We start from the raw sequence: 57,671 nt of genomic DNA on the forward strand, positions 1-57,671 counted from the left end.
AACTTGCATTATACTTCTCGACCTGCCAAAAATATGATATACTAGAACATACGTTTCTGTAAAGTTGTATCACACCTGCTTTACGCCGTACATACTCCCTGCGTTTACCCTCTTCTTAGGTGGTTTAAACATGACGATTCTTCAGTGGCTTGCCGGATCTACCGGACAAATTTTTGCATCTGCTTGTGTAATGACCATACTCGTTCTCATGCTCTTTATGGCCATCAAGCTATATAAGAGTTACAGACGCAATCGCACCTATTTCATTCTGATTATCGTTCTTCCGATTGTCATCTTGCAGAACGGCGTACTCATCGGATTGTCGTTTCCCGGTCAATCGATATCGCCTTACTTGGAACTGACGCAAACCGTTGTCAGCCTGCTCTCATTTATTATTATAAACTTTGTTTTCATGAAATTGTATACCGGACCCAGCACAAGATTAAAGGGAATGCCTTTCCTGCTCATGTTTATCGGTCTGATCCTTGTAGCAGGATATCAGATTTCGCTCGATCCTGCATCCATGAAGAGTTCCGTCGCTGCTTCTCAAACGCAGCTGCTGGCCATTAATTTCTACGGACTCATCTTGAATTTTATTATTTTGCTTAACTTACGGGGTATCGATCAACGCTTTAACTATTCAGCCAGCTTGATCGTTTACTTCATCTATCAGCTGTCCGATTTGGCGGACGGCTATGTATTTCACGGGAAAGTCCCGATGCTTGTCATTCTAAGCCACCTGCTCCCTGTCATCTATTATACGCTTCTTTTCCTGCTCTTGTTCGAGTGGGTGCTGGAGCGATTGTTAATGACCTTTCAATCTTCGATTACAGACGGCCTAACAAGCTTGTACAATCGGCGCCACTTCAATAAGAAAGCGGAACAGCTGCTTCGAGACACGAAACGGATTGCCATTATTTTCTGTGATATCGACAATTTTAAGAAGCTTAATGATACGCAAGGGCATCATAAAGCAGACGGCGTCCTTAAGCAGGTTGCCGATATATTGAAAGAAGAAACAGCCGGCATTGGAACAGCCGGCCGATACGGCGGAGAAGAACTGCTCGGTCTTGTCGCTGCGCCTAACGTGAAGCCGGAAGTTGTGGCAGAAGCCATACGCAGCCGAGTCGAGAAAGAGACGATGGTCACGATCAGCGTCGGCGTTAGTGCAAGCCGTGAAGGGGCATCTATTGCAGAGATCGTTAGTCAAGCTGACGAAGCGATGTATCAATCAAAGACATCCGGTAAGAACAAAGTGACACTTCATTCCTCGATGCGTCAGCGGACACGCAGTTCCGAAGAAACAGCCAAACGAAGCTCACAGGCTTAATAAGCTTCAAGTTTCGAACAATAAAAGACAGTTCACGCAGGTGGGATGCTCCCTACTTGCATGAACTGTCTTTTTTATAAGGATTTATATGGAATGGGATCTGTCGTTCCTGCTTCAGCAAATCCTTTCAAACGCAGTCGGCAGCTGTCGCATTCTCCACATGCCTCTGGTTCCCCGTTATAACAGGAGGTTGTCAGGTTATATGGGACTCCCATACGCATGCCCTCTGCTACGATGCCGGCTTTGGTTAAATGAATGAGCGGCGTCTCGATGGAGATCGGCTTGCCTTCTACCCCGACTTTAGTCGCAATGGCAATAACCTCTTCTACCTTCGCGATGAATTCCGGGCGGCAATCCGGATAGCCGCTGTAATCAAGCGCATTTACGCCGATGTAGATTGCTTCAGCTCCAACGCTCTCTGCAAACGATGTAGCAATCGACAAGAACAGCAGGTTGCGTCCCGGTACATACGTTACCGGAATCTCCCCCACTTCATCCGGAACCGGATCTGCACCCATCTTCGGAACGTCGATCGTATCATCCGTCAACGCGCTTCCGCCGAAATCACGCAAGAATCCAAGCTCGATGATTTTGAAACGATCGCTTACGCCATAAAACTCAGCAACCGCGCGTGCATTGTTCAGCTCCATAATATGACGCTGTCCGTAGTTAAACGTGATCGGGTATAGCTCATAACCCGCTTCTTTGGCATATCCCATGCAAGTCGTACTATCCAAACCGCCACTCAAAATAATAACCGCTTTCTTCATAACCCTTACACACCTCTCTTAGCCGGATCCCAAATAATCTTGTGCAGCTGTAAGTTCAGCTTCACTCCTGTTAGTCCGCTTGCAAGCATCTTCTCCACCAGCTTCGCCGGAGGCATGCTCTCCCACACGGGACTAAACAGCGATAGCGCAGCTGTCGGATAATCCTTCAGCGTTTGCACAGCAGCATCAAAGTCTCGGTCCGTTGCAATGACAAATTTCACTTCATCCTGCTCCCGCAGTAAGGCGAAGTTATCATGCAGCATCGCTGCATGCTCCCCTGAATCCGGAAGCTTATAATCCATGATGTATCTAGCCTTCGAAGAGTGGATATCGCGAAGGAACGGTGCAAGATCAATCGCTCCGTTGGTCTCCACATGCACATCTTTAATCCGCTCGATCTCACATAACGCCTGCAGCAGCGCTCCTGAACGGCTGCCGTACAGCAGCGGCTCTCCGCCTGTCATGCAAATATGCTCGGCTTTATATTGCTGTTCCACTTGGGACACAATATCTTCAATCGTCATTGTAAATTCTGCTTCTGCTGGTGGATAGCTGTACTTCGTATCGCACCAAACACAGCGCAAATTACAGCCAAACAGACGTACAAAAACGGTCGGAAACCCGGCACGTGTGCCTTCGCCTTCGACCGTTTCGAAAATTTCCACCATAGGAAGCCGAATGGAGCGCCTCTCAATCGGCGCTTTATCCTTATCCGGCATTCTCGTCCGCCTCCATCATATCGCGCGTTACAGCCGCATAGCTCGTCGGTGTTTCCCATAAGCGAATTTCTTCAATGCGGATATTCGGATAATGCCCTTCCTCAAGAAGCGCATCGTGGATTTGCTCATAAATCCAAACGACCATGTTCTCTGCCGTCGTATTCATCGGTGGCAGCACCTCGTTCAAATAACGATGATCAAGCTTGTCGATGACTCGCTCTTTGGCAATCCGTTTCATATCGGCAAAATCGATTGTCAGTCCACGCTGATCTGTTTTTCCGGACATAATCGTTTGAAGCTTATAAGTATGGCCGTGCAGACTTTTGCACTTGCCTTCATATAAATGCAAATGATGCGCACTATCAAAAGTAAATTCCTTGGAAACGATCACCCGTCGGTTATGATAGCGGAGCTGATGCTCCTGAATATCTTCGCCGAACTGCTCGATATGTTTCGGAATCTCGTAAGTCACGTTCCACACCTTCCCCTTTATGCAATTGCAATATGCAATTATAGCATAAGTTGCTGCTTGTATCTAGATAGGGATTTTTACCTACTGACTGGTAAGCTGCCCTTTCACTACAGTCACGGCCTGACCGGACATCAGTACGCGGTCATTCTCGAGTTCAATAAACAATTCTCCGCCTCTAGGAGAGGCCTGATAAGCCATGAAGGTAGTCTGACGCAAGCGTCGCTGCCAGTATGGCGCAAGCGCGCAATGGGCCGAACCGGTAACAGGGTCTTCATTGCATCCGGATGCCGGATAGAAGCAGCGTGACACGAAATCATAATCGCCGGGCTTTCCCGTTCCTTTGCTTGTCACGATAATCCCTCTTGCTTCTACCTTCGCCAGCATTGCGTAATCAGGCTTTAACGTCTGCACGGTCTGGACGCTGTCGACTTCAACTAAATAATCCATGCGGTTCATCCCGACATACCTTGGAATTAAACCAAGCCCTTGAATAAGTTCTTCCGGTGCTTTCATCGGTTGAGCGGGCTCTGAAGGCAGATTCAGCCTAATCCCATTCTCTGTCCGTTCTGCCGTGAGCAGGCCGCTGCGAGTATGGAAGGATGCTGTACGATCGAGTGCGAGATGCTGATTTTCCCATAAGAAATGAGCGCTGGCCATCGTTGCATGACCGCATAGATCCACTTCAACGGTCGGTGTAAACCAACGAAGATCGTAGCTTCCATCTTCTCTCCGCTGCAAGAATGCGGTCTCGGACAAATTCATTTCCGCTGCCACGTCTTGCATCCACTGCTCATCACGCACTTCATCAAGCAGGCATACGGCAGCCGGATTTCCACGGAATGGTACGGATGTAAATGCATCAATTATCGAAATCGGAATGGACATCGTAATCACCACCTCTTGACCAATCAATTTTCAGCAGCAGCGCGTTTGCGCCGATTCACGATGACAATTCCGGCGCTGACCAACGCCAAAGCTGCCAATACAGCAGCAGAGAGCGGCTCGCCTAGGAAAATCGCAGATTGCAGCACCCCGAATACCGGAATGAGGAACAGGTACATCGATACGCTGCCTACGCTGTTGTATTTCATGACATTATTCCAAAGCATGAACGCCAGTGCCGATACGAGTGCCAAGTGAAGAAGCATCAGCAGTGAGATGGCATCAAAATGAAACGGCGCCCAGCCTGACTTCCATGCGCCAATGATGCTAAGCACGATTCCGCCAACCAGCATTTGATAGCCGTTAATATACGGGATGCTGTACGAGGCTGCAGCGCGTTTGGATAGTAAGTTCGCAATCGCATTAAACAGTGTTGCTGCAATCAACAGCACCTCTCCTATCGAGAAATGCAGTCCACTGCTGCCGTCATGCTTGGATAAGCCAAGTACCAGCAGCCCCAAGAAGCCGACAAGAAGCCCAAGGCCCTTGGTTCCATTGATACGGTCATTCTTATACAAGAAATGTGCCAAGGCAATTTGGAAGAATGAGATCGTTCCGGCAATAACAGCACCTACAACGCCCGCACTCTTCGATAATCCCGCATAGAAGAAAATATATTGCAGAACCGTCTGGAACAAAGCAATGGACGCAACCATACCGGCGCTGCCCCGCTGATAACGAAGTTTTTCCTTCCGGATCAGCATATAAGCCAGAATAAGCAGACCCGCCAATGTAAAGCGATAGCCTGCGAATAATATTTGCTCCAGCGTATCATGGGATTCGATGCCAAGCCTTGCGTAACTCAGTTTAATAAACGGATAAGAGCTTCCCCAGAGCAAAGTTGCGCTGACGGAAGCTCCGATAATTCCTAACGGATGTGTGAAAAATTTGGCTGCTGTCATGATTATTTCTAGTTCTCCTTATTACGGTGCAGGCAGCCAGCTGAACGAAGCTTTATTGTTCTACAATGGGAATCAGCAGTTCAACCTGCTCCTCCTCCAAGTGCTCGTCAATATAAAAGATTTCAAGGGATACTGCATTTTCCCTCTTCAACAGCTTCTCCTCGTTCATCCAAGCCGATAGCTGCTCGTAGCCTTCACCGATGCGTTTATTTGTACATGCTGCCATGGCGTAGGTGCGCTGAGGAATTGTAAACTGCACCATGCCTTCCGGCACCTGTCTCAGATGGGGGACCTCAAAACATGCCCAATACGTCGCAAATACTTCGTTGCCGAAATAAGGACTGTAAAGCACGGTAGTCTTCACTTCGCCTTCAATTTCATGCTTTCTGGAGAGAAACTCGCTTTGCAGATGAATCGCTTCATCCGGAAACGATGAATATGGACCGCAATAGTTGATTCCAACCATGTTTAAGGCAGGCTTCGTAACTAAAGTGCAATTATGCATCGCGAATGACCTCCCACAAAGTGTAGTAACGCTTTTAGGTTGACCCGTAATCAGTTTACCATGTCCACGGGTTTGTTTGGTAACTATTTATTGCCTTTCTTACGGATATATGACAACAAAAAAGCAAACTTTCCTGAGCGGAATGGTTTGCTTTTTTTCTTTCACGATTAGTTCTGTTGGACGATATGGGTAAGCTCATGACTGAGAAGCTGCAGCCCGCTTGCCGTGCCTGGTTTATACTCGCCTTGACGGAAGAAGATATCGTTTCCGGTTGTAAAAGCTCTGGCACCGACCTTCTTCGCAAGATCATCCGCAGCATTGTCAGTGTGAATCGAAACCTTGCTGAAATCGGCGCCAAATGAATCCTCAAGCTGCTGGCGCAGACGATCCGGCAAAGGCTGTCCCTTGCCGCGAAGCTCGTTAATCGACTCCTCAACTCCCGGGCCGGCTTCTGCAGGAGCTCCCTCGGCGGCACGCTGGATAACCGAGAACGGATCACGCTTCAGCTGCAGCTCTTCCTCCTCGCCCTGCTCTTCCATTCGCTGGATCGCACCGGCGCTGTCCGCTTTCAGCTGCAGCTCTTCTTCCTCGCTCTCGCCCTGCTCTTCCATTCGCTGGATCGCACCGGCGCTGTCCGCTTTCAGCTGCAGCTCTTCTTCCTCGCTCTCGCCTTGCTCTTCCATTCGCTGGATCGCTCCGGCGCTGTCCGCTTTCAGCTGCAGCTCTTCTTCCTCGCTCTCGCTTTGCTCTTCCATTCGCTGGATCGCTCCGGCGCTGTCCGCTTTCAGCTGCAGCTCTTCTTCCTCGGTCTCGCCTTGCTCTTCCATTCGCTGCACAGCGGAATCGCTATCCTTTGAATTGGATTGCAGATCGCTAGCTACGCGAAACGCGACTTGATCCGCTTCCAGCTCGTACGCATCGGTAGGCTGATTGATCGTCATTTTGGCCATGATTGGCTTCCCGCTGCCAGCGGTCAGCTGCCTAGCCGCCGAGTTGCCGATCGAGCGCTGCAGCGTATGCATGTCTGCCGCCTGGAGCGGCGCTCCGCTGGCCAGTGCGCGCTGCACATGAGCAATCGAATTGGGTTTGGCACGTGGGGCCGAAGTTTGCTCGTACGTGCTTTTGTCCATTTTACGAATCGATTTGCCTGAACCGAAAGTTCTCACTGAAAGTTTTCCTCCCCGAATCCGCTAACAAGCCGCTTTTCTCTTAATATACCATAATTTATTAAAAGTTTCGTCAAGATTCACTAGTTTCTGCAACCATCAATACTTGTGCTTACTTGTGCCAATCTGCGATCAAAAACTACCTAATGTATTGTTTACACGCATACTAACCAAATTAATTAGTTTGACTTCTGAGAGTTCCATTTCTGAACACTCAGCCTCATTTCAGCGCGGTTTCGGCCGTGAGAGTTCGTTTTTCTAACTCTCACTTCCTCACGCGCAGTTGCGGTCCATATAAAACAAAAGCTGCCTCAAAAGTCACAATCAACTTTTGAGGCAGCTTATAAACGATTCGATTAACGACGGACAGAGCCGTGTGGATCGATAACAAACTTCTTGGAAGCGCCTTGATCGAATGCCGAGTAAGCATCCGGAGCTTGATCGAGCGAGATCAGCGTAGCGTTAACGGCTTTCGCAATTTGCGCTCTGCCGCTAAGAATCGCTGTCATCAGGTCGCGGTTATATTGCATAACCGGCGTTTGACCTGTAACGAATGTATGAGATTTCGCCCAGCCGAGGCCGAAACGGATTTTGAGTGTGCCGATCTTAGCATCCTCATCCACCGCACCCGGGTCACCTGTTACATACAAGCCTGGAATACCCAGTCTGCCGCCGGCACGCGTAACTTCCATGATGGAGTTCAGCACGGTTGCCGGTGCTTCACCGTGTGATTTACCATGACCGTGAGCTTCGAAGCCTACGCAGTCAACGGCGCAATCCACTTCCGGAGAGCCAAGGATTTGGTCGATTTGCTCAGCCAAATTCGCATGTTCACGCAAGTTAACCGTTTCACAGCCGAAGCTTCTAGCTTGTGCAAGACGTTCGCTGTTCAGATCGCCTACGATGACAACAGCTGCACCGAGCAATTGAGCGGAGTGAGCCGCTGCAAGACCGACAGGACCGGCACCTGCGATATAAACCGTTGAGCCTGGCTTCACGCCTGCGCTAACAGCACCGTGGTATCCAGTTGGGAAAATATCGGAGAGCATCGTCAAATCAAGAATTTTCTCCATCGCGCGCTCTTTATCCGGGAATTTCAACAATTGGAAGTCCGCGTAAGGCACCATTACGTATTCCGATTGACCGCCAACCCAGCCGCCCATATCGACATATCCATAAGCAGAGCCGGGACGATCCGGATTCACGTTCGAGCACACATTAGTGTTGCGTTCTTTACAGTTACGGCAGCGTCCACAAGCAATATTGAAAGGAACCGATACGAGGTCGCCCTTCTTGATAAACTCTACATCGCGGCCTACTTCAATGACTTCGCCCGTAATTTCATGACCAAGCACAAGACCGCTCGGGGCCGTTGTGCGACCACGCACCATGTGCTGATCGCTTCCGCATATGTTAGTAGTAATTACTTTAAGGATGACGCCGTGATCGCATTTTCTGCCGACATTAAGCGGATTAACACCCGGGCCGTCACGCAAAACCAGATCAGGATAAGAAATATCCCGTACTTCAACTTTACCGGATTCTACATACACTACTGCACGATTTCCTGCCATTCGTCAGCCTCTCCTCTTATACTGGAATAAATAATCAGAAAAATATCACCCTATCATTGTAATCGCTTCCAGGTTGAAAAGCTATGCTTATTCTCCTGTCTTTCACACTCTATGAATCAAAAAAAAGAAACTGCCAGCTTTCCGCAGTTTCTTCATCTCCTGTTATCAACCCGTTTGGGCTATCATCTTCTCTAGCATACGCACACGAGCGAGCGACGCTTTCAGCAAGCCCATCCCAATTTCCGGATGAAGCCGAATGAGCTTCGCCATTTCATCGCCAAGCAAAGTCAGAATGCGAACTTCCCCGGCGGAACGAGCCGTCGTCGTAGCGATCGTTGCATCGATGGCCGAAGTTTCTCCGAAAACATCCTTTGGACCAAGCTCCGCTATGATGCCGTTCTTGCTTCCTGCCGCAAGCAACTGAACCGAACCTTCCACGATTACACCCAGCTTGTTGTTGATCTCCCCGCTAGCTACCAGTCGAGTAGCACTAGAATGCTTTTCTTCCACGGCAATACCGGCAATATACCCGAGCTCTTCCAAGGAAAGATCGCTGAAGAACGAAACTTGCTTCAAAAATACCACTTTATCCAGCATCCCCATTAACGCCTGTTGTCCACTCAATGGTTCGTTCTCCTCTCGTTGCAGTGCATCGGAAGCGAGCAACTGCAGCCACATATCCTGCAGACCGGCTGCTGCGCGCAGCACTTGAACGGCTTGATCATTCGGCATGTCGGTATGCGGGGCGCTCCAACCTTCGAACAAGGAGAGCAGTGCGGCGGTCAACCGTTTGTCTGCCGTTCCTTCTGCCAACGCTTCAAGTCCGCTCTCTCTAATCTCCTCATCCTCATCCTCGATCGCCCTGCGAACGGCATTAACAACATCACCTTCTGCGGTTCGTTCCATGACGGTCCAGACCCCATCGAGCAGAAATTTCTTATGCTCGGTCAGTCGCATCCGCGCCAGCTCAGCTCTTGTGTTAAGCTCCATCTTGTATAGGGCTGCCTCTATATCGCGACTCTTCCACAGCTCATCTAACTTCAACAGAGCAGCAGCAAGCAGCACGGACTGGCATTCTACTTCGTCCAGCAGAGCGGCAAGCGCACGTACCGCAGCGCTCCATACCTTCGGCTGCGCTTGCTGCAAGACATCCTGCAACGGTAGGGCAGCACCGCTTCCCATTGTGATAAAAGCTTCTATTGTAACCTCATATAAAGCCGGCTCAGCCCACTCAAGCTGCTCGAGCAACCACGGGATGGCAGGGATATGCCGCAGCTTTCCCATGCATGCAATGGCTTCAGCACGAACAGCAGGATCGCTATGGCCAAGCAGTTGCTCAACATCCGGCAGAAAACTGTACATTTCCAGTTCAGCAATAACTCGGCAAATGTAGACAGTCTGTTCTCCGCCTTCTTTCAAGTACCGCTGAATAACCTCATAACAGGCTTCGAAGCTTTGCTCATTTTGCAAATAATAGAGCGCTTTGACCGCTTCGGCTACGACCTTAGGACTCGAATCCAGCAGTTTCAGTCTGACGAAATATACGGCTTGATGCCTCATATGATCGGCTCTGCCCAGCAAACGGACACCGGCTGCCCGTACCTCATAGTCGGGGTCTTCCAGGAATGAGGCTACCTTAACCAAAGCCTGGAGCTCTGCTCGTTCGAGGTTCATCGCCCTGAGCGAAGCGATTCGAATTCGGGCACTGCGATCATCGACAAGTGCCAGCAGCTTCGGAAGATAAGTATCGTCGCCTGTTCGGCCAATCATCCCAAGCGCAACCTCGCGGGCATAGTCATTGCTGTTCGCCAGCAGTTGTTCCAACATAAGAGGTAATTTATTCTCGCGCATGTACTCGTCGAAGGCCAGCGCAAGATCCTGCCTCGTATCCGACATCGTCTGTACGCTGCGAATCAATTCTCGAATATATAGGGATTTTCCAATGTAGGTCAGCAGCACGAGCAGCAAAGCTCCGCCTCCACCGATCCAAGCCAGCAGCCTTAGACTAAATCCAAGCTCCGCGTGCAGCGACTGCAGAAGCGCGCCGATCAGAATACCTAGGGATGCCGCGACACCTTGCGCTATATAACGGTACCCATCCCGCTGGAGCATCGGCAGCAGCTTGAAGAACAGCTGATTCGCAGGCTCCGCGAAATAATAGAGTAACAGATAGAGGAACATATACCCCACAGACAACGAGTAGAGAATGAACGATGTCCCGAACGTAGCGGCAGCCGCCACGAAACCACAAGTAAATATGATGGCAATCGCAGGCAGCATATTGCTTTGTCCGAGCCATGCCATTAAGCGATTCGAGACCAACTGGAGCAGCAAGGCAATCGTAAATAGCAGCGTTGTCACTAGTCCAAAGAAAGACGCAAACTCCGTTTCCGTCTTGTAGATGGTACGAGTGACATTCAGAAAGACATATTCCATTAAGAAATACAGGGCAGGCATCAGCGTCATAATGCCGATTGCTACTAGCAAATAAGGCGTTGTGAAGGAGCGTTTGAGATAGTCACCGGAAGACAGTCCACCTTCAGCAGTACCTGATGCGACACTGCGCTCCTGCTTCAATGTTAGCGGAACAAGATAATGCGCGATTGACTTCCAATAGTTCACACCGCCGGCAAGCAGGAATAGCGGCGCTAACATATAGACCGCATCTGCGCCAATCCATTTGCTCACAAGTTGTGCCAGCACCCCTGCGGCAATGCCGCCAAGTGCGGCAGATGAAACAAAGACAGGCATCAGCCTTTTAGCTTGCTGGGTCGGACACAGATCGACTGCCAGACTCCATAACAGAATCGTTTGCTGCCTTACAACGAAGCTCGAGCTAAGGAATAGAAACGGATAATAGGCACGTGGACTGATATCCAAGCTATTAAACAACAGCAATGCGGCAGCATTAACGCCTATAATGACACCCATTATGACAAAGAGCGTACGCATGAGCTGCGGTTTGGTGAGTCGGCTCGTCAGCCAAGACATAAACCAAGCCTCAAGCGGCATGATAATCGCTTCCGCTCCGTACACATATGGCAAATATTCACTGCCGAAGCGCTGATTGAACAAAGTCATATAACCGTTATAGTTGAGCAGCTCTGAAATCCCGCACAGAAAAAAAACAGGCGCCATCATGGCCAGCTTTCGCCGATCCTCGAATTTGACGCCGATCCATCTTAGTATCATTGCATTCATCGTTTTAGCACCATTTTGCTTCTGAATTTGTTTACTCTCATGATCCGATGATTTCCTCATATCGTAAGCTGCTCAGCTTCAAGCTATATATCAACCGATCTTCCCCTTCAAAATAATAATCGGGACAGCGGCCAGCAAGCAGAAACCCTTGACGCTCAAATAATCTGCGCACCGGTTTGTAGGCATCCGTATCACATGTATACGTCAATAGGTAACGAGCTGCCCGAGATCGCAGCACCTCGATCATGTCGGTCAACAACAGTGACGCGATGCCGTAATTGCGGTACTTCTTATGAACAACCAGATAATCCAAGTAGTAGCCGCCGGTTTGCTGTTCATTTTGTAAATATCCGATAACGCCGATGATTTCATTACGCTCATTTTGAACAAAACGGTATTCATAATCGGAGGTGAGCGCATTTAGCGGATTGGTAAGATAATGCTGGATTTCACCGGGCGTGTGGTTGACGTCGTCAAACGAGTCTTCCGACAGAAAGAACGAGCTGATCTGCCTTGCTTCTTCTTCGAGCTTAAGCGGACGCACTTGAAAGATCGTTTGTCGCATCATTCGTTAACCTCCCTTTGCCTTATGAAACGGCCAGCGTGCCGTTCCAATCGACAGCAGTGCCCCTTTGGAAATATTCATCGCATAGATAGAAGTACAGCTTTGCGGTTTTATCGAGACGGTTCCACTTGATCACTTCAACGAAAGTCTCCCTTGCATCAAAGAAACGGCCTTCCTGATAGAGCTGAATCCCCCGCTCGAACAGCTTCTTCGTCTTGTCCTTACCGGAGCGCAATGCCTCCGTGTCGCCTTCATAAACATCATAAAGTTCGATCGGTTCTTGATTTCCCTCGATATGTACGCGTCCAAGCCAGCGGAATTGGAACCGCTCCGGCGCTTCCATCGACTCCAAGGCAGACCGCGTCACGAGAATGGATACGCCCAGCGTCTCCGAAAGCTCCTCCAAACGCGAGGTCAACGTCACATCGTCTGAAATGACATTGCTCTCCATCTTCGTCTCTTCGCCGATGATACCGAGCATGAGCGGCCCTTTATGAATGGCAATGCCGATCTCCACCGGAATATAGTTCACTTTGGCTCTGTGACCGTTATAAACGAGCAATTCTTTACGAATGGCAATAGCCGCTTTAATCGCATCTTCTGTTCGACTTGGGAACAAGGTCATGAACCCTGCACCGAGGTAATTGCTGATTAGGCCGTTCTCCTTACGTACAAGAGGTCCGAATCGACTGAGGAACGAGTTCATGAAGTTGAAGTTTTCTTTAGGCGTCAACCCTTTCGACATTTCATAGAACTGCCTCAGCTTCGTTACCATAACAACCATGTTCTGTTGGACTTGATCACCGAGATGAACATCGAGGATGCCTCGTTTGCCCAAATACTTAAATACTTGCTGCGGCACAAAGCGGAACGATGCTTCGCTGAATGCTGTGATGTCGCTGATATATTGCCGAATATGGCGCACCATGAGATTAAATTGCTCTCCGAGGTCAGCCACCTCATCGCGTGAGCGAATATGTACTTCTGCGTCCCAGTTCCCATTCGTTATATCTGTAACGCTCTTGCGCAGCTTCCGCAAGGACGCTAACAGGAAATAGGAGGATAACATAAATACAAACAGGATGAGTACTGTAATAATCGTAATATTTTTGAAAATCGTTTGGTTAATCGTCGCATTCTCTGCTCGCAGAACGTTCAAATCGCGGCCTGTCTCGTAAATACCGACAATCTCGCCCTTTGAGTTGTAGACGGGAGCAATCGCATAAGTCCACTGGCCGTTCGCATCAACCCAGCTGCCGCTCATGACTTGTCCTTGCTCGACGACCGGAAGGTTGTCTTCCGATAACGGGAATGGCTTAAACATGTTCACGCCATCATCATCATCTGCAATGATATAGAGCTTGCCGTTCTCGTACTTGTATACCGTGCTGTATAACCCTCTGCGGTCTATGCTGTTATCGTGTTGGAATAACACGTTCATCCGCTCTTTAATCTCTTGATAGTCGGCATTCATGAAATCATTAGGTGACGTAAGTTTCTCTAGACGATCGCCATCAATAATATATTTGCCGCTCTGTGCCAGAACGGACAACTCCCGCTTCATCTCCTCTTCCATTTTGCCGGAGAAGCCGTCATAGATGGAATTGGAAAGCAGGACCATCGATATGGTTACGAGTGGCACGAAAGCTACCATTTGTTTAAGGAAGAACGAAATGCGGCGACGCATGAGATGAATGTAAACAAGCCGTGCAGCTGCTGCCAAGAGAAGTAAACCAGCGAGCGCAGCCCCCCAAACGAGCCATTGCTGCGTTCGTTCTTGACCACTGTATTGCAGCTGTGCAAAGGATGGCGTTACTGCCCCGTTGCTGCTTTGTTTCATTATTCGATCAGCCAGCAGCAGCTCCCCGCTCCCATCCGCATGCAGGGAATAATCCGCGATCTCCAGACTTTCTGCTTCCGGTGCAGCCGCGGCCAGAGCCGGTTCTTCTATCAGCAATGTGATCGGGTTCGTTGATTGAGGCGAGAGCTTTGTTAGTGCGTTAATGGATCGATCAATGAATAGGATATTTCCGTTGCTGTCCAGCTTCAAACGCTCCGGAAAGTTTTTGCGAGTATTCTCCATGCCGGCTACCGGGTAGAGTGACTTGCTTGTTCCATCCGCGGCGACTTGGTAAATCGCGCCACGCTTAGTAGTGAAGTAGATCGAACCTGGCTCCGTTCCATACACCTCGGAGAGGAATCGATTCGGCGGCAGCTTAAATGCGAAAGGCTGTGTCCACTTCCAGTTATCCAGTGAAAGCTGCTTCTGCTGAACTTCATTTGGCTTGCTTATGTAAAAGGTTAATAGATTATTATGAATTTGAAGCGATCTGAGCTGCCCGATTCGTTTGCTGGTCTGATCGCCTTTCCACATGAAGAGCTGTTTATCAAGCTTGCCCTCTGCGGTGTAGCGCACAATTTCTTCGGACTCTACATATAAGCCGTATTGATCCAGCACCGTATTAATTGTATAGATCCGGCCTTGATCGTCGACGGCAAGCTCGCTGAAATTACTCCGATTACTGCTCGTTTGTTTAATCCGGTACTTGAGCTTACCCTCACTGTCAATGGCTTGAATTTGCTGCTTCGCATCACTAATTACATAGACATCGCCACCCGTTCCCGCCGCTATAGCCGACAAATTCGAAAGTGCAGTCGCATCCTTCGTTGGATTCTGAGTGAGTTCGTTCCGATGCAGAAACAAGTATACAGATAACCCTACTAAACAACATAAAAGTATAGTCAGCCATAAACGGGGATAGCTGCTTTTGTTCGAGGATTTGATAGGCTTTGGCTGGTTCATCTGTAGGACGCTCCCTTTCAGAGAGAAAAATAGCGATTTATTACCATACTACTACAAAGTACTCCCAGAGACATCAAAAAACTGCATATTTTCGCCAAGAACCGACATCTCTTATTGAAGCTTGGAAATGCTTTATAGTACTATTAACTAGAGAGATTATAGTTCGGAAGACATGATTGAAAGTCTATCAGACAAAGGGGAACGTTTATGGGTCAGCTTGTTTGTCAAGGCGCGATGCTGCAGTGCTCATTTGGTGTAGCACCGAGTGCACTGAGCGTCTTGCCCGCGAATCGGGTCATGACCGCGATGCCGATTGCCAACATTATGGACAATAAGCCAATGGTCAATATTATGCCCTTCGGTATGTGCAGCTCGCTGGCGAATCCGCAGGTCGCGGCAGCTACTGCCGCGGCGCTCGGCGCATTGACGCCAATGCCCTGCATTCCGATCACGGCTGCGCCTTGGGCGCCCGGTTCACCTACTGTCTTGGTCGCTAACATGCCCGCATTAAACAATTCATCGAAATGCTTGTGCAACTGGGGCGGCATGATTCAAATTACAGTGCCGGGTCAATTCACGATACAGGTGCCCTGATGAAGATGCTGGAGCAATTCCTCAAACCGTTTATCAAACCGTTCAAGAAGCTCTTCATGATTCCCATGAAGTATGCGAAGCAGCTGCCTAAGTTTCTGCTCGTGTTCCTCGGCAAATGGGTCAAATCGATCCTCAATCCGGCAGAACAATCGGTCAAAAACTATATTCCGTTCGGCCGCTTCTTCATTGCTAAGAAACTTGTAGTCATCATTGTCCTTGTCGGACTGGTCATCTTCTATTTCGGCTTCATCAAGCCGCCTAAGATGCTGAACAAGCTGCTCGCACGCACGCCTAAAATCGAAGCGACAGCAGCAAGCTTGGCTTCCTTCACGGGTACAGCCAAGATCCTTGACGGCGGTTCCTTGCTCTATGAAGGCGGTATCGCTGCCGGTTTATATGAAGGCACTGGCAAACTGTACAGCCCAGAAGGGAAGCTTATCTATCAAGGCGACTTTGCCAAAGGACTTAAGAACGGTATGGGTGAACTGTTCGATCAAGACGGCAAGCTGCTCTACCGCGGAAATTTTGCGCTTGATCAATATGGCGGTCCCGGAACGTTGTTCTACAGCGATGGGAAAATAAATTATGAAGGCGACTTTGTCGGAGGTAAATTCGAAGGCAACGGCACGCTCTATAACGAGCTTGGCGGTATGCTGTATGCAGGCGGTTTTCTGCAAGGCGCATATGGAGGAGCAGGCAAATCGTACGATACACAAGGTGCTGTCGTCTATGATGGCAACTGGTCCAACAATGTGTACGAAGGCGCCGGGAAGCTGATGCGACCGGACCAAACGGTTCAGGTTGAAGGCGAATTCAAGAACGGAGCACTCTCCGGAGAAGGAACCGAATATTATCCAAACGGCGTCGTGAAATATAAAGGAGCGTTTCAGCTCGGGTTATACAACGGTCTAGGCTCATTGTTTACTGAGAAAGGAACGATCGCTTACACCGGCGGGTTCAGCAGCGGCGTTAAGCATGGTGACGGACAATCTTTCGACATTGCCACGGGAACCGTGCTTTATGCAGGCAAATACAAGAACGGTCGTTATGACGGTGTTGGCGCGCTCAATGATGCCGATGGCAATACGGTGTACAAAGGATTTTTCCAAAGCGGCAAAATCAACCTGGCTGGTTTCATCAGCCTTACGCGCAAGAAGCTGCAAGATGTGCTCGGCGAAGCTGACGTTCCCCCTGAAGTAGCAGCTAGTGAAGGCGCGGATGATGCTGCTGTGGATGTTGCGGAAGATCTTGCTGTAGACGAGGAACCCTCAGCAGTGGACGGTTCAGTTGAAGGCGAAGCAAGCGGAAGCACTGTCGGAACTGAAACAGATGCGGATGCTAATGACAACGCTAATGACAATACAGGAACGACTCCTGCAAGCGAAGATCAAGGCGCTGCCGGCACTGACGAACCGAAGGAAGAAGAAGCCGACAAGGCGACGGCAACCGATGGCGATAAACCAAAACCGGTAAAAACAGCATCGGCCGAGAAGTCGACAACAACGGTGGAAGCTGAGGCAGCAGCCGAATCTTCCCTAGTAGAGTCCCCATCTGCTGACACACCGACTACTCAGGATGAGCTTCCTGCCGGCGATACTGAAGCGACATTACCTGCGGGTCCTTCATTAATGACCTATGCCGCCTATCAACTATCGTTCATACTGGAGCCGGACGAAGCTAATCCTGAAGAGGCCTACGTAGCAGAGGTTAATCTGTGGAACAAGTTCATTATTGTGGAGCTATTAAAACAGGTCCAGGCGCTAAAAATTGACGGCATGAAAGAAACGATCGATGCCGACAAATCAATTGTGGTTTATCCGCTCGGCGACTTCAATCTCACCTTTACTTATTTTAAAACAGAGAAAGTACCGGTTAGACTAAGCGTGACGAAATCGATGCTTCAAACCGAATAACAAAGGCGGCGCAGTGGTTATCCACTGCGCCGCCTTTGTTGTACTTACCAATCTATCTATCAGTGGATGCAGCGGCTTCATTCATGCCCGATTGCAGAACCTTCGCAGCAGTAGTTGCTGCCGATTCAACCACTACAGCCGATTCCGTCCCTGGCAGCTTCTTGAATGCCCACCAGCGCAGCTTGATAGCCGAGGCTTCTGTCGCTTGTCCCAGCTTCATTCCGATACGGAACGTCCCTTTGCTCGGATAAACAACCGTGCCGAAAGTTACGTTAGGCAGCTGTGACTCGAATTCGCTTCCTTTGAACACGTCGGAAGATCCGTAGTACACTTGATCGCTCGCTTGCAGCAGATCGGAAGTAATATTAACATCCTTATCTTCGAGGCCGACCATTACATACAACTGGCCTTCGCCCAGCCCGCTCTCGATCTCGCCTGTTACATAATTTTTCTGTCCGCGAGAGAAGAAATAAAGGCCGCTCTTGGCATTGGGCTCCAGCTCCACCGTTACGGTACCGGTCGCCAACTCATCTTGCAAATGCTGCGGCTGCGGAACACCAAGCTTGAAGGAAAACTCGCTCCGCTCCGGATTGTAGTCCACATCAAGCCGCGGCTCTTGGCCGAACGGCACGGTGAAGGCTTCCGAAGAAGTAAAGAATTTGGACAGTTGATCCTTCGTTCCAAATGCGCCTACTCGCTGCAACAAGGACGGATTGTACACATATTCGCCGAAAGGCACGCGCTCAACGCCCTCGATCATATAGGTCGGTCCCATCTGAAGCAAACTAATCTTTGCCAGACAGATACTTTGTTCTGCAACACCATCAATGGCTTGATCCAGCGTCCGATCAAAATAATCACGCGTGATGCGTTCGACCGCCGGTTCGCTAATAATTTCGACTTCATGCGCTGGATTACTATCGATCGGAACACGCAGGTCGCCAATATTTAAGACGATGCTTTGGCTGTCGATACGAAGCGATGCTTTACGCCCATCTGCCCAATTTGCCGCTTTCACGGAATAGGTATAGGTATATTCGGTTTCCTGCCCGTCACCTGGCTCTGAGAACGAAACCACACCGTCTTCCAGCCCAACCGGTGTCAGGCCGTCCGCTTCCACTTGGAATTCCAGTGAAATACGAGGCGTTTGCAGCGTTTTCTCTACAACTAGCGTTACATCTACTACAGCTTCCTGCCCAGCATACTTCGGCATGCGCTGATAGATGCGGACTTGTCCATCCTGATAGATAGGTGCAATGACTTCAGATAGACGAACATGCTCAAAGGATGCCGGATCCGGCGCTTCCTCTTTGATAAATAAACGATAGCTCTCCAGAACGCGATTATATTCGCTGACATCCTCAGAACGGACCGCGGAATTGGCAATCGCATGTACCGGCTCTTTCCCTTTCTCATCATAGGCGGCGTAGAGGTACACGTTCTTCTTATACTCATTATTCGTGAAACCTTCGATCATCGACAGCTTCAGCGTTGTCGGAGACGGAATAACGATTTCGCGTCCGGCATAATCGATAGCCACGCCCATCTCAACCGTAATGGATTTGTCGTCCACCGCCACGACATGCATGCCGGACACGACCCCGCTTCCAACAAGAAGCCGATTCAGCAGCCGACGCTTGTCGCCGACATATTTTTGCTCGGATTCGAAATCCCGAACCGTCAGCAGCTTCCCATAAAAATAACGATTCCGTTCAAACGGGTAATATCTGCTTTTTTTCACTCAATCAGCTCCTAATTCATATAGTCGAGGATCAATCGTCTGTTCTATTCCATCTCTGAATCCAAGCCTAAGCGGGTATGCAGATCAAGCCTTCTGTCGCGGTCGACATCGACGATGATGGTATCGCTTGGCATCGAACGGTTCGGGTCGATTCGCAGCAGCGACGGCTCCGACAACAGTGTATTGACCTCCAGATAGGTATGCATATCGAGGTACATCCACGGTTGAAGCACAATCAGATGGGCATCCGTAAATGCCGGTTTATGCTCATTCAGCATCCGCTCCAGCATAAGTCTTTGCTTCTCTGTATTTGCCTGTTCCGTCGTGACGAGCACGGAGAAGCTGCAGGGATGCATGCCGTATAATAAATCGGTCAGCTCGCGGAGTTCCGCGGATTCCCGCATCATTTTATATTGAAAATATTCCACGATATACGGCTTGCTGCCCGTGTAAATCTCGACCATCTTCTCGATGCCTCGGCGGGTTCCTCTGTACCGATACAACTGCGGCGCTTCTCGGATGAAACGGCGGATTTGCTCATCGCTCCAATGCTCATCCACCTCAATGCCAAGCCAGCTGCCCAGCCATTTCAAATACGGTCCTTCCGTCAGCTCGCTGTCTAAGTGACGCGGAATATCCTGCACCTGCGTTTCGATACTATCAAACATCGTACCGAATAAGGCTAGGAATCGCTCTGTAAAACCGGTCGAATCCTCCTGATAAACGGCAGGCAGATGGCTCAGATAGGTACTGCGCGGGAACACAACTCGCAGCTTAGAGAGGCATGGTGTTTTGCGCTCGCTGCCGATCCATTCGATTTTGAGCCACATGTACCGGCCTTTGGCATCGAAGAACAGCGCATCTTTCGGATTGGTAACCGGTGCAGACCAGAACGACTCCAGCGTTCTCGATTTCTCCAGCATGTCACGATTGGGATCTCGAATGAAATCATCCATCGCCATAAATCTGCCGCCGATGATCATCTGCTTCTGATCGGAGCAGAAGTACGAGATACGCAGTTGCGTTTCATCCGGAATGTCCGCTTCCAGCACCATTTTATGCCAAACTGTTTCTGCTTCTGTGCTGTCTAATGCGGTTGTAAGGCAAATGCCTTCGAGCGCACCGGTTTCCATTCGCTCCATCGTTCTCGGCTGCAGTTCGAGCACCGTGACCGTGCCATCTTCGGCATTTAGAATATACATGCAGTCGCGCGCGTCGAACATCAGCTTGTCCGCTTTGCCTCTGGAGCCTGGCACCTTTGTGATGGATTCACCGGTTTCGCCGAGATTAAGCACGAATCGATCGTCTTCGCCTTCGTCGGCAATATGTCTGGAGTCTCCAATGTAAAGCTGATTCATCGAATCGACAGCGAGCCCTGCAAATTTCAAGGAAGGTAAAAACATCCGAGAGAGCATTTCTCCTTTGTAAGAGAAGCCGCGAAGCGTATGCGCCTCACTATCGAACACATATACACTTCGTTCTGTAGAAACGGCCACATAGAAGCGCTTATATAAGTAATGCAGCTTCACAGACGTTGGTAGAACCCATTTCTCCTCTGAAACGATACCTGCACATTGACCGTTCCGATCGAGCTTCACGATCCCAATGCCTGTTCCACCCGGAACGATGAGTTCCCCTTCCGGATTCCGTTCAACTGCGAGTGGCGTTACCACATAAAAGTGGTGATCATCAGAAACTGCTGCAATCGGAAATAGCTCGACCCCATTACACTCGCTTAAGCTCCAGTACGTCTGGGAGTTGCCAATGGCATAAGCCGAACATTGCTGCCTCTCCGGATCCGCTACAAGAAGCGTATCCCCGATTACCGCGAGCAGCGATCGGATGCCGAACAGTCCATGACCGCTTGGAAACAGCTTCTCGTGATGATGGTATTCCGAATCATACAACCACACGTCGCTGGCTGCGTCCAGGACATAAAGTCTGCCGTAAGGCCCGATGACGAACTCATGCACGTCGCGTATGCCGTCTAATTCGTTTAGATGCAGTGTGCTGCGAATGCCGTATTTTTGCGTTTGTGAAATATGAAGCCCGGCCGTTGTCCACTCCAAGTTAGCTTTGCTGCTTGCAGCCCAGTCACTTTCTTTGTTCATTGAAAAAAACAGCGTCCCCTGCTCCAGCCCGTCTCCCCCCTTAAGCGATCTTATGTCACGCGCCGTTTCAATTCCGATCCCATTGTTACAGGTTCGTCCTGCTGATTAATTCAATCTCATGCCCGGCTGAGTACACTAATCCGTACGGTGGTAGCTCGATGTCCCCACCGGATGTTTTGGTCCAGCCATGCCCTTCAGCGTCTAGCCATAATTCTTGAATATAGGCGACGCCTTTCATCTCGTTCATGAGCCCGAACAAATCCCCTTTGTAAACGGTTCTGCCAAAAGGCCAGCCCTTCGATCCGTCCCGGCCATCAAGCGGCCTTAGCAGCCTATTGAGCGCCATAACGATCTGCTGGCTTTCATCGACAAAATGAGGCTCGACGACGATGATTGCATGTACGGTAATCCCGATATATTCAGGTGCTATCACATGGAGTTCAGTCGTAATCAATCTTCGCTCGTCCAGATGCCTCTTCACACTTTCCAGAAAACCCGTGCTCGGAGTCGGAGTAATGGCGGGACTATATGGCACGACCGCTACAGTCAGTTGCCCCGGCGCTTGGTTGCGCGGATAATCCTTTAGCCCTTTCATATAGAGCGGCAGCGCCTTTACTCTCGCTACCCGAAGTCCGGGTGTATGACGAACGATATGCTCGATATCATCTGCCGTAACCGCCCGAAACGGTTCATGGAGTTCTCTGCGGACACGCTCTATGCAAGCTTCAAGCGATTCCGGTTCCGTACCGCCAACTGCAAACTGGTGATTAGTTACGGATAATTGTCCCAGCAGCTGTTCGCTTTCCTCACTATGGGAGACGATTTCGGTGATGAGATGGGGCTTCACGTTTCCACGAGTTCCCCCTCCAAGCAAGCAGGCGATGACCCAGATATTCGGCTCGTCGCATGCTTGCGGTACACTTCCGCGCTCATTATCGCCGAATCTAATCTCATGCTCTGCTGCATCGAACAAGAAATGCCGATCCGTGGAAGCCGAGTTGTCGAAGTTGTCCACTTCGGTCCAATCCTCCCACAGCCAGCTCCCGTCATGAAGCTTACGCCCAATCTGGAGTGTAAATCGGTTATTCTGCAGCGGGTAGTCGTAGACAACCAGCTTCTGTCTCGGCAAACCGTTGCTCTGCCCGATGATACACTGCTCGCGAAACGCCTCCGTTTGGGCGATTACCCGCAAGGTTGTCTTCCCTTGTTGTGGAAGAAGATCCGGACTTCCATCACTTGGCGTGATGACAGCTTCACCTGTTTCAATATTCTGCAGCAGCTGATAATCTGTCGTTTCCGTCCAATCCACCCAGCCTCCTGACTCATGCTGGGATTGCACACGTATGAAGCCATTAGCGGCAAGGTAGGACGAAACGTTTATTTCCTTATGTTCCCCACTGCTAAGATCAGCATGGAACAATTCACTAAACGTATATTGTTGGACGGCTTTCACCGTATTGAACGCAATATGTTCGATCCGAGGCGGATTCTCGTAGCCCGATTGCTCTACTGTGCAGCAGAACCAGTAGCGACCTCTGTCATTCGCCGGATGGACCATGACCGGTCTCATCCCATGCGGTACACGGAACGTAATCATTCCACTGTACATGAGCTGAACCGTATCATCATGGATGAGCTCAAGCGGCATCCATGCGGAATGCCCACTACCGCCAGCGCCGATATCACTTTCTTGTTGACCGTTCTCCGAACCGATGAGTTCAGGTGGCGTACCGTTATTTCCATAAAACTTCCACGATACCTTAGCAGAAGGTACGATCGCCTTGCTCGCGTCATCAACAGAGATAAGCGGAACCAATCCATCATCGAATAACGATATCGCCATGGTCAGCTCATCTCCGGGCATCAGCTCAAGGTCAAAAGCGATATATAGTCTGCTGCCTTGACGCGCTTCAGGGCCGAATGCATAGAAGGAGACGCCGACATGATCGTTAGTGGACGTGTAATCATTGGCTTCTTTATCGGTTCGAACGATAATGCGGTCGATTCGGGCCGGATGCAGTCGGATCGCTTCTGTCGTTTCAAAAGGCTGATCCTGTGCCTGCAGCTTCGTGCCTTTCGGCAGCATTAGCGGCCGATTTGCCCCTTGGAAGCTGACCTGCGTATGCGCGCGATGTGCGAGCTGAGGCTTAGCGCCCAGCAGCTTAAGAAACTTAAGCTGGTTGCGCTCCGGTACCCGATTAATATAGAACTGCTGCATTTCGCTTAGCCATGCGAACAGCTCAATCATCGTGATGCCGGGATCATGCGCATTCTCATCCGTCCACTCCGGCATAAACTTCGGAATCGCTTTACGCGCTTCTTCTACGATTTGCTGAAAGCGACGATCGTCTAAATTGGGGATCGGCAGCAAGACGTGCACCTCCTTTCTTGTTCAGTGCCGGAAGGCACGGTGGTATTAGCTCGTTGTCACTTTCACAGTATGCGTGCCGCTGCAAAGCAAAGCATGCGGGTACATGGATTGCTTCGACGGATCAATTTCGATGGTCGTTCCGTCCTCCACCTTCAACATGGAGATGTACAGCTTATCTATATTTTTGATCGCACGAACAGATTTGAGCAGGGAATAGAAGAGCGATTCATGCAAGGTTTCGCCAATTCCCCAGCCTTTTCCGTCCAGCTTGCCGCGAATCGGATCCAGAAATTGTGCCAGTTTGATTTGGCAATCGGCCTCTGCAGGCAGTACATCCTCAAGTGACTCCACTGTAACTGAAACCGTAACAGATACGAATAAAAATGCGGGAGCGATGACCTGAACCGAAGGTAAATGAGATACCGTGTTTGCTGCACGTTCAATCAAATACGTTTCGATTTGGCGTTTCAACGCAGGAAACAAGGCATATCCGGAGTCGCCCGGCTCCGATAAAGCAACAAGTGTAATCGAACCTAGGCTGCGTTCCAGATGCACATTCCGATTCGGCAGACATTTGACTTTAGCCAGCCCGGGATACGCTTCTCTAGCCAGCCATTCGAAGTCTTCAGCCGTTACGGCTCGCCCCTGATGCTTCAGGCGCTGCGGTCCCCGCCGTAACGCTGCATCCAGCTTCTCTGTATGACAGCCTCCACCGGCTGCACTTGGATTGGTTGCTCCGGCTATGAAGGCAATGGATTGCAGCAGTCCTGCAATCTCACCTGCTCCAACGTTACCTTCTGCCCCTGCCGTGACTTTGTAATTCACACGAATACTGTCTGGACCGCCTCCCGGGACGGCGCGGCCTCTTATGCCTTCACCGAAAGTGACCGTTCCAGCAGCACCGTCGAGTACATAATGACGATCCATCGCGGTTGAAGTGAGGAATGATTCTACCCCGTTCCACTTTACCCAAACGCGCTGCACTTGCCCTTCACTGTCATATAAGACTTCGATAGCAGTAGGTGCTTGTGACAGCTGCTCTTCCAATTCATGCTTAGGCATTGTCTCGGTCTCATCGACCCAAACTTCCTCAGCAATGACCGGTGACCTGGATAATCGGTAAACGCCGCGCGTTCGTTCCGGCGTTTCTCCTGTTATGGTTCGCTGCTGCAGCACTTGAACGGCGTTCATATCCAGCCGCTTGGCTGCAGGCTTTGCTTGATCCTCTAAGTCATAACAGCCGTCGCGGTTGACAGCACGTAACCAATAGCGTTCTCTCCCGTAGAGCAGGGTCTGATAAAGATCTGGTGGACCCGCAAACTGTACAATGCCGCTCTCTGTGAACCCGTTCGTCTCATCAATGACCGATAATGGCTTCCACTGTACCGTTGTACCTTCGCGGATGAGCGCCTCCCACTCGATCCATGGCCGTTTAGATGCGTCCCACTTCGATGGCTGCAATGTAACTTGCATGGCAATCGGTCCTTTAATCGGAGGAGAATCAAATCCAAATATAACTGCTGGATAGCTGCAATCGATCGGCTCAAACGGCCGAAACGGCTTGCCGCCGCCGCTTGCTTCTCTAGTCACTTCTCTCATCGCTGCATTATTGAACATGATGGCGGACGCTGCCGGGAAGCTGCGGTCCTCGTAACTGTATTGCAGCTTTAATTGATCCATCCACGGCGTAACATAGATCATTTCCGGTGCATACAGATTGTCCATTGCGACTACACGGACGCGAATCCAATAGTCAAACTGTGAATTGACGAAAGTTTGTTCCAAATCCTGCGGACAATGCAGGGAAACGCTGCAGGTCAAAACTTCATTCTCCGGCAGCTCGCTAAACAAGGTCTCATATCGCTCGCTTCCGGGAAGTCGTACCCACCCGCTGCCGTTCCAGTATTCCCACAGTACGCGCTGAATCCGAATCTTCGGCGGGTCCTTCTTCTCCAGCTCCGTACGACGCATAATCATGCGCCAGCGAATTTCAGGATCCGGCGCTGTGCGCAAGGCATTCGGCAACGTTTTCATCCTGAAGCTTAGTTCAAGCCTGCCATCACGTTTGCAAAATGCTTCTTCGCTGCTGATATAAAACGTAGAATACGGCGCAAAATGCTCACCGAACGGATAAAATCCGTCACTGCTCAGCTCCATATCATTGTGAATGAGCATCGTAGGCGAAATGCCGTCAACGCCATGGCTTGGGTCGAATGCAGATGTTAACGACAACTGATCCAGCTCTACCTCTTGAGCCAGCAGCGGGTTGGCGGAGGCGTCTATCACTTTCAATTTGCACCGGATATAACGGCCTTCAATGCCGCCGATTTCCACCGGATCGATCGGTCGAACAGTCGTTTTATGTAAGGAAACCGTGTTTCCCACACTCGTAATCTCGTCAAAAGGCACCCATTCGCCTTCGGAATAATACGTCCACTCCAGCAGCTCCGTATCTGCCATAGCCGCAGCCAGCTGAGGCTGCTTATACCTCTTCGCGGAATGAAACAAATTCACGCGGATGATGGCGGGATGCGTCGCGAAGAGCAGATCATCCTCACGTAAGTAGATAGCGTGCTCCTGCAGGTTAATCCCGTAGGCCGCCTGGAAGAGCGGCACTTCCCCTTTTCCCTCCGCAAGTTTCTCCGTATACGATTCCGCAGATAACGTGATCGCATCAAGCGCCGGACTTATGCTGATGACATCCGTCAGCTTAGCCGGTGTTACGAGCATCGCCCGCTCACTCTCGAAGAGCAGTTCTTCGCCTCCGCTTGGCGACGGAGCCGTTAATTGCGTCCCGCGCGGAATCCATACCGGCTCAGTAGCACCTTCATTCATCCGGAATACGACATGCGTACGCGCAGGACGTGCCGACTGAAGCTTCGTTTCCAGCATATTGAGGAACGCAATGAAATTCTTCTCAGGCGTCCGATTCAGCCGCTTCGCATTCTCTTGCAGCATGTTCGCTGCCAAGTAGAACAGCGCCGTTCCGGGATCTGGGTCTTCAGGCGAGAACCGCCACTCCGGGGTATAGAAAGGGGCTGTCTCCTTCATCCAGCGGGCAAGAGCAGCCAGATCGCGCTTATCAATTGCCAGCGGCGCGCCTGCCCCACTTCGGGTATTGTTCATCATGGTCTCCTGCTCCACCCTTTGTCATCTACTTCGTACCTTCCTCCAAATAGAAAGGATAGACCTGATTGAATAAATTGTTCGTGCTCCGGACGACATACGAAATGTTAAGCAGCAGCTTGCCGGCTTGATCGCCGTCATGCTCTGCGTGAACTTCGACCTCATGTACGCGCGGCTCCCAAATTCGGATCGCCTCTTGAATGTTCGTCTCCAATAATCGCAGCGTCGTTTCGTCCGTCGTCTCGAACACGAACTCATGAATCCCGCAGCCAAAATCAGGCCGCATGACACGTTCCCCTTTATTCGTCCACAGGATAATGCGAATGGCTTCCGCGATATCGTGTTCCTTCTCCGCGGTCTTGATTCGTCCCGTAGTGGAGTCGACTTCTATGGGGAATTTCCAGCCTCTACCCAGAAATGATGCCATAACCGCCGTCCCCCTCCTGCATGTCGCAGCTTAATTGATTTTGACCATTGCGCCTTTGATGTTGACGATGCCGTCGGACTTGATATCGACGGTTGCACCGCCTTTAAGGTTCAGTGCTGCGCTTGCTTCGATCTTGATCTGCGTCGATTTGATCGTTACTTCTTTCGTACTCGAAATGGTCACATCGCCGGCCCCGGAAATTTCGATCTTGGTAGAAGAGCTCGTTAAGGTCAGCTTCCCTGTCCCGCTTCCCACAATGGTGAGATTGTTCTTACCGCTCTTGTCGGTCAGCTTGATCTCCTCGGTGCTGTCGGTGAATTCGATCTTACTGCCCTTCTTGGTTTGCAGCGTCACTTTCTCTTTGGAGGACGTATCGTCGAAAATAAATTCATGTCCTGCTTTGGATTTGATTTTGCGGATGTTGTTGTTCTCATCCCCTGCAGGCGCCGGATTGCTTTTGTTCCACAATGAACCGATGACATAAGGTTGATTGAAATCGCCCATATGGAACGCGACCAGCACCTCATCATTCACTTCGGGAACGAACAGGCTCCCTCTGTCTTTGCCACCCATGAAGGTAATGCAGCGCACCCAATCGGTCTCTTGCGTAATTTCGCGATGCGGGAACTTCAGCTTCACACGACCGATTTTGTCAGGGTCCTTGTTATTCGTGACGACTGCCAGCATAACCCCTTCTATGCCGCCTGAACCGCTGGAGCCGCCGCCGTACATGCCGTTACTCATATTGCATTCCCCCCTACCTCAAAACTTGTCGTATATCCGGATGCGGAGATGGAGTGACTAACCCCGGTCAAATACATCGGCTGATTGAATTTCGCGCCAAGTCCTTCTAGTTTGATATAGCGGCCTGCACGGATTTCCGGAATTCCGATACTTTCGCCTGAGCCTGTGACCAAATCCATTGCTCGTTCATTCATCATTGCGTCTGCAAGATCCTGCGCCTCCTGCATCGTCGTTGCATTGGTGTAAACATATTCCTTGGTGTAATCTGCAAGCGCGCGCATGATGTCCTTCCCTGTGCGGGAATTCGAACCGATGATGTCGACTTGTCCGGAAGTAGCTTCAATGGCTGTGGAGGTTTTCGGATCAAAACCTCGGACGATAACTTGGCTCACCTGGTTGGAAATATCGACACTGGTGGAGTAGCTGCGCAAATTTTTACCGTACATAAGCGTGATGACTGGAGTCTTGGAGTTCTTCGATTCGCGAAAATAGAGCGTCTTACCGACAACAAAAAAATCATAGTCGTTCGCCTTCGCCAGCTGTGTCAGAAACTGAAAATCCGTCATTCGAATTTGCTCGATGATCGGCCTCGTCACTGTCGTCGTATCGACGGACAGCTTCGCACCGTATTTCGCGCCGATTACCTTTACCACGTCGCTGTCCTTCTTTTCCTTCCATGAATTAGAGTGAGAACCCTTCATCATGAGGAAAGAGATATCCATGCCCGAAACACTTACAGTCGGATTACCGTCTGACGGGTACTCCAGATCAACCGAAGTTATGATGCCGTAGAACACCGTTTCCAGCTTATCGGTGTAGCCCATTTTGATTTCAACGTACTTGCCGACAGCGAGGAAGCTGTTGATCCATTGAAATTCACGGCGGACCGGGTCAAACGCATTCTGAACGGTAAAATGAAAGGAATCCGCTTTCTGATTAACCGTCGTATTCACTTTAACCGACGAGATCGCAACACTTTGCCGAATCATGCTGTTCCCATCAATCACAATTTCGAAAGCAGGTGCAAAGAAATTGCGGTACTTCTGCTCCAGCGAGTCAAATTGATAGGTACTGTTATCAAACTTTACATCTGCCATAATCTAGTCTAACCTCGGAACGATAATTTTGCGGCCTGTCCGCAGCTGTCTTGGATTGTCGATCCCGTTTGCTTCCGCAATGGCTCGCCATTCACCCGGATCCTCATACTCCTCGGCAGCAATCATCCAGAGCTGGTCCCCTTGCTTCAACGTCTTTTGTTTGGTCCGATCAGCGGATTGGCGCGGAATGTTCTGATATTGCTCCTTCATGCTTTGCAAGGCGCGGAAAGATACGTTTAATGTGGCTCGAACAGGAAGACCCGAATCGAGAAACATCGTGAATTTCTGCGATACCCGTTCTACTATGCCTTTAAAATCCAGCGATCCCCATACGAATCTGCAGCTCGGCGGTGCATGTAAATCTTTATCGACATCTAGCAGCTTGGATACTTTAGCCGTCAGCAAACGGACATCCGTTGCTTTCTCGTACGTATCGAAGAATAGGTCCATACTGAGCGTAGTCGCTTCACCGCTAATAAACTGGGCGATCGGAGTTTGCAGCCCCGGTATGGTCTGCCAGGCAAAGTTGTTGGCCGATTCCAGCGAATATTCGCTGGGATTAAACAATACTTCAAGCTGCTCTTGGCCTGTACCTTTTGTGACGATGATTTTCGCTTTCTTCAATGCCATACCGCTCACTCCTCCTATCCGGTTTCTGCTAGTAACCACTTCTGCGCTGCTCGAATTTCATTTTCTTCTCGAATACTTTAAACACTTTATCCGCAATCGCATCCGGCTGCAGCTGCGGCATATTCATCAGCATTTGCTGGACCTGCTTCACATCAATTGTCGGCGCAGCCGGCGGTTTCATCGCGGCAACACTCTGCCTGACGGTTTCGGCTGCTGCAGCCGCCGCAGCTGCCTTAGAAGCATGGTGCTGCATCACTGGCGGCAAAGAGTTGCTCCTCGCGATTCCAGGCTCAGCCTGATTCGCAGGCTTTGCTGCATAATGCAGAGTAGGCTGAGCTGGGAGATTCATTGACTTATTCTGTGCGTCCGGTTGTCGCTGGATGAATGGAACTGAATCCGCTGCCTTCGCTCGCTGCGACAAGGATTGGTTCTTCACTAACAAGCTAGCAGGTTTGAACGGCATCGTCGCTGACGTAGAAACCCGTGCTGTCGCAGCTGTTCGTGCTCCGATTCCATCCGATGCAAGTGCAGCAGTGCGATGCTGAAGCTTTCTCCCCATTGGTGCTAAGATCGAACGCTGCAAAGACGCTGCTGATGATCCAGTTAGCGTTGGTCGCTGCATCGCTTGGTTGGAACTGGCAGACGATACAGCTCGGCCGCGAATTATGATATCGCTAGTTCCGTCTGCTAGGGTGGCCGCGCGTCTTTGTACGAGCTGACCGCCTGGCAAACTACCGCTTTGCGTCGCCGCAGTCTTCGATTGATAGATTACCCGTGCTGCCTCATTCAAAGAAATCGCTTCTGTTGGAGACGATTCTATCGCAGCTGGCACCGCTTGGCGGCGCTGAACAAGAATTGCACGTTTGCCTCCAAGTTCTGTGGTGCTCGATTGCCCGAAGTGGTTCCCACGTCGGCGCTGTACGAGTTTGCCTGTGAATCTTTCGGCACGGAGTTGATTGGATTCGTTAGGCTGTGCAGCAATGTAAGATTGCATAAGCTTACCGGATCTATAGATGATTCGCCCTGACGATACGGATTCTACATCAGACACGGTCAATGACTTCGCCTGTCGTTGTACAAGTGGAGCGGCTTGGTTCGAATTCGATACAACATTCAATTCTGAATCGGGCTTTAACTTTGCATTCGTTCGAACTTCGTTTCTTCGCTGCTCCTGGGCTTCGTATTTCGATAGCGATGTTTTGTCAGCCCTATTTGGTTGAACGACTATACTTTGCTGAGCAGAAATGCCAGGTGAAGCTGTATTCCGCTGCTTAGTGGCAAGAACAGGTGCGATCGGACCACCCTGTGTCGTGAGACGTCGCTGTACGAAAGCCAAACCTTTGTCCCCAGCAATGCGAGCACGCGAAACAAGTGATCCTCGCGCAGTTGCTGCTATGAATTCAGTTCCTTCACGGGACTGCAGATTGGTTGCAGAAGCAGTTCGTGCCTGCTGTGAAGCTTGGAAGCCTAACCTCTGCGTCGTTGCTTGATCATTGGACTGTGCCGCCGTCGAATTCCGACGTTGTACCAGAATCAACCCCTGTTCACCGGCTACTCGAACTCGTTCAGCCAGCGTCCCGCGTGCACGATTCGGCTCTTTAACCGGTTCTGCAAGATCGACTAGTTCTCCAACTTCCGGATCGTTGGGTTTAATCTTTCCTTGCTTTATGCTGGTGCTGGTTGAATCTATGGATGGAGCTTCCACAACTTGCTGAGTGTCTCTACGAACGAAATCATTTGTTTTGTTCAGCTTCTTCTCGGAATCTGAGAGTGCCGAATCTATAAGTGTTGATTTCGGTTTCGTATTGTCCGCTAATAGACGATTGACAATCCGTTCCGTACGAACGCCCCCCGGCGTTGTTGGAGTTGTCACTGTTAATAAGCGAAGTCGATTGACAAACAGGATCGTGCCCCAAGCTGCTCCACCCGTTAATGCCCCTCTTGCCGAAGGCCCTTTGTTTGTAGTTCTCGTCGGTGTCTCATCGGCAGAATGCTGGCTGGAAATTTGTTGGTTGTGTTCTAATAGATTGGATCTATGTACAGCATTTGATCGGCTCGAAATTGCACTGATTGCCGGTTTAGATGCACCAGACGTTGCTCGTACGGCTGAAGCATTAATCGCCGCTTGGTCCAGTGCGCCTGACTTCTCAGAAGCCAACACTTGATCTTCTCGATTTACCGAGAAGAATCGGCTTGGCCGATCGCGATGAAGAATATGCGTTGGAGCAATTCTTCTCATTGCATTAATAATAAGTTTCCCGTGAACCGTCTGAAGTTCTCGAACTACGGCATTGTACAATACTGCATCCGTTCGTGCCGTAGCAGCCTGTATGATTCGAATGTTCTTCCCAGACGCAGGCAGTACAACCGGACTGTCGACTCTAGCTGCGTTTCTGCGCTGAATGATCTCAGAGGCAGGATGCACTCGTCTATCAGCAGTTCGATCGTTATTCGACGGCTGAACAAGAGAGTTGTGTCGATCGGATTCATGAGGCAGCACATGTTGACTGGACTCTATGTTTTCAGTCGTTGTTAACCTCTTCGTGGTAGTCGTTTGATCTGATGCGGCAGCTGAGCGATTAGCCTCACTCACATGAAGCTGCTTCAAAGACCTGCGAACCATGGTCAGTCTCTCCGCAGTCAAATCACGGTTGGTAGAATCTGAATCTTCCAAACTTCTGCGGAGAGTCATCGTTACCGGTCTGCGATTTGGACGTTGTTCACGACTCGCTGTAGCGTTCAACGGTCGCAACTGCACCGTTTCTAAAGCCGCTGTTCCATCATCTGGCACCATCTTGTTTAGGCTAGCTGCCGCTGGTCTATTGCCAGCCACTAGACTGGAGATACTATTATCAATTCGTTTCGGCAGCGAAGCCAATTGAATATCTTGAGATCGTGAATTTGATGGACGAGTAGATCTACCAACAACTTGTTGTCGCTCTTGAACAACAGGTGGTGTTTGCTTCGCTTTCTCATCACGAGCAGCCAGCGCAGCAGCTAAAGGCAATCCTGCATCTCCGATGCGCCCAAGCAATACGCGAACCGCGCCTTCCATCCAATTAGGCTGTTGGTTTTGTTCGCCGAAAGAAGTCATCCGCCATACCATGCCGCTGGCATCACGCTGCCATAACGGCTTCCGCGTCTGCCAGTCCAATTGTCCGCGAACTCTACCAGCCTCAACTTCTGATTGATCATCGGATTTCAAGACCGGACTCGGACTTTCACTTCCACGGTTAATAGGCGCAAGCGACATTCTCGTTCCGCTGTATCGATTAAGCAGTGAACCAATTTGAAGCAAAAGCACAGCTGCTTTCCCTTCATCCTCCTGCGCAAAGCGCTGACTGGATATCGGCGAAGCCGCCAATGTTCTGAGCCTTCCTGCTATTCTCTTCGTTTCTGTCCAGTCCAGCACATCACTGAACAAATCTGATACACGATTATCCGGGTTAAGCTCTTCTTGCTCAGCCAACACGTGATCGCGCACGTCATCTCTAGCTCCGGTTCGATCGGAACCTTTGAACTCTGCCTTCGCTGACCTGGTTGTCACTTCCGTCCGCGGTTGCTCCGATCGCGTCATTTCCGCCTTCGCCTGCTCCGATCGAGCCACATCCGCTTTGGCCCGCTCCGATCGCGTCATTTCTGCTTTCGCCCGCTCGGTCCGCCCCGTTTCCATCCTCGCTTGCTCCGTTCGCGCCGCGTCCTCCCTAGACAAATCGATTCGCGACTGCGCTCCCTTAGAGCTGTCTGCACGGGTCCGCTCTTCTCTAGCCTGATCGGTTCTCGCTTTAGCTTTAGCGTCAGCGCCGGTACCGGCATCACCGACTTCCGCTCTTATGCGCTCGGATACCTGAAGCTGATTTCGAACATCCAATCTCGTCCCATTCAAACCCGTGATCAGCCGTTCGTTCGCTTCATGATTTGCAATAGCCTTCCGCTCAGACTCTTGCTTTGCTTGTACGGCAGCCTGCCTTATGACCTTCTGCGCCAGCGTCAGCCATTCTCGTTCTTTGGCTTCCCACTGCACATTCAGCGGCAGCAGCAGCTGCAGCTTCAAGGCAATTTGCTGCAGTATCGTTGGCGCCAGAAAGGTAGGGACTTCGCCACCGGAATCAGGCTCGCGAAGTGTTAACGGAAGTCGTCCCCACTGATCGCGGCGCAAGAAACGATACTTATCACGGATTGAAACTCCGAAAGCCTGATGTGCCTCTGCCCCATCTTGTCGCAATCGGAGCGGCTTTCCTATGCCTCCGCTCTGTTCTCGTCTCATTCGCTCGCCCCCTTCCAGCCTGCACGTGCTGACAATCTTCTATCACGCTTTACTTCTTATAAATGGTCTTCAGTCCATTGTGAACTAACTCCAATGTTTCTATCGCAACATCACTCTGCGATGCATTCAATGTCGGCCCGCTCCACTTCACCGGGTAAGCATCAAAGAAATTCCATCTGCAAAGTTCTTCACCTGACAAATGCTGCAAAATAATCGAACCACTCTTGCGCACCACCTTGCCTGCCATAACGCCTGCATACCAATCCCATAAACTGCTGGAGCTTGTAATACCTCGTCTTAGCATAATAGGTGAGAATCGGGTTGACTTGGGCAGCTTATGAACGAATCCGTTCTGGCCGCCTTCCCGGAATTCTTCGATTTCGACCTCAGCCTCTAAACCGCTTACTTCGGTGAAACCGCCTGCAAGAATGCCATCCAGCTCTACCCAGAAACGGAATACGCCTCCGACGACATTAACTCCATGCGCTGCAGCACTCAATCGCTATCGTCACCTCTTCTTAAACACATCAAATACGTTCGGTTTATCGGAATCGTCATTCAGCTTCCGGTTAATGCGCGAAATTTCCTCACACCATCTCCGCCGCTCCCGATGCTCCATATTCATAATGTCATCATGCGGCCAGTGAAAGTAATACGCGATAAAACCCGATTCCTCATACAATTTCTCGATCGGATAGCCCGTTAAAGGCTTTCCGTTACGGACAAAAAATCCACATCCACCTCAAAATCATGCTCGCATTTCGGGCAAGCGGTATGTACCTTCGGTGCTTCCATGTCATTGATTTGGCGGTATACATGCTGTAGGTAAGCGAGATCGGCCGTGAACAGCCGCTCGATAATTTTCGTATCAATATGCTTCAAATCACCTAATCGCGTGATGACTCGAGCAAGTAAAATCACAGTCAAATAACCCGGGTTTTGCTGAACGCGTGGGTCGCGCATCGGTAAAATTTCATCAGCTGCAGTCGCAAGCCGAATGACGCCACGCTTGTGCAGCGTGCCATTGTCATCTACATAGCCCCGAGGGAGCTCAAATTCATATTCCGTTTGAAACGCCATGCTTGGTTCCCTCCGTTATCTATCAATATGCGAATTACCAAGATACACCATGAACGAGGCAGAAGCGGAAAACAAGAGATGAGCGGAGCGCATATACGCCCGCAACCATCCCTTGTTCTCGTCAAAAAGCTTCTGTATGATCGTTGCTGTTACGCTGTGCGTGTCATGCCTTCATGCGCCAATTCCACAAATTCAATGGCTACTTCAGCGCCTGTACCGTTGAAGCTTGGAGCGGAATATTTGACCGGCCATGCTTCGATAACCTGCCAAGTTGCAACATCGCCGCCTTCTTCATCGATGGCGATAATCGTTACGGTTTTGCGTTCAATCGTTCCTTCAATGCACTCCTGCATCCAGTCGTACAGATCCATGGAATCTGTTGCGCCCCATTTCAGCGAAATGTTACCATATTTCGCTAGGCCTGGAAGTTTGCGTGGAGTGATGACTTCATTGCCTTCACGGTATTCGATTACGTCGAGTGACGCTTCAAATCCGGATACTTCGCTGAAGCCGGCTTGTTGAATGCCTTCAATTTCAATTCGGAATCTAAAATTGCGATATGGATCATTACGTTCGCCTGGCATGGTTATCCCCTTCCATCAAAATGAACTGAACTGCTCCCACTCAAAGTGATGCCGCACTGCTATAACTGACGAATGCTGCATGTCCGATCTTTGGATCGTACACGCAAACCAATCGTCTATTCGGAGCCGGTTTTCTGAGTGATGCGGAAAATAACGAACTCTGCCGGTTTCACAGGTGCGACACCGATTACACAAACTAGTCGGCCGTTGTCGATATCATCTTGCGTCATCGTTTCGCGGCCAATGTTGATGTAGAACGCTTCCGATGCGCTGTTTCCGAGCAAAGCGCCATCGCGCCATACGCGTGTTAAGAATGCGTCAATCGTCCGCTGTACACGTGCCCACAGCTGATCATTGTTCGGCTCAAAGACGACCCAGTTCGTGCCGTTCTTGATGGATTCCTCCAAGAAAATAAACAAGCGGCGTACGTTGACATATTTCCATAAGCCATTGGACGAACAGGTGCGAGCACCCCAAACGCGTGTACCTTGACCTGTAAAATGACGAATCAAGTTAACGCCAGCCGGGTTCAGAATATCCTGTTCCCCTTTGTTGTACTGCACTTCCAAGCCCACTACGCCGCGAAGCACTTCGTTGGCCGGAGCTTTCTGAACGCCGCGCGTCTGGTCGGAACGGGAGTAAATCCCTGCAACCGTACCGGATGGCGGAATAAAGATATTGCGTTTGTCCAGCGGATCAAACACTTGCAGCCAAGGATTGTACATCGCACAATAGCTGGAATCGAAAATATTCCGGTGCGTCATCACGTCGGCTACTTTTGTTTTCTCACGAGGGATATCCAAAATTGCAAAACGGCTGCCCAGATTCTCGCAATGTGCAACGAGTGCCAACTGTACGTTAGGATCTGTTACACCAGGTACAGCCATGATGCTGACTACGTCATTATCGATGAACGCCTGGATACCCGTTCTCTTGCCTGGACCGCGATCTTCGCCCATAAAGTCGCCTGCGCTAAGATTAGCCAGCGAGCCGTCGCTGCCACCGCCGAAGATCACATCGTATTTGCCGGTTTCTTCTGGCAATCCGCTGATGACAGTGAATGGAGCGATTGCATCTCCTGCGATACCTGTGCTTAGATCTTGCGCCGTAACAATTCCGGAACGGGCTAGAATTTTGTCAACATGGTTTGCAGCGGAAACGTTCAGTGACAGCTTCTCGAAGGTCTCGATTTCGTCACCGGAGAAAATATGAATCGTAAACTCGCTTGTCGTCAGCACCTTAGTCGGAAGCAGTTGGTTGTCAACAACATCTGCTTTGCCAGAAAGCGGTGATTCAAGCTCGATTAGGTTGTCTTGTGAGGAGAGGACGCGATTGTATTGCTTGCCTGTACCGTCATCGAATGCAACAACATCACCGGGATTGAAACCGGCATTGTTCTTGACGCGGTAACGCTTCGACTCGCCCGGCGTACCGAGCACTTCATAAATTTGTGTCTTCGCTTTGCTTGATGGAACGAGTCCGACGCGAATCTGATTGCCCCATGCACCCGGGTTCTTTGCAGTAAGTGCAAGAACTGCCGATTCCGGAGTTGTGTTGCTTGCAGGCTTAGCATCCGAAGGTGCTACGCGCATGACATAACAACGCGATCCGCCGTTCGTGAAGAACTGATCGACTGCGTAAGCTAGAAAACGATACGATCCGAAAGCATTCTCGGACAAGTAAGAGCCGAACACACGCTGGAATTCAGCGATACTTGTTACGAGCTGCGGCAAGCCTTCCACGGCACCGCGCTGCGCAAGACCAATAAATCCGGCCGTGCTTGTGCTAGCCCCTTCAAGCGGCTGAGCACCACTCTCAAACTCTTCGACATACACTCCAGGCGACAAATATTCTGCCATATGCCCCTCCCGCTTTACTGTACTTTATTTAAGATAAACTGATACCCCGCACCCACGGGCACTGGACGGCATCAATGAACCTACACACCTGTCAGATGTTGCTCTATGTAAGAATAATTGGATCCTGAACCTGGTTTCGCCCTGCTTGAAGCACATGTACACTCTCATGTTTAAGCAGCTGACTGCTTGCTCTTAGTTCAACTTTGAACGCAGAGCTCGGAACAGTTGGACGAAACACGATACGAAATTCACCTGCGGCATCGCTTATGGCCGGTATGACCGGCAGCAGCAAGCTGCCTCTCGGAACGGACGATTGAAGCGGCTGCGCCAGCTTGAATTTACGTTTATCCGAACCTAAGCCTGCAATCAGGCATTCTTCAATCACATGTCCATCTCTGCTGCGAATCTCATAACAATCGCCTTCGGCAACTTTTCCCAGCACGGGAGCGGTTTCAATTTCAGTTGAACCGGGTAATGCATCAGCAGTAAGTCTGGCCCTCGCGCCGCGCTCGTCACAGAGAGCGGCCCGCAAAGTGATGACTTCAAGAGAATTCCCTGCTGCTCTATGCAATCTCCCTGTCAGCACAGTAGCATCAGGCGGGAGCGGATAAGAGCGTCCAGGAAGCAGTGAGACGGTAACGATCGGATCAAGCGGGTTAAGTTCCGCCAGCTTAATCGTAAGCACCTGCTTGCTATAGATCGGCGATAAGATGGTGATGATTGCCGGATCCTGCTCCAGATCGGTAAATACCCAAAGTCCTTCTCCCAATTTCACAATCGGCTTGGCGAAATGAGAGCCTTCCACTTGAAGCGAAACAGAAGAAGGAGCCGGCTTCAAGCCTGTGTAGGCGTCCCGCAGCAGCAGCACTGCTGAGCAGCGCGTCTTGTGTATTCCCAACGAAACGCCCTCCTTACCCTTTCTCTTCGAGCTTGATATGACGCTCCACGACACGTGTAGTCGATTTCAATCTGGTCGAGTCTATGTTCACCGGTCCTACTCGAATCGGCAATGACATCTTGTATGGCATGTCTCCGAAGTTCCAAAGTCCTGTCAGGATATCTACGGGAAGCGATTCCATGACGATCCGAAGCTCCTCATTGCTTTCTGCCAGCGACCCTTGCAAGTAGCCCCCGCGAACTATTGCATGATCATGAAGCACCTGCATAGCGCGTCCGATAATGACATGCTCGTCAAGCGTCCTAGAGTGCAAGTCTGCGCTTGAATATGGAGTAAGAATATAGTGCAAATCTACTGCCATAGCCGGGAATTGCAGCATCCCGCTCCCCCGAGCTTGCATTTCATTGCGCCTCGCTTCACTGTTCTCCGTAATTCGGTAGAGATAAAGCGAGAGAACAAGATCACCTTTGTCTGCAGGCGATGCCATTCCGATCAGTTCGGATTGTGCAACCGGCTCCGGTGTCATATTCTCTCGCAGCAGCTTGAGCAGCGATGCGCCGGCATCTGCGATCGCGGAATAAGTCCCGATAACTATCCCTCCGTAGCCGCCGTATGAGGCACTAAAGTAATTCGTCAATATTCAACAATGTTCATCAAAATATACCAAACTATTTTCCTATTATATCGTTTAAAATGTCGGATGACCACGTAAATTTACTAGATTGCTGCCAATTATTAAAAAAAGCTGTCCCATTCACTATTCACAAGAATTTTTCCTGTTTTTTTCAATTCTTGGCGTGAGGAAGCGACCAATTCCCGCATACCAACGGGGCGTCCCGCCGCTGCCGCCATGAAGGCAGCCGTAAGCACAATATTTTTGATATTACCGCCTGCGACTTCAATTCTGGCAGCCAAAGCAGCGAAATCAACATCGCTTGCAAGCGGCGTTGCTGCAGGGAACATCGTGCGCCACAGCTTCTCCCGATGTTCGGCGTCCGGAAACGGAAACTTCACTACAATGTTGATTCTTCGCAGAAAAGCATCATCTATATTTTGCTGAAAGTTAGTTGCTAGAATGGAGACACCTTCATATTCTTCCATCTTCTGAAGCAGATAGGCCGTTTCCACGTTGGCATATTTGTCATGTGCGTCTTTTACCTCAGATCGTTTGCCAAACAGGGCATCAGACTCATCAAAGAACAAGATTGCATTCGTTCGCTGGGCCTCCTTGAAGATTTCATGCAAGTTTTTCTCGGTCTCCCCGATATATTTGCTGATCACCTGAGAGAGATCGATTTTGTAGGCTTCAAGTCGCAGTTCATTGGCTGCAACTTCAGCAGCCATCGTTTTGCCCGTTCCCGGCGGTCCGGCGAACATCATACTGAGTCCTTTGCCATAGGAGAGCTTTCGATCAAACCCCCAAGTGCCATACACATCACGCCGGTATTTCATCATATTGCAAGCTTGTCGCAACAAATCCAGATGCTCATGCGGGAGAATTAAATCTTCGAAGGTGTAGCGCGGATTCAGCTTCTTCGCTTTTTTCTCGAGCTCGTGGTTCAACTGCACAGCAGCCCCTCGTTCGAAATGCACCTCATCCGTAAAATCGGCGCCTTCATGCTCGGCAAGCCGCTTCGCCTCATTAACAGCGCGATTAATTTGCCCCGGTGAGAGCCGGAACTTATCGGCCATCGATTCCGCTGATTCGGATGCTGCAGCGCTTTCCTCTCCCCAGATCCGCCACAGCATACGCTGCTCTTCGATCGTTGGCGGCGTCAGCTCGACCTGATAGATGACCGACTGGTCCGGAACGGGCAGTTCGCTGTAATGAGCTCGTTCCCGCGACAACCACAACAGAAGCCCGCCGCTTCGGCGGATCCATTGCTCAATCACGGTCCGATACATCGCCAGCTTGCCGTCTGGAGCAGCGAAGTGATCGCCTCCGGCAATGCCGACAATCGCATTTGTCAGCTTCGCCTCACGGAACATTTGGCGCAGAATGGTTACCGACATCATGCGCTCGGCCTCCAGGCTATCCCCTTGCAGCAGCAGCAGCGGACGGTTCAATGAAGCGGCCAAATGCTTCGCATGCAATTGCTTTCCTGAACCGCCGGTACCATGCAGATGAATGACTGCCTGTTTACCTGCGTCAAGATGCAGTTCCGCAAATCGCCGCATTTCGCCTTGCTTAGAGGCGCCGACAAGCAGCGGCTGAAGTTCTTCGCCCTCGCGATCAGCATCGCCTTCGAAGCGATTGACCCATCCTTCCAGCCGGCCATCAAAGGACTCAGCCTCGAGCAAGAACGAGACGATTCGACCATCCAGCCGCAGCGGGCGAGCAAGCGCTGATGCTGCATCACCATCATCAGCTGCAAGCAGCCAGCGCTGCAGCGGCTGCTCTACCTGAAAGGCGGACCTAGCAGCATAGCGCTCCGACTCATTGTCGCATAACAGCTGCAGCGCTAAATCAACTGTAGGCAGCTTGCATGTCACATCATCTTGCAGATAACCGTATAGCTTCTCATATTTGCGGCTGTACTCCGGTGCAAGCGTCATAACGACAACCGCTAGTTCAAAGCGATTGAGGTTAAAGCGCGATCCAAGCCGTATTAAAGCAGGCTGCCATTCACCAGCGGATTCTTCAGCTAAACGAAGTCGCTCAGCAATAACCTCACTAAGCTCTGTAATTTCGTCTTGCATCACAGCAAGTGATGGCGGAAGCGTTCCAATGCTCCCCGCAGTACCTTTGCCGAGCAGACGCTGCACTTCATCGTCTGTAATGAGCAGTCCCCGCATCGGATCTAACGGATTCTCATCGCCCTCTACCTCAATCTTACATTGCAGCTTAAAAGCAATCATCATGTCGAGCTTACGAAGCTCGTCACTCCAATGCTCAAAGCCGCTCGTATATGGTTGTAGCTTCATCGCTCTCTATCGACTCCGTTCGTGCTGTTTCGTCATGATTCTGCTTCTATCTTACACTGAAAGAGAGCTCTCTACGAGAGCTCTCTTTCAGTGTATACTCATTCAATTTGCATTAGCTGAGCTTGAATCCGTTAAGAACGGCATGCAGATCATCTGCCAGCTTCGTCAGCTCGATCGAAGCAGATGAAATCTCCTCCATCGTAGCCAGCTGCTCCTCTGTTGCTGCCGAATTGTTCTGACAAGATGCAGCTACTTCATTGCTCGCTGAAGCGATCGTCTCTGCCATCCGAACAATGATGCGGCTCGATTCCGCAAGCTCACCCGTCGTCTGGGACGTGTTCTGTACACGCGTAGAAACGGCTTCAATGCTAGTCTCGATCGATTGGAACAATCGGTCAACCTGTGTTGTTTTCACAAGACCACTGCTCGCCTTCTTCGATACATTGTTCATACTCACAACAGCTTGATTCACGCGGCTTAATATCTCTTGAATGAGCTCAGTAATTTGCTGTGCCGAAACCTTTGATTGCTCTGCCAGTTTCCGGATTTCAAGCGCGACAACCGCAAATCCTCTTCCATGTTCCCCGGCACGCGAAGCTTCAATCGATGCATTAAGCGCGAGCAGGTTCGTTCGGTTAGCTACCTCAGAGATCATGCTGGTTATTCCGCCAATCTCTTGGGACTGCTTCTCGAGAGATAGAATAACACCGGAAGCATCCTGTACATGCTCATGGATCTCTTCCATCTCATGAAGCACTTCTTTAATCGAATAAGTCCCCTGCGTGGAAGATTCGGAAGCTGCGGATGCAAGCTTGGCCACTTCCTCATTGGCTTCCGACACCTGGCTTATCCCTTCGGACATTTGTGAGATTGCGTCGATAGCAGATGCCAGCTGCTCCTGCTCTTGCTCCGCACGAATGGCAATAAACTGCGTAGCCTCTACAATATTCTCCGTTGCCCTTGTTGTCTGTTCCGCACTCTCACTAAGCTGAACGGACGAGAACGATACTTGCTTTGCCGTACCCATCGCCCTGGAAAGAATCGTTCTTAAATTTGCAATCATAAGGTTGAAGGATGTCGCCAGCTCCGCCAGCTCTCCCTGTGTACGAATCTCAAGATCACGGCTTAAATCGCCTCGACCATCGGCAATTTCACGGAGCTGTTTATTGATCACTTTAAGTGGTCTTGTAATGGAGCGAGTGAGAAGCAACCCAAGTATAATTGCGGCGAGCAGCGCTGCTGCGAATAGACTCAACATCCATAGATTTTGTGTTTTCGCTTCTTGATCACGGTCAACGACATCGCCAGCCATCTCTACATCGACACTCGCAAGTAGCGCTTCATTGAGCTTCTCGACCTCTTTGCGCGTCGTCCGCTCATCACCGAAATGAAGCGCCAACGCTTCCTTACTTTTGCCCGCATTCATTAGCTCCAATGTTTGCTTACTAGAGGTATAGAATTTCTCATACGTCACCTTGATTTGCTCGATCGCTTGTTTATTTTCATCATCCAAAGTCGGATTGGCCAAAATCGCAGCAAGCAAATCTTCAATCACTTTGTCCTTATCCGCGATTTGGCTTTCAAACTGCTTGTCCTTGGACAATAAATAAGCACGCTCATCATTGGACATACCGGTAATCGTATTTTGCAATGATTTTAGCTGATACCGAACATCCCCATCCTGCAGCATCTCGGTATAAGCCGCTTTCGTGTGAGTCATATGCGTATAAGCAAGTAACCCCAGTGCGACCATTAGAACAATAACAAGTGCAAAAGCCCCTAGCAATTTCGTGCGAATATTCATTCCAAATACCCCCTATTGTTGACTGTTTAGTGTTGTACTTCTTCAGGAATGGAATCAATGGTTTGGCGTAATATGCGTTGAACCTCCAACAGTTGGGTTTTGCAGTTTGCTGCGTCCTCGATCAACACCTCCTCAAATAGCGCTGCAGCTTGCGCAAGCTCGTCCGCCAATAAATTCCGGGCTACGCCAATTAACGTATGCACATCCCTTTTTACTTTCGTAACGTTTCCTTCTTCCAAATCAACTAGGACATGTCCTGAAAAATGCTCGTATTCTTTCTTAAACAACTTCAGCACATGGTCCATGATGGCTGTGTTACCATCTAACCGTTCCCGTAATTTATCAAGAGGAATCCCTGCAGGAGCAGCCTTCATCGGCAGCCATTTCTGGATCACTGTCAGCAGTTGATTACTGTCAAGCGGCTTGAGAATGACTTCATTCATACCGGCAGCAAGGTACGTATCATGGTCTTCTTTGAGCACATTAGCCGTTAGTGCAACGATTGGAAGCTGTTGATGTGCCTCATTACAGCGAATTTGCATTGTCGTCTCCACACCATCCATTTCCGGCATGAAAATATCCATCAGAACCAGATCGACCTTGGTCATCTCTAGCAGCTCGAGCGCTTCTTGACCGGAACTCGCCACCGTTACTTGAAAACCATGCATAATTAGTGTTTCACGCGCGACCTGTTGATTAATGAAATTGTCTTCGACAAGCAGTAGATGGATCGACTTGCTCTTTACGATGAACGACTCACTTTGATCGGATCGATGCTTCAGCGACGGGTATAGGAGCGAGTTAAAGGTACGGAACAGCTCCTTGCGGCTTATCGGCTTAATGAGCATGTCATCGGGATAATCGTCCTTCATCATGGACAGCAGTTCTTCTCTGGCATAGGCTGTCGATAACGTAATAATATGTATGTTCCGCTTTCTGGCGATGCGAATGAGCTCTTCCCACGAGAAATGTCCGTACATATCGTCAATTTCCATATCCAGAACGATACATGAAACCGGTCCGAGCACCTCGTTTTTCTCATTCAACTTCTTGAACATGCTGTTCCAATTGTTCGCTGTACTCACTAGACAAGAGAAGGACTTCAGCATCTGACTCAAGCTTTCTTGGGCGACTTCATGATCCTCTACAACAAGCACATGAAGCGGTCCGCCGGTAAGCGTCAAATCCCAATTGTCCGGATTACATTTCTGCACAATCGGAAACTCCAGTGTGAACGAAAACTTACTCCCGACTCCCCACATGCTCTCCACCTGCAGCTCACCGCCCATCAGCCCGACAAGCTGATACGCAATCGACAGGCCAAGTCCTGTTCCGCTGTGCTGATTCAAATAATTGCCTTGCCAGAACGGTTCGAACAGCATGCTGATCTGCTCCTCCGACAGACCGATTCCGGTATCTTCGACAAGGAAATGCAGCGATAACGAACTGTCTGTCTGGTTCACAAGCTCCACTTGAATGCGAACATACCCGAGCTCGGTAAATTTGATGGCATTGCTGCACAAATTCAGAAGCGTCTGTTTCATCCGGAGTGGATCGCCAAGCACAAGATCCGGGAGCTCTGCAGGTGTGTCCAAAATAATTTCAATTTGCTTTTTATCCATTAACACACTAAGCGTATTCGTTATCTCGCAGAGCATATCATCCAAATTAAACGAAATTTGCTCCAGCATCATCTTGTTAGCTTCGAGCTTGGAAAGGTCCAAAATATCGTTTATCAATCCGAGCAGCAAATGTGATGAAGTAATGATTTTGTCCGTGTAATCCTTCTGAACAAAAGACAATTCCGTATTAAGCAGCAACCGTGACAGGCCGATGATCCCATTGAGCGGTGTACGGATTTCATGGCTCACCTTGGCCATAATTTGGCTCTTAGCCTTGTTGGCTTGATCGGCTTCTTGTCTTCGCTTTAGCGCAGACAGGTCATGCAGTGTTGCAGTTAGGCCGATAATTGCAAGATCAGACCCTAGAATCGGTGAGAGCGTAACATAATAATCGACCGATTGGCCTGCCTTCACTTTTATTTTCGCCTCAAATACTTCTACCTGTAAGGTGGAAAGCGCACTTGCAAACTTGTCATCCCACCTTACCCAATCCTCGATGTCTAGCACTTCATGCAGATTGCTAAGATGCGGCAATTCATGGCAATCAAACACGCTTAACCCTTTCGCATTAATGGAAATTATTTCTCCTCTGGGTGTTAAACTTATGATGCAATCCTGCGAGCTTTCTACAATAACCTTGTAGCGCTCCTCACTCTCCTTGATCTGACCTTGCGCTGATTTCAGCTCAGTAATATCAGTTACCGAACCGATTACACTTGTAACAGCGCCACTGGTATAGACGGGGCACAGCCTAGTCATGAAAATACCGTCTTCAATGCTCAATTCATAGCTTTGCATGTTTCCATTCCAGGCATCTACGTAACGCTCTGCAAGGAACCGATTTGTTTCTTTGGAGAGTGCAGTTACTTCCTCAATCGATTTGCCCAAGAAATCAGCAGGCTTTAAAGCGATGTGCGGCAGCAGCTGCCCCCCCATGACGGAGAATATAAAGCTATTGTTTTGACGAATCAATTTAAAGGAGAAGCCGGGCTGATTGGTCAGCATTTCGGATAAATCAGTTTTGACAGATTGAAGCTCCGCTTTCCACGCATCCGTACGCAGCAGATACTGCAGGTATGCCGCAACAAGCAAACCTCCAATCAGGACATAAGTAGGCCAAAGAAGCAGGTTCAATTCTGTCGACAAGGGATCGAACAGCAAATCATAAATGAGAATACATAATGAGGGAGATAGAATTAGTAGACACCATCGTGTCCAGTAACGAGCAACATATCGGAGCAGTGCAATGCTGCATAGTAGAATAACGAATCCAATACTTGCCATGTAGTAGAAGGGAGAGGCTGCAACTTCAGTTGCTCGATAAAGGGTTAATGAGACATAAGTGAGGATAGCTGCAAAGGGACCTCCAAGTTCAGCTGATATGAAGATGGCAACCGTCCTCAGATCGACTGTTATCCCATTTCCGATGTCGTAGCCAAACTGACCTAATAGAATGCCAGCCAAACCGTTAGAGATTCCCATGACAATGACCAGTCGCATACGAGAGCCTGACTTTAATTTTGCATATACCCTCGTAATGAGGAAAACACATAGTCCTAACAAGGTAAAATTAAACAGTAAATCCTGATACATGAAATTCCCTCCTCTTTTTCGACGCGAAAGGAGATAGACTGACACGATTCGACAATATATAATGATACATACAACGATACTTAACCTGTCCGAAAAATACAAGACTATGTTTATTTGCAAGGGGATGTTATTGTTTGACGAATTTGTTGATTGTTGAAGACGACATCATTTTCGGCGATATGCTTACTCTTTATTTAAGAGAAGAAGGCTATAACGTGACGCGGATGCCAACTGCCGCAAGTGGAATTGCCTCCCTACAAGCTGAGCCGCCGGATCTAATTGTGCTTGATCTGATATTGCCAGACACCCAGGATGCCAATCCCTGTGTTCTGTTTAGACAATTTACGACAGTCCCCATCATCGTTATTTCCAGCGAGACGAAAGTTTCCATGAAGATACATTCGTTGACCGAAGGGGCCGATGACTTCTTATGCAAACCATTCAGCTTGCAGGAGTTGAAAGCCCGCATTGAAACGGTACTTCGCCGATCCTCGCCTAAGCCGGTTGAAGCGGACAATGAACGTATGTACAGCGATGCCTCCAAACGAATCAACCTGGATATGGACAGCCGGCATATTCTCATCCATGGCGATATGATTGAGACCACCTTCTCCGAATTTGAAATTATGCGACTCATGTTCCACTCTCCGGGGAAAGTCTTCAGCAGAGAGGCCCTCGTGAATAGCTTGCGAGGATACGATTCCTTCATTAATGAACGCTCCATTGATTTCCATGTGACGAATCTGCGTAAGAAGATCGAAGAGAATCCGAAGCAGCCTGAAATCATTAAGACCGTCTGGGGCGTTGGCTATAAACTAGTGATGTAACGGCTGTTGCCGTCCTGAAAACAAAGAATCCAGCAACGTACCCGTTACTGGATTCTTCTTTATTGAACCTTATTCAGATTTCATTGCTATACAAGTTGTTTCGAAGCGAGCAGCTCTGTTACTGCTCCTGCTTCCATCGGATGCCCAAACAAGTAGCCTTGCATGGTCATGCAGCCATATTGGAGCAGCAGCTTACACTCCTCTTCCCTTTCGACCCCTTCAGCTATAACCTGCAGCTTCAAGTTCTCCGCCATTGTAATAATCGTATTTACGATGGAGGCATTCACGTTATGCAGGTCCATTCCCTTAACGAAGGATTGATCCACTTTTAGTTTATCAATCGGCAATTCACTAAGATAGCTAAGTGAGCTGTAGCCTGTTCCGAAATCGTCGATCGCGATAGAAACACCTAGTTTCTTCAAGTTTCGCAAGAGCGTTAAAGCATGATGCTTATTCATCGTCATGCTCTCTGTGATCTCGATCACTAAATACTCCGCTTCCAGACCGGTCTCATTTAATATATTTTCAATTCGTTCGATAATTTTGCCGTCATTAAACTGCTGTGTCGATAGATTGACTGCTATCGGAATTCTCGGCAAACCTTCTTCTTGCCAACGCTTGTTTTGCCGACAGGCTTCCAGCAGCACCCATTCCCCGATGGAATGAATCAATCCGGTTTCTTCTGCAATCGGGATGAATTCGGCAGGCGATACGCGGCCAAGCTCCGGACTTTGCCAGCGGATTAGACATTCAAGCCCCGTAATAACGCGTTCTCTTCCATTAAGGATCGGTTGATAGTGTAACAGAAACTCCTTACGTTCAATTGCTTTGCGAAGCCGGTTCTCAATATCCATTTTACGATGGATTTGTTCATGGAAACGCGGCTCATAGAATTGAAGACGGTTGCCGCCATCGCTCTTTGCAATATTCATCGCCATATGCGCATAACGAATTAGCATCTCTTTATCTCTATGATCGCCTGGGTATTGACTGATCCCAATGCTTGCCGTCATATGAATTTCTTGACCGTCGAGCATGACCGGCGTACCAATCGTATCCAATAAATTCTGAGCTTTCTGGTACGTTATTTCCGCGGAGGCATCGCCTATAACGCAAATAAATTCGTCGGTACCCGCCCGAATGATCATCGTTTTATCATCTGTAATCCGCTTCAGCCGTCTTGAAAACAGTTGAAGTAAAGAATCGCTCTTCTGATGACCGATCGAATCATTAATCAATTTAAAATGATCAAAATTAAAGTACATCACGGCGAAGCGATCATACATCGTATTGACGCGGTCCATTTCATCATGAAGCTGATTCCGGTTGGGAAGCCCTGTTAACTGATCATGATTAAGCAGAAAGTGAACCTTCTCCTCCATTCGCTTCTGATCTGTCACTTCGAAGCAAACGCCGATAAGCTCCTTCACAACCCCATTTACGCGCAAGGGCCGCAACACGAGCAGGAAACAAGCTTTCTTCCATTCCATCTCAAAGCTAATGCACCGATCTCCCTCCCATGCCCGCTGAAACTGCTCATTCAGTTTCGCAGCATTCTCAGGCTGGAACACACGATCAATCGGTTGTCCGATAAAGCTTTGACTGGATTTTCCAAAGCGGTATAACAGCTCGCCCTTGAAGTCCATGAACGTAAATTCTCCATCAACCTTGATCACCGAGGCATAAATACCATTCAACAGTCTCATCGTACGGTTCAATTCTTCATGAATCGTATTCTCACCCACAAGACAGCCTGTCATAAACTCCAGCAGCAGCTTGAATTCCCGATTCGTTAATTCATCCTGCTCAAGCTTCTTCCAGAAAGGTTTCGATTCAATCGCCGCATGGCAACGAAGCAGAAATTCTTCTTCTACCTGCTCATTGTGTGGAAATTGAAACAGCGTATCTTTATGAAAAAAATCTGCGGCACCTTTCGATAGTGCCGCAATCGCAGGTGAAGACCCTTCATCTGTGTAACTGCTAAGCATGATTACAGGGATCGGATAATGGATCATTAATTGGCTCAATGTGGTGAGCCCATCCAGCACAGGCATTTCAATATCCATCGTTACAAGATCAGGCTGAAGCTCGACCAATTGGTCGAGCGCCTCTTGTCCATTTGCTGCTGTTCCCATGACCCATAGTTTCGGGTCTTTCTCGATTAGCGTAACTATCATTCGCCGCATCACGGCAGAATCATCAACGACCAATACGCCGTATTTCTCTGGTCGTTCCATTAGGCCTAATAATTTATGCATGGATTAGATCCCAACCCCTCGATCGCAGCATTCTATCGAGTTTCAAGATGATAACCAGTTGGTCTTCGGTTTTACAAATACCGCCAATATATTGTTCCGATATCATCGCGAAATCTTTAGGTGCCGATTCTATCTGATTTTGACGAACATGCATCACTTCTTTTACGCGATCAACCAGTATCCCGACGTCTCGACCATCCTCGTTCAATATGATGATACGAGAATGCTGATCGGGTTCAGTCGAATACATGCCTAGGCAAGTTTTGATGTCGATAACCGGAAGCAGTTCTCCGCGCAAATTCATCAGGCCGAGCACCTCGGAAGGAGCATTAGCCATTCTAAGTATCGATGGAACCTTGATGATCTCTTTCGCACGATTAATATCGAGTGCGTAGTGCTCTTTATCCAAATCAAAGGTGACCAGTTTAACCTTGCGGCTGGATGCTTGCTGCTCGCTGTTATCAACCTTTCTGATCGTGGCGCCGGAATCACGAATGACTGCATTTACGTCGAGAATTAAAGCGATTCTGCCATCGCCGAGAATAGTTGCCCCCGAAACATAGGCGACTTGTCCCAAATAAGAACCTAGCGATTTCATGACGATTTCTTGATTTGCGACCAGCTTATCTACATACAGACAAACTCTCTTCTCAGCAAGACCGATCATAACCGCATAACCTTTGGCATTGCTCTCATTCTCAGATGTGCCTAAGCGACGATGCATGCGTACGAGCGGCAATATTTCACCACGAACGACACAGACTTCCTCACCATTTACGATCTGCACATCATTTGGTGTTAAACGGAAGGTTTCCACGACATTGGTAAGCGGAATTGCCAGTGTATGCTTGCCCATCTGAACAAGCAATGAACGGGAAATCGCTAATGTAAGCGGAAGCTTGATTGTAAATACGGTACCTTCACCTGGTGTTGTCTCAATATTGATAATTCCGTTCAGCTTCTCAATATGAGAACGTACGATATCCATGCCGACGCCTCGTCCTGAGAGTTCTGTCACTTGCTCCGCAGTCGACATGCCCGAGCGGAAAATCAAACTAATGATTTCTTTATCCGACATCCGTGCTGCTTCATCATCGGAAATAAATCCTTTCTGAATCGCTTTCTGCTTGATCCGATTCAGGTCAATTCCCCGCCCATCATCTGCGAGTGTGATAACGATGGCATTCTCTTGATGACTGGCTCGCAGCAGGAGGTTTCCTTTGCGGTTCTTGCCAAGCTTCTCGCGAGCCTCAGGCGTTTCCAAGCCATGGTCAATTGCATTCCGGATAATGTGAATGAGCGGATCGCCGATTTCTTCAATTAACGTACGATCCAGTTCTGTTTCTTTTCCTTCCAGAACAAACGATACTTCCTTGCCCGATTGATCGGCTACGTCACGCACCAACCGAGGGAACCGGTTAAACAAATGTTCAATCGGCATCATTCTCGTCTTCATCGTACCCTCTTGCAGCTCAGCGATAACTCGGCCCAGATGATCCGTAATCTCGCCTAACAGCACCGTTTCAGGCTCCTGCTTGAAGCGTTCCTCAAACCGTCTGCGCACTTCCCTGATCCGAGTGTTATCGATAATCAACTCGCCAACCAAGTTAAGCAGATGCTCCAACCGGTTGACATCCACACGAACCGTATGCTGAATTTGCACTTTGGTATCCGATTGTACAGCTCCAGCAGCAGACTGATCACCAGTGAACGGTACGCTAGGTGAAGCAGATTGCTCGACACTAAGGATTGGCTGATTTACGATCTTCGTCGGGCTTGCGGCTTGTGCACCTTCAACCATGAGCGATTTCACGCTAAATTCAGAGATTTGCGATGCTTCTTCTACTTTACGAATAATGTCCGATTCAGAGGATAACGTCGCGAGCAAGAAATAGATCGGTTCCGTTCGCAGCAGCTCTTCTTGCTCCCACATGCCAATCGGCGGGGTGGTCCCGATCACTTCGCCCAGTTCCCCTAGGTTTCGCAAGATGACCATTGCTTTCACGGTTGGCATGTCTACATGTTCAGCCAAAGTAATACTAACCTCGTAGGAAGGAATGCCTTCATTCAGCTTCTCGTTACGAAGTGCGATTTCCGACTCGCTCCATCCTTGAAAGAGCAGCGTCTTTGCTTCGACCGCTTGATTACCCGAATTGTCCCCGGAAGCGGCATGAACGGTTTCAGGTTGGTCGTTCATAATGCCATCGAGCAGCTCGACCAGCGTTTCGATGGGTTCATCGTTGAAATCGCCCTTGCGCAGCGTTTCTTTCTTGGCTTTCAAATAATCGATGCATTTGAACAAGACGTTGATTAGCGACTTGCTGACTAGAAGGCGATTCTGGCGAAGCAATTCGAATACACTTTCAACCTTATGCGTTACTTCTTTCATGGAGTGGAAGCCCATCGCGGCGGACGAACCTTTCAACGTATGAGCTGCACGGAAGATCGTTTGTATCGTCTCAGGCGAATTGCCGCCATTCTCAAGCTCAAGAATCGACTCATCCAGCACCTGCAGCTGTTCTTCCAATTCATCTAGGAATACGCCTAGATAGGTCATTGCGAAAGATTCACTCATGCAAGTCCACCTCCAGTATTCAGAATGGCCGGCAAGTGAAGGATGCTGACCAATTGATCATTGATTTTCCCGATCCCTGACAAATAGCCGGCGTTCGCCCCGCCGATACCGTCCGGAGTAGGCAATATTTCCGCGAAGAAAGCTACTTGCTCTACACGGTCAACATAAAGTCCAACCGGTTCTCCATCCGGTGTTTGCACGATAACGATTCTCGAAGCAGCTGAAGGAGCACTCTCCATCATACGGAATTTGGAACGCAGCCCTATAACGGGTACAATCGTTCCTCGCAGGTTAATGACACCTCTGACATGCGCCCTCGCAGCCGGAATCTCAGTAACTGGCATATCCTTAATGATTTCTTGAATAGCTGTGATCGGAAGTGCAAACTTCTCTTCATTCAACCCTACTACGATATAATTCGACACCGTCTGGACCTCCTACTGGTTAAAATGGGATGTTTATGGAATGTATCTCTCAGGCTCTCTCATGTGAGCAACGTCAACGGTTAATATGGCACAATCAAATATGTTCATAATCTCGCTTCTGGCACGATGCACAAAACCCAATATGGAATGTTCCATCTTACTTGTACATAACGCAGCGTTTACCCATATCTTCTGATTCATGATGACGATCGACATTTCATTGTGTGTCGGATAGCGGTACACTTCATCAAACACATTCGTTTCGGCGTACATATCAGGCAGTGCAACCGAGAACATAACAATCGGCGGCTCATCCCCCATATCCGTTATGCGAAACTGCTCATGAATCGGGTAATTTTCTTTGGTCCATCTGAACCCATGTGTATAGTCTTCATCGACTTGCCAAACAGGCTCGAATCGACTCGTAGCTTCATCAAACAGGTCTTTATAGAAATCTAGCAGTTTCATAGCTGTTCACCTATACGCATGCTCTTTTGTGTCAAGATTGCGTACCTCCTTCGATTTACCACTACATTGATTATAAAACCTAAATATTTGGTAAGTTCTTAATCGTCGTTTGAATTGTGTGATATTGCGATGATTTTATTTGGAAAGTGTTAGTATGATCAGACGCGAATATGAATTCCTTAAGTCCATACCAAAAAGCCCGAGCCTCATATGCGAGGTTCGGGCTTCGTTAATAGAAAGTTGTTACAACATAATAAGTCTACCGTTGAAAGCCAAGGTACCGGGTACCTTGAAAAGTCAGCTTTCCGTAGTCCCCTTCGGCCAGCAAGCCGGATTCTTGACCGCTCACTTCAAATTCCATGCGATCGCCGCTCTCAACTTGGAATGTGATATAGTAGTCTGTACTCGTGCTGGCCGAATGGTTATGAATGCCATCATTGTCGTGATGATGCATTGTACTGCTTCTCACATTCGTCCGCTTATTGACGATGTTCGCCTGAACTGTCAAAATCGGCTGCTTGTTATTACGCTGCGATTGACGAATCGAAGCAATGATGCCATAGATGATCAAACCAAACACAAGTAGAAACATCACCGGAAAAATAATGCTCATGATGCTGAACATGCGGTCGCCAGCAGTGAAAGGATCCATGGAACCCATTCGATCACCTCACCCTTATTGTAAGAATATACCTCTATTATGAGTGATTGCCGCAGAAGATTACGACTTCATCGTAGGACAAGCTGCCGCCAAAAATATCGAGCGCACTGCCGATTGTAATATCAAGCTTACCCGATGTAAGCGAACGGAACAGCTCCAAATCCTCAAACGATCTGGCACCTCCGGCATATGTCGTTGGAATCGTCACCCAGCTAGCAAGCTGCTGCGCCAGATCTGCCAAAATACCAGTTCGTTTTCCTTCGACATCTACCGCATGAACCAAATACTCATCGCAATACTGAGCCAGCTCGCGAAGATGCGCTTCATTGACGCGGAACTCGCTGAACGTTTTCCACTGATTGGTTACTACAAACCATTCATCGTCCCGCTTCTTACAGCTTAAGTCGATCACGAGCCGTTCTTTGCCCACTTCAGAGACGATCCGCTGCAAATGATTCATATCGAGTTTGCCGTCTCGGAATATATACGAGGTTACGATGACGTGAGTAGCTCCTGCTTCTAAGTATTGCGCTGCATTCTCAGCGTGAATTCCGCCGCCAATCTGCAGTCCACCCGGATAAGCGCGCAATGCGGATAAAGCCGCTTCTTCGTTGCCGCCGCCCAGCATAATAACATGCCCACCGGTCAGCTGATCTCTCCTAAACATCGCTGCATAATAGTCCGAATCATGCTCGGATACAAAGTTCTCGACAACCTGCTTATTGCTCGCTCCCAGCGTTTCTCCAACAATCTGTTTTACTTTTCCATGATGCAAATCAATACAAGGTCTGAATTTCACGGATGTCCTCTTCCTCTCTACTACTCGTTCGGTACTGGCAATAAGGCATTCAACTCCGATAAGGAATGAATGATGAAAGTCGGTCGGACCGTCTTATCAACGGATCCTCTTCCGGGATTGAAGTAACAGAAATCAATGCCTGCATTCTGTGCACCAATGTAATCATCGGTTATGGAATCACCGACGAACAATACCTGCTGCCGATTCACGCCAAGCGCTTGTATGGCCAGATCGAATATTTGCCGCTCCGGCTTTCGGCAGTCTACTTCATCCGAAATGAACAGATGGTCAAAATAATGCGAAAGACCGCCCGCCACTAGACGTCTTCGCTGTGCCTCACCAACACCGTTAGAAATGACGCCAAGCGGATAACGGCCATGCAGCGCGGCGAGCAGCTCTACCGTACCATCCATAAGATGGCAGTTGGAACAGAAGAACTCCCAATACGTCTGAGCCAGATCTACCGAAAGTGTATCGTCATGGCCCAGCTGCATGAGCGTATCGCGAAAGGAATAGGTCAGTACTTGCGAGATATGAAGCTTTCTCTCCATCCGCTCGATCCAATACGTCCAATTAATCGAAGCATACAAGGCACGGAATCTTTCCCATTCAAATCCTTCGAGTTCAGGGAGGCGATGATGCGTAATCGTGCTTTGCATCGACTCAAACTCGCTAGTGTTATAGTCCAGCAGGGTTTGGTCCAAATCGAACAATATCGCTTTATACATAGCTAGCTCACCTGCCTTCGAATGACGCTGTAGAGTCCCGCTCCGGCAAGCACTCCAACCGTATTTAACAGAATATCGTCGATATCGAAGCTGCCACGATGAAGCAGCAGCTGCAGCAGCTCAAGAATGAATAAGACTGCGATGCTCAGCAGTGTTAAACGTACGATCCGAACGCGGTATAAATACGGAATTGAAAGTCCGAACGGGACAAACACCGCCACGTTGCCTACGATATTAACCAGCCAATGGGTAGGCGTAAAACTGTCTGCGTGATCGAAATACAGTCGAATCGTACGCATTGGAACAAGATTGTATCGATAGCCGGACCACTGCGTTCCCGAGCGGCCAAATCCGATAAACATCCAATAGAGGAGCAGCAATAAATAGAGTATAGTAATAAGTCCAACCAACTTCTTCACCATAAAATCCGTCCTATTAATCGACATCGACAATTTTCCAACCGGTATTATTCACATTCGAAAGGGAATAGGCATCTACCTCTTCATCCGCCTTGAATGCATGGATGCCCATGATTCGATTCGATATGCCCGGTTTCTTATAGATCGTCTCTCCTTGATACATCAGCTTGGTATACGAGAGTTCCGGTCGTGAAAGAATGGCATCGATAAACCATTTAGTTCTCTCACGATCGACAAAATAGTCGCCCCATACTTTGGCTGACGCGTCTGGCTTTAATTGTACCGTATGTAAATACTGAAATAGAAACGCCACGACATCAGCGGGAATTTCCTTATCAATACGCGCCGCTTGCTCACCTTCCTTGGTAAGCTGTTCGGTTTGTGCAGTAAGCTGCTCCTTCTCCGCCCTTAACGCTGCAACTTTATCTTCTGACTCTTTCAGCCGGATGGCGAGCTTGCTGTTTGATTCCTGCAATTCCGTTAGCTGCTTCTGCTGTGAAACCACCTGCTGCTCCAGCTGTTCCGACTTGTCGCTGCAGCCGGCAATTGCTAGAATTACTGCGGCTGTGATCACCACCATACCTGCGATGCTTTTTCGATTGCCATGCATCATACAGCATCCCGCCTATACAAGTCATTTTCAAGTAATGAGTTATCTCAATATCTTCTGAAAAGACGCCAAGTCGAGCCAGCGGTCGAATTTGTAAGCAATTTCTTTATAGCACGCGACTTGTTCGTAGCCTAACTTCTTAAACAATGATATACTGCTGTCGTTCTCGGTGCAGATTAACGCTACCAAGGAATGGAAATTCAATTCCCTCGCAACGCCTTCGATAAACGCCATTGTTTCACCACCAATCCCCTTACCGGTAAACGCCGGTTCAAGATAGATGGTTACATCCGCCGTTACGTTAAACGCCGGGCGCTTCTTATGCTGCGTGAGCAGCGCATAACCCGCGTATTGTCCATCCAGCTTTACGATATAGGAACGATATATATCAGCCGTAGGCTCGATCAACTGCTTCATCTGTTCCGATGAATAGGGCAGCATATCAAACGAAACCGTCGTATTTTCCACGAAATGGTTGTATGTTTGGCGTACTTCTTCTAAATATTGGGCTGTATAGTTCTCAAACGCTAGTTCTCTCATGATAGTTGCACCTCGTGATTCGATTCTTATTTAGTTGCAAGGAAGGCAGGCAGACAGCTCGGATGGAGCCGTCACCTGCCCGCCTATGTTCTTTCGCGTACTATTCCCATCGCTCAATACTGTAAACCTTGAAAGACTTATTGCTCGTGTTCTCCGTGACCGTATAGATCCAATTATACTCATTAATCGAGGAGCGGCCATCCGCATAATAGATGCCTATTTTCTCGATAATATAAAACTTATATTCACCGTTGATTTTCTGGATATTCTTAATTTGATAGCGAATGAGCTTTTCTTTGATATTCTTATCGCTTAGACGTCTTACCAGGCTTTCTTGCTGCTTATAGAGGGGACCGGCCGGGTCCAGCAATCCTTCTACCAAGGAGAACCGTTTCTTGTTGATGGCCTCGACCATCGATTCCTCATAAGCGTTCATGACGCGATTGGCGCCTGTCTCTTGATAGTCGATTTGTTCCCCGGTTACCGGGCCTTGATTATCATCAGGGTCGTCTTTGGCTGTACAGGCACTAAGCAGCAGAAGAAAGCTTAGCAGCAAGCAAAGCGTCGCCATTCTGTACATCGCATGTATGCTCCCGTCTTTTAATTTCTTTCTCATCCATTCAGCGGACGGTTCGTTCGTAAATCATGATATCTTTGCCATCAGGCAGCACGGCAGGCTTTACTTGCACACAGCCATTACGCTGCCAGAAAGCATGTGCTGCCGCATTCGAAGCCAGTACGCCGAGCCGGTGGGAGGTTACACCGCGTTCACGCATAATGGAATCGAATAAATCCAGTGCAGCATTCCCGTAACCACGGCCTTGGTAAGCCCCATGAATGACAAGCAGTCCGATCCATGGGCAAGAATCATTGGGGTTGTTCATCAGAAACTCGAGAATGCCAATAACGGTTCCTTGCTCACGAATAATATATCGTTCAGCTCCGACTTGTTCTGCATCCTTCAAATCTGCAGCAATATCTTCATCTGTCAGCTGTTCTTTATCTTTGGAAATGGCATTGAAATAC

General features: G+C 49.3%; 46 protein-coding genes (1 of these 46 cut by a window edge). 4 read left to right on the forward strand and 42 right to left on the reverse strand.

Translation table 11 applies throughout. From position 1 onward, the window contains the following. Window positions 1–130 precede the first annotated feature (130 nt). Entirely contained in the window at window positions 131–1,330 is a 1,200-nt protein-coding gene (locus AC506A_RS08930) for a GGDEF domain-containing protein (protein WP_495460583.1), read from the forward strand. A 74-nt stretch (window positions 1,331–1,404) separates the two neighbouring features. On the opposite strand, the gene queC is transcribed toward AC506A_RS08930, so the two are convergent. The 11 genes from queC to AC506A_RS08985 all read right to left on the reverse strand — a co-directional run bounded on the left by queC (window position 1,405) and on the right by AC506A_RS08985 (window position 14,949). Then, window positions 1,405–2,100: a 7-cyano-7-deazaguanine synthase QueC gene (gene queC, locus AC506A_RS08935; RefSeq protein ID WP_495460584.1), complete on the reverse strand. Its 696-nt coding sequence runs from the start codon at window positions 2,098–2,100 to the stop codon at window positions 1,405–1,407. A gap of 5 nt (window positions 2,101–2,105) precedes the next feature. After that, window positions 2,106–2,819 carry a 7-carboxy-7-deazaguanine synthase QueE gene (locus tag AC506A_RS08940; protein ID WP_495460585.1) on the reverse strand — a complete coding sequence of 238 codons (714 nt, stop codon included), beginning with the start codon at window positions 2,817–2,819 and terminating at the stop codon, window positions 2,106–2,108. Continuing rightward, window positions 2,809–3,291 (reverse strand): 6-carboxytetrahydropterin synthase QueD, encoded by a 483-nt coding sequence (queD, locus tag AC506A_RS08945; protein WP_495460586.1) that lies wholly within the window; start codon window positions 3,289–3,291, stop codon window positions 2,809–2,811. The genes AC506A_RS08940 and queD overlap by 11 nt, the downstream gene beginning before the upstream one ends. 81 nt (window positions 3,292–3,372) lie before the next feature. Beyond that, window positions 3,373–4,176 (reverse strand): PhzF family phenazine biosynthesis protein, encoded by an 804-nt coding sequence (locus tag AC506A_RS08950; RefSeq protein WP_495460587.1) that lies wholly within the window; start codon window positions 4,174–4,176, stop codon window positions 3,373–3,375. A gap of 23 nt (window positions 4,177–4,199) precedes the next feature. After that, window positions 4,200–5,135, reverse strand: coding sequence for a DMT family transporter (locus AC506A_RS08955; protein ID WP_495460588.1), 936 nt, complete (start codon window positions 5,133–5,135; stop codon window positions 4,200–4,202). A gap of 52 nt (window positions 5,136–5,187) precedes the next feature. After that, window positions 5,188–5,640, reverse strand: coding sequence for a GyrI-like domain-containing protein (locus AC506A_RS08960; protein ID WP_495460589.1), 453 nt, complete (start codon window positions 5,638–5,640; stop codon window positions 5,188–5,190). A gap of 167 nt (window positions 5,641–5,807) precedes the next feature. Next, window positions 5,808–6,806 carry an eCIS core domain-containing protein gene (locus AC506A_RS08965; RefSeq protein ID WP_495460590.1) on the reverse strand — a complete coding sequence of 333 codons (999 nt, stop codon included), beginning with the start codon at window positions 6,804–6,806 and terminating at the stop codon, window positions 5,808–5,810. Window positions 6,807–7,162: 356 nt separating this feature from the next. After that, window positions 7,163–8,380, reverse strand: a complete 1,218-nt coding sequence (fdhA, locus tag AC506A_RS08970) for a formaldehyde dehydrogenase, glutathione-independent (protein ID WP_495460591.1) — start codon at window positions 8,378–8,380, stop codon at window positions 7,163–7,165. Window positions 8,381–8,545: 165 nt separating this feature from the next. Continuing rightward, complete coding sequence (locus AC506A_RS08975) at window positions 8,546–11,641, reverse strand: cyclic nucleotide-binding domain-containing protein (RefSeq protein ID WP_495460592.1); 3,096 nt, start codon at window positions 11,639–11,641, stop codon at window positions 8,546–8,548. After that, a complete protein-coding gene (locus tag AC506A_RS08980; protein ID WP_495460593.1) occupies window positions 11,619–12,149 on the reverse strand; it encodes a GNAT family N-acetyltransferase in 531 nt (176 codons plus the stop codon). Before AC506A_RS08980 ends, AC506A_RS08975 begins: the two co-directional genes overlap by 23 nt. Window positions 12,150–12,168: 19 nt before the next feature. Further along, window positions 12,169–14,949 carry an adenylate/guanylate cyclase domain-containing protein gene (locus AC506A_RS08985; protein WP_495460594.1) on the reverse strand — a complete coding sequence of 927 codons (2,781 nt, stop codon included), beginning with the start codon at window positions 14,947–14,949 and terminating at the stop codon, window positions 12,169–12,171. Window positions 14,950–15,156: 207 nt separating this feature from the next. Here AC506A_RS08985 and AC506A_RS08990 point away from each other — a divergent pair, with 207 nt between their 5' ends. Beyond that, window positions 15,157–15,543, forward strand: coding sequence for a DUF4280 domain-containing protein (locus tag AC506A_RS08990; protein ID WP_495460595.1), 387 nt, complete (start codon window positions 15,157–15,159; stop codon window positions 15,541–15,543). Between the two features lie 5 nt (window positions 15,544–15,548). Further along, the gene (locus AC506A_RS08995) at window positions 15,549–17,456 is read left to right on the forward strand and encodes an MORN repeat-containing protein (protein WP_495460596.1); all 1,908 of its coding nucleotides are present in this window, start codon (window positions 15,549–15,551) and stop codon (window positions 17,454–17,456) included. Window positions 17,457–17,508: 52 nt separating this feature from the next. Here AC506A_RS08995 and AC506A_RS09000 read toward each other — a convergent pair whose 3' ends face one another. From AC506A_RS09000 to AC506A_RS09090, 19 genes are all read right to left on the reverse strand, one after another. Continuing rightward, on the reverse strand, window positions 17,509–19,197 hold the full coding sequence (locus AC506A_RS09000; protein WP_495460597.1) for a hypothetical protein: 1,689 nt from the start codon (window positions 19,195–19,197) through the stop codon (window positions 17,509–17,511). Between the two features lie 44 nt (window positions 19,198–19,241). Then, window positions 19,242–21,308, reverse strand: coding sequence for a phage tail protein (locus AC506A_RS09005; RefSeq protein WP_495460598.1), 2,067 nt, complete (start codon window positions 21,306–21,308; stop codon window positions 19,242–19,244). A gap of 85 nt (window positions 21,309–21,393) precedes the next feature. Then, a complete protein-coding gene (locus AC506A_RS09010; RefSeq protein WP_495460599.1) occupies window positions 21,394–23,679 on the reverse strand; it encodes a putative baseplate assembly protein in 2,286 nt (761 codons plus the stop codon). 45 nt (window positions 23,680–23,724) lie between these two features. After that, window positions 23,725–26,808 (reverse strand): baseplate J/gp47 family protein, encoded by a 3,084-nt coding sequence (locus AC506A_RS09015; protein ID WP_495460600.1) that lies wholly within the window; start codon window positions 26,806–26,808, stop codon window positions 23,725–23,727. A gap of 25 nt (window positions 26,809–26,833) precedes the next feature. Next, window positions 26,834–27,232, reverse strand: a complete 399-nt coding sequence (locus tag AC506A_RS09020; protein WP_495460601.1) for a GPW/gp25 family protein — start codon at window positions 27,230–27,232, stop codon at window positions 26,834–26,836. A 30-nt stretch (window positions 27,233–27,262) separates the two neighbouring features. Further along, window positions 27,263–27,976, reverse strand: a complete 714-nt coding sequence (locus AC506A_RS09025) for a phage baseplate assembly protein V (protein WP_495460602.1) — start codon at window positions 27,974–27,976, stop codon at window positions 27,263–27,265. Continuing rightward, window positions 27,973–29,073, reverse strand: coding sequence for a phage late control D family protein (locus AC506A_RS09030; protein ID WP_495460603.1), 1,101 nt, complete (start codon window positions 29,071–29,073; stop codon window positions 27,973–27,975). The genes AC506A_RS09025 and AC506A_RS09030 overlap by 4 nt, the downstream gene beginning before the upstream one ends. 3 nt (window positions 29,074–29,076) lie before the next feature. After that, window positions 29,077–29,703, reverse strand: a complete 627-nt coding sequence (locus AC506A_RS09035) for a CIS tube protein (protein WP_495460604.1) — start codon at window positions 29,701–29,703, stop codon at window positions 29,077–29,079. A gap of 28 nt (window positions 29,704–29,731) precedes the next feature. Further along, window positions 29,732–33,970 (reverse strand): hypothetical protein, encoded by a 4,239-nt coding sequence (locus AC506A_RS09040; protein ID WP_495460605.1) that lies wholly within the window; start codon window positions 33,968–33,970, stop codon window positions 29,732–29,734. A gap of 49 nt (window positions 33,971–34,019) precedes the next feature. Beyond that, window positions 34,020–34,469 (reverse strand): phage tail protein, encoded by a 450-nt coding sequence (locus AC506A_RS09045; RefSeq protein ID WP_090977943.1) that lies wholly within the window; start codon window positions 34,467–34,469, stop codon window positions 34,020–34,022. A 9-nt stretch (window positions 34,470–34,478) separates the two neighbouring features. After that, the gene (locus AC506A_RS09050) at window positions 34,479–34,652 is read right to left on the reverse strand and encodes a DUF6760 family protein (protein WP_495460606.1); all 174 of its coding nucleotides are present in this window, start codon (window positions 34,650–34,652) and stop codon (window positions 34,479–34,481) included. A gap of 20 nt (window positions 34,653–34,672) precedes the next feature. Continuing rightward, window positions 34,673–35,050, reverse strand: coding sequence for a hypothetical protein (locus tag AC506A_RS09055; RefSeq protein WP_090977939.1), 378 nt, complete (start codon window positions 35,048–35,050; stop codon window positions 34,673–34,675). A gap of 149 nt (window positions 35,051–35,199) precedes the next feature. Next, window positions 35,200–35,634, reverse strand: a complete 435-nt coding sequence (locus tag AC506A_RS09060) for a phage tail protein (protein WP_091215083.1) — start codon at window positions 35,632–35,634, stop codon at window positions 35,200–35,202. 116 nt (window positions 35,635–35,750) lie between these two features. After that, window positions 35,751–37,493 (reverse strand): phage tail sheath family protein, encoded by a 1,743-nt coding sequence (locus tag AC506A_RS09065; RefSeq protein WP_495460607.1) that lies wholly within the window; start codon window positions 37,491–37,493, stop codon window positions 35,751–35,753. Between the two features lie 103 nt (window positions 37,494–37,596). Further along, complete coding sequence (locus AC506A_RS09070) at window positions 37,597–38,391, reverse strand: hypothetical protein (protein WP_495460608.1); 795 nt, start codon at window positions 38,389–38,391, stop codon at window positions 37,597–37,599. Between the two features lie 13 nt (window positions 38,392–38,404). Then, entirely contained in the window at window positions 38,405–39,028 is a 624-nt protein-coding gene (locus AC506A_RS09075) for a Pvc16 family protein (protein ID WP_495460609.1), read from the reverse strand. A gap of 98 nt (window positions 39,029–39,126) precedes the next feature. Further along, the gene (locus tag AC506A_RS09080) at window positions 39,127–41,316 is read right to left on the reverse strand and encodes an ATP-binding protein (RefSeq protein ID WP_495460610.1); all 2,190 of its coding nucleotides are present in this window, start codon (window positions 41,314–41,316) and stop codon (window positions 39,127–39,129) included. Between the two features lie 112 nt (window positions 41,317–41,428). Further along, a complete protein-coding gene (locus AC506A_RS09085) occupies window positions 41,429–43,120 on the reverse strand; it encodes a methyl-accepting chemotaxis protein (RefSeq protein ID WP_495460611.1) in 1,692 nt (563 codons plus the stop codon). 26 nt (window positions 43,121–43,146) lie between these two features. After that, window positions 43,147–46,335, reverse strand: a complete 3,189-nt coding sequence (locus AC506A_RS09090; RefSeq protein ID WP_495460612.1) for a response regulator — start codon at window positions 46,333–46,335, stop codon at window positions 43,147–43,149. Between the two features lie 134 nt (window positions 46,336–46,469). On the opposite strand from AC506A_RS09090, the gene AC506A_RS09095 reads away from it, so the two are divergent. After that, a complete protein-coding gene (locus AC506A_RS09095) occupies window positions 46,470–47,162 on the forward strand; it encodes a response regulator transcription factor (protein WP_495460613.1) in 693 nt (230 codons plus the stop codon). 86 nt (window positions 47,163–47,248) lie between these two features. Here the strand turns inward: AC506A_RS09095 and AC506A_RS09100 are convergent, their stop codons facing one another. From AC506A_RS09100 to AC506A_RS09155, 12 genes are all read right to left on the reverse strand, one after another. Beyond that, on the reverse strand, window positions 47,249–49,420 hold the full coding sequence (locus AC506A_RS09100; RefSeq protein ID WP_495460614.1) for an EAL domain-containing protein: 2,172 nt from the start codon (window positions 49,418–49,420) through the stop codon (window positions 47,249–47,251). Continuing rightward, complete coding sequence (locus AC506A_RS09105; protein ID WP_495460615.1) at window positions 49,413–51,995, reverse strand: chemotaxis protein CheW; 2,583 nt, start codon at window positions 51,993–51,995, stop codon at window positions 49,413–49,415. The genes AC506A_RS09100 and AC506A_RS09105 overlap by 8 nt, the downstream gene beginning before the upstream one ends. Further along, on the reverse strand, window positions 51,992–52,420 hold the full coding sequence (locus AC506A_RS09110) for a chemotaxis protein CheW (RefSeq protein ID WP_495460616.1): 429 nt from the start codon (window positions 52,418–52,420) through the stop codon (window positions 51,992–51,994). The genes AC506A_RS09105 and AC506A_RS09110 overlap by 4 nt, the downstream gene beginning before the upstream one ends. Window positions 52,421–52,453: 33 nt before the next feature. Continuing rightward, window positions 52,454–52,888 carry a hypothetical protein gene (locus AC506A_RS09115; protein WP_495460617.1) on the reverse strand — a complete coding sequence of 145 codons (435 nt, stop codon included), beginning with the start codon at window positions 52,886–52,888 and terminating at the stop codon, window positions 52,454–52,456. Window positions 52,889–53,147: 259 nt separating this feature from the next. After that, the gene (locus tag AC506A_RS09120) at window positions 53,148–53,549 is read right to left on the reverse strand and encodes a DUF2500 domain-containing protein (protein ID WP_495460618.1); all 402 of its coding nucleotides are present in this window, start codon (window positions 53,547–53,549) and stop codon (window positions 53,148–53,150) included. Window positions 53,550–53,586: 37 nt separating this feature from the next. Beyond that, the gene (hisA, locus tag AC506A_RS09125; protein WP_495460619.1) at window positions 53,587–54,348 is read right to left on the reverse strand and encodes a phosphoribosylformimino-5-aminoimidazole carboxamide ribotide isomerase; all 762 of its coding nucleotides are present in this window, start codon (window positions 54,346–54,348) and stop codon (window positions 53,587–53,589) included. A 20-nt stretch (window positions 54,349–54,368) separates the two neighbouring features. Further along, window positions 54,369–55,076 (reverse strand): YjjG family noncanonical pyrimidine nucleotidase, encoded by a 708-nt coding sequence (locus AC506A_RS09130; protein WP_495460620.1) that lies wholly within the window; start codon window positions 55,074–55,076, stop codon window positions 54,369–54,371. A 2-nt stretch (window positions 55,077–55,078) separates the two neighbouring features. Further along, window positions 55,079–55,522 (reverse strand): VanZ family protein, encoded by a 444-nt coding sequence (locus AC506A_RS09135; protein ID WP_495460621.1) that lies wholly within the window; start codon window positions 55,520–55,522, stop codon window positions 55,079–55,081. After that, entirely contained in the window at window positions 55,512–56,108 is a 597-nt protein-coding gene (locus tag AC506A_RS09140; RefSeq protein WP_495460622.1) for a hypothetical protein, read from the reverse strand. Before AC506A_RS09140 ends, AC506A_RS09135 begins: the two co-directional genes overlap by 11 nt. A 39-nt stretch (window positions 56,109–56,147) precedes the next feature. After that, entirely contained in the window at window positions 56,148–56,645 is a 498-nt protein-coding gene (locus AC506A_RS09145; protein ID WP_495460623.1) for a GNAT family N-acetyltransferase, read from the reverse strand. Between the two features lie 100 nt (window positions 56,646–56,745). Further along, window positions 56,746–57,225: a TcaA NTF2-like domain-containing protein gene (locus tag AC506A_RS09150; RefSeq protein ID WP_495460624.1), complete on the reverse strand. Its 480-nt coding sequence runs from the start codon at window positions 57,223–57,225 to the stop codon at window positions 56,746–56,748. Window positions 57,226–57,265: 40 nt separating this feature from the next. Next, window positions 57,266–57,671 carry the 3' portion of a GNAT family N-acetyltransferase gene (locus tag AC506A_RS09155; protein WP_495460625.1) on the reverse strand. 56 nt of this gene lie beyond the right edge of the window, so the window shows 406 of its 462 coding nt (coding positions 57–462); its start codon lies beyond the right edge, outside the window; its stop codon occupies window positions 57,266–57,268.

The organism is Paenibacillus sp. N22P23 (genome assembly GCF_059383735.1).

Excerpts from the sequence above, each read along its gene's own strand:
- AC506A_RS08930 (WP_495460583.1), top strand. The coding sequence starts at position 131 with ATGACGATTCTTCAGTGGCTTGCCGGATCTACCGGACAAATTTTTGCA.
- queC (WP_495460584.1), bottom strand. The coding sequence starts at position 2,100 with ATGAAGAAAGCGGTTATTATTTTGAGTGGCGGTTTGGATAGTACGACT.
- AC506A_RS08940 (WP_495460585.1), bottom strand. The coding sequence starts at position 2,819 with ATGCCGGATAAGGATAAAGCGCCGATTGAGAGGCGCTCCATTCGGCTT.
- AC506A_RS08950 (WP_495460587.1), bottom strand. The coding sequence starts at position 4,176 with ATGTCCATTCCGATTTCGATAATTGATGCATTTACATCCGTACCATTC.
- AC506A_RS08955 (WP_495460588.1), bottom strand. The coding sequence starts at position 5,135 with ATGACAGCAGCCAAATTTTTCACACATCCGTTAGGAATTATCGGAGCT.
- AC506A_RS08960 (WP_495460589.1), bottom strand. The coding sequence starts at position 5,640 with ATGCATAATTGCACTTTAGTTACGAAGCCTGCCTTAAACATGGTTGGA.
- fdhA (WP_495460591.1), bottom strand. The coding sequence starts at position 8,380 with ATGGCAGGAAATCGTGCAGTAGTGTATGTAGAATCCGGTAAAGTTGAA.
- AC506A_RS08975 (WP_495460592.1), bottom strand. The coding sequence starts at position 11,641 with ATGAGGAAATCATCGGATCATGAGAGTAAACAAATTCAGAAGCAAAAT.
- AC506A_RS08980 (WP_495460593.1), bottom strand. The coding sequence starts at position 12,149 with ATGATGCGACAAACGATCTTTCAAGTGCGTCCGCTTAAGCTCGAAGAA.
- AC506A_RS08985 (WP_495460594.1), bottom strand. The coding sequence starts at position 14,949 with ATGAACCAGCCAAAGCCTATCAAATCCTCGAACAAAAGCAGCTATCCC.
- AC506A_RS08990 (WP_495460595.1), top strand. The coding sequence starts at position 15,157 with ATGGGTCAGCTTGTTTGTCAAGGCGCGATGCTGCAGTGCTCATTTGGT.
- AC506A_RS08995 (WP_495460596.1), top strand. The coding sequence starts at position 15,549 with ATGCTGGAGCAATTCCTCAAACCGTTTATCAAACCGTTCAAGAAGCTC.
- AC506A_RS09005 (WP_495460598.1), bottom strand. The coding sequence starts at position 21,308 with ATGAACAAAGAAAGTGACTGGGCTGCAAGCAGCAAAGCTAACTTGGAG.
- AC506A_RS09015 (WP_495460600.1), bottom strand. The coding sequence starts at position 26,808 with ATGATGAACAATACCCGAAGTGGGGCAGGCGCGCCGCTGGCAATTGAT.
- AC506A_RS09020 (WP_495460601.1), bottom strand. The coding sequence starts at position 27,232 with ATGGCATCATTTCTGGGTAGAGGCTGGAAATTCCCCATAGAAGTCGAC.
- AC506A_RS09025 (WP_495460602.1), bottom strand. The coding sequence starts at position 27,976 with ATGAGTAACGGCATGTACGGCGGCGGCTCCAGCGGTTCAGGCGGCATA.
- AC506A_RS09030 (WP_495460603.1), bottom strand. The coding sequence starts at position 29,073 with ATGGCAGATGTAAAGTTTGATAACAGTACCTATCAATTTGACTCGCTG.
- AC506A_RS09035 (WP_495460604.1), bottom strand. The coding sequence starts at position 29,703 with ATGGCATTGAAGAAAGCGAAAATCATCGTCACAAAAGGTACAGGCCAA.
- AC506A_RS09040 (WP_495460605.1), bottom strand. The coding sequence starts at position 33,970 with ATGAGACGAGAACAGAGCGGAGGCATAGGAAAGCCGCTCCGATTGCGA.
- AC506A_RS09055 (WP_090977939.1), bottom strand. The coding sequence starts at position 35,050 with ATGGCGTTTCAAACGGAATATGAATTTGAGCTCCCTCGGGGCTATGTA.
- AC506A_RS09060 (WP_091215083.1), bottom strand. The coding sequence starts at position 35,634 with ATGCCAGGCGAACGTAATGATCCATATCGCAATTTTAGATTCCGAATT.
- AC506A_RS09065 (WP_495460607.1), bottom strand. The coding sequence starts at position 37,493 with ATGGCAGAATATTTGTCGCCTGGAGTGTATGTCGAAGAGTTTGAGAGT.
- AC506A_RS09080 (WP_495460610.1), bottom strand. The coding sequence starts at position 41,316 with ATGAAGCTACAACCATATACGAGCGGCTTTGAGCATTGGAGTGACGAG.
- AC506A_RS09085 (WP_495460611.1), bottom strand. The coding sequence starts at position 43,120 with ATGAATATTCGCACGAAATTGCTAGGGGCTTTTGCACTTGTTATTGTT.
- AC506A_RS09090 (WP_495460612.1), bottom strand. The coding sequence starts at position 46,335 with ATGTATCAGGATTTACTGTTTAATTTTACCTTGTTAGGACTATGTGTT.
- AC506A_RS09100 (WP_495460614.1), bottom strand. The coding sequence starts at position 49,420 with ATGCATAAATTATTAGGCCTAATGGAACGACCAGAGAAATACGGCGTA.
- AC506A_RS09105 (WP_495460615.1), bottom strand. The coding sequence starts at position 51,995 with ATGAGTGAATCTTTCGCAATGACCTATCTAGGCGTATTCCTAGATGAA.
- AC506A_RS09115 (WP_495460617.1), bottom strand. The coding sequence starts at position 52,888 with ATGAAACTGCTAGATTTCTATAAAGACCTGTTTGATGAAGCTACGAGT.
- AC506A_RS09120 (WP_495460618.1), bottom strand. The coding sequence starts at position 53,549 with ATGGGTTCCATGGATCCTTTCACTGCTGGCGACCGCATGTTCAGCATC.
- AC506A_RS09130 (WP_495460620.1), bottom strand. The coding sequence starts at position 55,076 with ATGTATAAAGCGATATTGTTCGATTTGGACCAAACCCTGCTGGACTAT.
- AC506A_RS09135 (WP_495460621.1), bottom strand. The coding sequence starts at position 55,522 with ATGTCGATTAATAGGACGGATTTTATGGTGAAGAAGTTGGTTGGACTT.
- AC506A_RS09140 (WP_495460622.1), bottom strand. The coding sequence starts at position 56,108 with ATGATGCATGGCAATCGAAAAAGCATCGCAGGTATGGTGGTGATCACA.
- AC506A_RS09145 (WP_495460623.1), bottom strand. The coding sequence starts at position 56,645 with ATGAGAGAACTAGCGTTTGAGAACTATACAGCCCAATATTTAGAAGAA.
- AC506A_RS09150 (WP_495460624.1), bottom strand. The coding sequence starts at position 57,225 with ATGTACAGAATGGCGACGCTTTGCTTGCTGCTAAGCTTTCTTCTGCTG.